At 63.6% G+C, this 56,937-nt stretch carries 46 protein-coding genes, 1 tRNA gene and 2 pseudogenes (2 of these 49 running past the window's edge); 26 read left to right on the top strand and 23 right to left on the bottom strand.

What is annotated here, in order from left to right; genetic code table 11:
* A protein-coding gene (locus AC04SH_RS26930; protein WP_488577253.1) for an AsmA family protein crosses the window boundary here: on the bottom strand, positions 1–1,302 show its 5' portion. Its footprint begins 552 nt before the window's first position; only the first 1,302 of its 1,854 coding nucleotides appear in the window; it begins with the start codon at positions 1,300–1,302; the stop codon falls past the left edge of the window.
* 330 nt (positions 1,303–1,632) lie between these two features.
* Between AC04SH_RS26930 and AC04SH_RS26925 the strand changes: the two genes are divergently transcribed.
* Entirely contained in the window at positions 1,633–3,591 is a 1,959-nt protein-coding gene (locus AC04SH_RS26925) for an acetoacetate--CoA ligase (protein WP_488577252.1), read from the top strand.
* Between the two features lie 259 nt (positions 3,592–3,850).
* Here the strand turns inward: AC04SH_RS26925 and AC04SH_RS26920 are convergent, their stop codons facing one another.
* Complete coding sequence (locus AC04SH_RS26920; RefSeq protein WP_488577251.1) at positions 3,851–7,852, bottom strand: PAS domain S-box protein; 4,002 nt, start codon at positions 7,850–7,852, stop codon at positions 3,851–3,853.
* Positions 7,853–8,147: 295 nt separating this feature from the next.
* On the opposite strand from AC04SH_RS26920, the gene AC04SH_RS26915 reads away from it, so the two are divergent.
* The 3 genes from AC04SH_RS26915 (at position 8,148) to AC04SH_RS26905 (ending at position 9,461) form a co-directional block, all read left to right on the top strand.
* Positions 8,148–8,606, top strand: coding sequence for a phasin (locus tag AC04SH_RS26915; RefSeq protein ID WP_112561969.1), 459 nt, complete (start codon positions 8,148–8,150; stop codon positions 8,604–8,606).
* 348 nt (positions 8,607–8,954) lie between these two features.
* Positions 8,955–9,031: transfer RNA gene (locus AC04SH_RS26910), tRNA-His, on the top strand.
* Between the two features lie 175 nt (positions 9,032–9,206).
* Positions 9,207–9,461 (top strand): hypothetical protein, encoded by a 255-nt coding sequence (locus AC04SH_RS26905; protein ID WP_477237554.1) that lies wholly within the window; start codon positions 9,207–9,209, stop codon positions 9,459–9,461.
* Positions 9,462–9,497: 36 nt separating this feature from the next.
* Here the strand turns inward: AC04SH_RS26905 and AC04SH_RS26900 are convergent, their stop codons facing one another.
* Positions 9,498–10,616 (bottom strand): DmpA family aminopeptidase, encoded by a 1,119-nt coding sequence (locus AC04SH_RS26900; protein ID WP_488577250.1) that lies wholly within the window; start codon positions 10,614–10,616, stop codon positions 9,498–9,500.
* Between the two features lie 8 nt (positions 10,617–10,624).
* On the bottom strand, positions 10,625–12,232 hold the full coding sequence (gene xseA, locus AC04SH_RS26895) for an exodeoxyribonuclease VII large subunit (RefSeq protein ID WP_488577249.1): 1,608 nt from the start codon (positions 12,230–12,232) through the stop codon (positions 10,625–10,627).
* Between the two features lie 122 nt (positions 12,233–12,354).
* On the opposite strand from xseA, the gene AC04SH_RS26890 reads away from it, so the two are divergent.
* On the top strand, positions 12,355–14,571 hold the full coding sequence (locus AC04SH_RS26890) for a bifunctional diguanylate cyclase/phosphodiesterase (RefSeq protein WP_488577248.1): 2,217 nt from the start codon (positions 12,355–12,357) through the stop codon (positions 14,569–14,571).
* A 6-nt stretch (positions 14,572–14,577) separates the two neighbouring features.
* Here AC04SH_RS26890 and AC04SH_RS26885 read toward each other — a convergent pair whose 3' ends face one another.
* Complete coding sequence (locus AC04SH_RS26885; RefSeq protein ID WP_112561974.1) at positions 14,578–15,534, bottom strand: LysR substrate-binding domain-containing protein; 957 nt, start codon at positions 15,532–15,534, stop codon at positions 14,578–14,580.
* A gap of 234 nt (positions 15,535–15,768) precedes the next feature.
* Between AC04SH_RS26885 and AC04SH_RS26880 the strand changes: the two genes are divergently transcribed.
* Positions 15,769–16,059, top strand: a complete 291-nt coding sequence (locus AC04SH_RS26880) for a DUF1127 domain-containing protein (protein WP_488577247.1) — start codon at positions 15,769–15,771, stop codon at positions 16,057–16,059.
* Positions 16,060–16,219: 160 nt separating this feature from the next.
* On the opposite strand, the gene AC04SH_RS26875 is transcribed toward AC04SH_RS26880, so the two are convergent.
* The 4 genes from AC04SH_RS26875 to AC04SH_RS26860 all read right to left on the bottom strand — a co-directional run bounded on the left by AC04SH_RS26875 (position 16,220) and on the right by AC04SH_RS26860 (position 20,297).
* A complete protein-coding gene (locus AC04SH_RS26875; RefSeq protein WP_488577246.1) occupies positions 16,220–17,278 on the bottom strand; it encodes a DUF937 domain-containing protein in 1,059 nt (352 codons plus the stop codon).
* Between the two features lie 90 nt (positions 17,279–17,368).
* Entirely contained in the window at positions 17,369–18,742 is a 1,374-nt protein-coding gene (locus AC04SH_RS26870; RefSeq protein ID WP_488577245.1) for a glutamate--cysteine ligase, read from the bottom strand.
* A gap of 141 nt (positions 18,743–18,883) precedes the next feature.
* Entirely contained in the window at positions 18,884–19,618 is a 735-nt protein-coding gene (locus AC04SH_RS26865) for a 16S rRNA (uracil(1498)-N(3))-methyltransferase (RefSeq protein WP_488577244.1), read from the bottom strand.
* Positions 19,619–19,649: 31 nt separating this feature from the next.
* On the bottom strand, positions 19,650–20,297 hold the full coding sequence (locus AC04SH_RS26860; RefSeq protein WP_488577243.1) for a hypothetical protein: 648 nt from the start codon (positions 20,295–20,297) through the stop codon (positions 19,650–19,652).
* A gap of 87 nt (positions 20,298–20,384) precedes the next feature.
* Here AC04SH_RS26860 and AC04SH_RS26855 point away from each other — a divergent pair, with 87 nt between their 5' ends.
* Both AC04SH_RS26855 and AC04SH_RS26850 read left to right on the top strand, forming a co-directional pair.
* Positions 20,385–21,083: a type 1 glutamine amidotransferase gene (locus tag AC04SH_RS26855; RefSeq protein ID WP_488577242.1), complete on the top strand. Its 699-nt coding sequence runs from the start codon at positions 20,385–20,387 to the stop codon at positions 21,081–21,083.
* Positions 21,084–21,358: 275 nt separating this feature from the next.
* Positions 21,359–21,499 carry a hypothetical protein gene (locus tag AC04SH_RS26850; protein ID WP_006206855.1) on the top strand — a complete coding sequence of 47 codons (141 nt, stop codon included), beginning with the start codon at positions 21,359–21,361 and terminating at the stop codon, positions 21,497–21,499.
* On the opposite strand, the gene AC04SH_RS26845 is transcribed toward AC04SH_RS26850, so the two are convergent.
* From AC04SH_RS26845 to AC04SH_RS26835, 3 genes are all read right to left on the bottom strand, one after another.
* Positions 21,496–22,263 carry a metallophosphoesterase family protein gene (locus AC04SH_RS26845; protein ID WP_488577241.1) on the bottom strand — a complete coding sequence of 256 codons (768 nt, stop codon included), beginning with the start codon at positions 22,261–22,263 and terminating at the stop codon, positions 21,496–21,498. The genes AC04SH_RS26850 and AC04SH_RS26845 overlap by 4 nt on opposite strands.
* A gap of 157 nt (positions 22,264–22,420) precedes the next feature.
* Positions 22,421–23,557, bottom strand: coding sequence for an alpha-hydroxy acid oxidase (locus AC04SH_RS26840; RefSeq protein ID WP_488577240.1), 1,137 nt, complete (start codon positions 23,555–23,557; stop codon positions 22,421–22,423).
* Positions 23,558–23,569: 12 nt separating this feature from the next.
* Entirely contained in the window at positions 23,570–24,367 is a 798-nt protein-coding gene (locus AC04SH_RS26835) for an FCD domain-containing protein (protein ID WP_488577239.1), read from the bottom strand.
* Positions 24,368–24,630: 263 nt separating this feature from the next.
* On the opposite strand from AC04SH_RS26835, the gene AC04SH_RS26830 reads away from it, so the two are divergent.
* From AC04SH_RS26830 to glcF, 4 genes are all read left to right on the top strand, one after another.
* On the top strand, positions 24,631–25,953 hold the full coding sequence (locus AC04SH_RS26830) for a DUF3422 family protein (protein ID WP_488577238.1): 1,323 nt from the start codon (positions 24,631–24,633) through the stop codon (positions 25,951–25,953).
* A gap of 278 nt (positions 25,954–26,231) precedes the next feature.
* A complete protein-coding gene (locus AC04SH_RS26825; protein WP_488577237.1) occupies positions 26,232–27,728 on the top strand; it encodes an FAD-linked oxidase C-terminal domain-containing protein in 1,497 nt (498 codons plus the stop codon).
* Positions 27,729–27,963: 235 nt separating this feature from the next.
* Positions 27,964–29,169, top strand: a complete 1,206-nt coding sequence (locus AC04SH_RS26820; protein ID WP_488577236.1) for an FAD-binding protein — start codon at positions 27,964–27,966, stop codon at positions 29,167–29,169.
* 12 nt (positions 29,170–29,181) lie between these two features.
* Positions 29,182–30,507 carry a glycolate oxidase subunit GlcF gene (gene glcF, locus AC04SH_RS26815; protein ID WP_488577235.1) on the top strand — a complete coding sequence of 442 codons (1,326 nt, stop codon included), beginning with the start codon at positions 29,182–29,184 and terminating at the stop codon, positions 30,505–30,507.
* A 4-nt stretch (positions 30,508–30,511) separates the two neighbouring features.
* On the opposite strand, the gene AC04SH_RS26810 is transcribed toward glcF, so the two are convergent.
* On the bottom strand, positions 30,512–31,432 hold the full coding sequence (locus AC04SH_RS26810; protein ID WP_488577234.1) for a bifunctional 5,10-methylenetetrahydrofolate dehydrogenase/5,10-methenyltetrahydrofolate cyclohydrolase: 921 nt from the start codon (positions 31,430–31,432) through the stop codon (positions 30,512–30,514).
* A gap of 266 nt (positions 31,433–31,698) precedes the next feature.
* Positions 31,699–32,442 carry a L,D-transpeptidase gene (locus tag AC04SH_RS26805; RefSeq protein ID WP_477237589.1) on the bottom strand — a complete coding sequence of 248 codons (744 nt, stop codon included), beginning with the start codon at positions 32,440–32,442 and terminating at the stop codon, positions 31,699–31,701.
* Positions 32,443–32,652: 210 nt separating this feature from the next.
* Between AC04SH_RS26805 and AC04SH_RS26800 the strand changes: the two genes are divergently transcribed.
* Positions 32,653–33,291 carry a DNA-3-methyladenine glycosylase I gene (locus tag AC04SH_RS26800; protein ID WP_488577233.1) on the top strand — a complete coding sequence of 213 codons (639 nt, stop codon included), beginning with the start codon at positions 32,653–32,655 and terminating at the stop codon, positions 33,289–33,291.
* 140 nt (positions 33,292–33,431) lie between these two features.
* Here AC04SH_RS26800 and AC04SH_RS26795 read toward each other — a convergent pair whose 3' ends face one another.
* Positions 33,432–33,674, bottom strand: coding sequence for a hypothetical protein (locus AC04SH_RS26795; RefSeq protein WP_192248110.1), 243 nt, complete (start codon positions 33,672–33,674; stop codon positions 33,432–33,434).
* Between the two features lie 347 nt (positions 33,675–34,021).
* On the opposite strand from AC04SH_RS26795, the gene hisS reads away from it, so the two are divergent.
* The 4 genes from hisS (at position 34,022) to AC04SH_RS26775 (ending at position 39,493) form a co-directional block, all read left to right on the top strand.
* Positions 34,022–35,515, top strand: coding sequence for a histidine--tRNA ligase (gene hisS / locus AC04SH_RS26790; RefSeq protein ID WP_477237594.1), 1,494 nt, complete (start codon positions 34,022–34,024; stop codon positions 35,513–35,515).
* Between the two features lie 181 nt (positions 35,516–35,696).
* On the top strand, positions 35,697–36,815 hold the full coding sequence (locus AC04SH_RS26785) for an ATP phosphoribosyltransferase regulatory subunit (protein ID WP_477237595.1): 1,119 nt from the start codon (positions 35,697–35,699) through the stop codon (positions 36,813–36,815).
* Positions 36,812–37,528, top strand: a complete 717-nt coding sequence (gene hisG, locus AC04SH_RS26780) for an ATP phosphoribosyltransferase (RefSeq protein ID WP_488577232.1) — start codon at positions 36,812–36,814, stop codon at positions 37,526–37,528. The genes AC04SH_RS26785 and hisG overlap by 4 nt, the downstream gene beginning before the upstream one ends.
* Positions 37,529–37,732: 204 nt before the next feature.
* Positions 37,733–39,493 carry an AMP-binding protein gene (locus AC04SH_RS26775; protein ID WP_488577231.1) on the top strand — a complete coding sequence of 587 codons (1,761 nt, stop codon included), beginning with the start codon at positions 37,733–37,735 and terminating at the stop codon, positions 39,491–39,493.
* An 87-nt stretch (positions 39,494–39,580) separates the two neighbouring features.
* Here AC04SH_RS26775 and AC04SH_RS26770 read toward each other — a convergent pair whose 3' ends face one another.
* The 3 genes from AC04SH_RS26770 to AC04SH_RS26760 form a co-directional block, all read right to left on the bottom strand.
* Positions 39,581–40,063 (bottom strand): DUF992 domain-containing protein, encoded by a 483-nt coding sequence (locus AC04SH_RS26770; protein WP_488577230.1) that lies wholly within the window; start codon positions 40,061–40,063, stop codon positions 39,581–39,583.
* Between the two features lie 70 nt (positions 40,064–40,133).
* A complete protein-coding gene (locus tag AC04SH_RS26765; protein ID WP_488577229.1) occupies positions 40,134–43,283 on the bottom strand; it encodes an efflux RND transporter permease subunit in 3,150 nt (1,049 codons plus the stop codon).
* A complete protein-coding gene (locus AC04SH_RS26760; RefSeq protein WP_488577228.1) occupies positions 43,280–44,449 on the bottom strand; it encodes an efflux RND transporter periplasmic adaptor subunit in 1,170 nt (389 codons plus the stop codon). Before AC04SH_RS26760 ends, AC04SH_RS26765 begins: the two co-directional genes overlap by 4 nt.
* Positions 44,450–44,529: 80 nt before the next feature.
* Here AC04SH_RS26760 and AC04SH_RS26755 point away from each other — a divergent pair, with 80 nt between their 5' ends.
* From AC04SH_RS26755 to AC04SH_RS26740, 4 genes are all read left to right on the top strand, one after another.
* Entirely contained in the window at positions 44,530–44,751 is a 222-nt protein-coding gene (locus AC04SH_RS26755; protein ID WP_477237607.1) for a cysteine rich repeat-containing protein, read from the top strand.
* A 146-nt stretch (positions 44,752–44,897) separates the two neighbouring features.
* Positions 44,898–46,055 (top strand): calcium:cation antiporter, encoded by a 1,158-nt coding sequence (locus tag AC04SH_RS26750; RefSeq protein WP_477237609.1) that lies wholly within the window; start codon positions 44,898–44,900, stop codon positions 46,053–46,055.
* Positions 46,056–46,209: 154 nt separating this feature from the next.
* On the top strand, positions 46,210–46,473 hold the full coding sequence (locus AC04SH_RS26745) for a hypothetical protein (protein ID WP_488577227.1): 264 nt from the start codon (positions 46,210–46,212) through the stop codon (positions 46,471–46,473).
* A gap of 339 nt (positions 46,474–46,812) precedes the next feature.
* A complete protein-coding gene (locus tag AC04SH_RS26740; protein WP_488577263.1) occupies positions 46,813–48,036 on the top strand; it encodes a flavin-containing monooxygenase in 1,224 nt (407 codons plus the stop codon).
* A gap of 103 nt (positions 48,037–48,139) precedes the next feature.
* Here the strand turns inward: AC04SH_RS26740 and AC04SH_RS26735 are convergent.
* The 3 genes and pseudogenes from AC04SH_RS26735 to AC04SH_RS26725 form a co-directional block, all read right to left on the bottom strand.
* Positions 48,140–48,636: pseudogene (locus AC04SH_RS26735) on the bottom strand (NDP-hexose 2,3-dehydratase family protein).
* Positions 48,599–48,718: pseudogene (locus tag AC04SH_RS26730) on the bottom strand (hydrogen peroxide-inducible genes activator); the annotation flags it as partial. The pseudogenes AC04SH_RS26730 and AC04SH_RS26735, both read right to left, overlap by 38 nt.
* A 33-nt stretch (positions 48,719–48,751) precedes the next feature.
* Complete coding sequence (locus AC04SH_RS26725; protein ID WP_488577226.1) at positions 48,752–49,660, bottom strand: LysR family transcriptional regulator; 909 nt, start codon at positions 49,658–49,660, stop codon at positions 48,752–48,754.
* 78 nt (positions 49,661–49,738) lie between these two features.
* Here AC04SH_RS26725 and AC04SH_RS26720 point away from each other — a divergent pair, with 78 nt between their 5' ends.
* Together AC04SH_RS26720 and AC04SH_RS26715 are read left to right on the top strand one after the other, a co-directional pair.
* Positions 49,739–50,569, top strand: coding sequence for a class I SAM-dependent methyltransferase (locus tag AC04SH_RS26720; protein ID WP_488577225.1), 831 nt, complete (start codon positions 49,739–49,741; stop codon positions 50,567–50,569).
* A 12-nt stretch (positions 50,570–50,581) separates the two neighbouring features.
* The gene (locus AC04SH_RS26715) at positions 50,582–51,106 is read left to right on the top strand and encodes a hypothetical protein (RefSeq protein ID WP_488577224.1); all 525 of its coding nucleotides are present in this window, start codon (positions 50,582–50,584) and stop codon (positions 51,104–51,106) included.
* A gap of 87 nt (positions 51,107–51,193) precedes the next feature.
* Here AC04SH_RS26715 and AC04SH_RS26710 read toward each other — a convergent pair whose 3' ends face one another.
* Complete coding sequence (locus tag AC04SH_RS26710) at positions 51,194–52,102, bottom strand: hydrogen peroxide-inducible genes activator (protein ID WP_488577223.1); 909 nt, start codon at positions 52,100–52,102, stop codon at positions 51,194–51,196.
* A 140-nt stretch (positions 52,103–52,242) separates the two neighbouring features.
* Between AC04SH_RS26710 and katG the strand changes: the two genes are divergently transcribed.
* Positions 52,243–54,444 (top strand): catalase/peroxidase HPI, encoded by a 2,202-nt coding sequence (gene katG / locus AC04SH_RS26705; RefSeq protein ID WP_488577222.1) that lies wholly within the window; start codon positions 52,243–52,245, stop codon positions 54,442–54,444.
* Between the two features lie 65 nt (positions 54,445–54,509).
* On the opposite strand, the gene AC04SH_RS26700 is transcribed toward katG, so the two are convergent.
* Positions 54,510–55,187, bottom strand: a complete 678-nt coding sequence (locus AC04SH_RS26700) for an MIP family channel protein (RefSeq protein ID WP_112562434.1) — start codon at positions 55,185–55,187, stop codon at positions 54,510–54,512.
* 317 nt (positions 55,188–55,504) lie between these two features.
* Here AC04SH_RS26700 and AC04SH_RS26695 point away from each other — a divergent pair, with 317 nt between their 5' ends.
* Together AC04SH_RS26695 and AC04SH_RS26690 are read left to right on the top strand one after the other, a co-directional pair.
* Positions 55,505–56,794 (top strand): RsmB/NOP family class I SAM-dependent RNA methyltransferase, encoded by a 1,290-nt coding sequence (locus tag AC04SH_RS26695; RefSeq protein ID WP_488577221.1) that lies wholly within the window; start codon positions 55,505–55,507, stop codon positions 56,792–56,794.
* 142 nt (positions 56,795–56,936) lie between these two features.
* On the top strand, position 56,937 holds a 1-nt sliver of the coding sequence (locus AC04SH_RS26690; RefSeq protein ID WP_477237627.1) for a PaaI family thioesterase. It continues 461 nt past the right edge of the window; just 1 of its 462 coding nucleotides falls inside the window; the start codon is cut by the window's right edge — 1 of its three bases falls inside, at position 56,937; its stop codon lies off the right edge, out of view.

Raw genomic sequence — 56,937 nt, 5'->3', positions numbered from 1 at the left:
CGAACCCTCCGGCTTGCGGTCGAAGCGCAGGCTGCTCTGAACGTTGCCGCCAAAGGCCGATGCATCTGAAATGTCGAAGACGGCAAGCCCGTTCTTGACCTGTGCGGTGGCGGCGACGTCGGCAAGCTGGATTGCGCCGGCCGAGGCATGCGCCGCCGATAGCCTCAGATCCAGATTGACTCGGTCGGCAAAGCTGGTGTCGATTTCCCCGGGGCCGGTTTCGCCGGTGGGCGCCAGCGGCGTGAAGGCGGAGAACAGCGACCTGAGATCGAGCGTGTCGAAGGCGAGCGTGCCGGAAATCACCGGCAAGGCGTCGCCGAACGAGAAGTCCAGCGCCCCCATTCCCGGGTTGTTGTCGAGCGCGACCGCGGTGTTTTCGAATTTGATGCGGCCCGCCGTCGCCGTGATCTTGCTCGAAATCGACACCGACCCGATTGCGGCGCCCGGTGCAATTCCGGCCTGCGACCATTCCAGCACGCGCCGCAGCGACGGTGCTGCGAATTTCACCTGGCCGTCGAAATAGGCGTTTTGCGACATGCCGGCCGTGCCGTCGAACGAGAAGCTGGCCGGGGCTGCCTTGAACGAAAAGGTGATTGGCGCAGCACCGCCGGCAAACAACACCAGTGGCTTGGGCGAGGACGCATCGACGGTGACGCTTTCGCCGCGCCAGATGCCGGTCGCCGACAAGGTCGCATTGCTGTTCATCGCCGCCCAGTTTGCCTGGCCGCTGAGGCTGGTCAGCAATTCGACGTCCTTGCCGCCGATGGAGGCGACCATGCGGCCGTCCCTGAACTCCACGGTGCCGAACGGATCGGTCGGCAGCTTGCTCAGATCAGGCTTCGCCGGATCGGCGCTGACCACGCCGCGCGCGGTGTCGATGGAGCGCGTGATACGCCCTCCGGTCGGCATGGCGGGCACGAACATGCCGTTTGCGGTGCGCTGAACCCGGATCGTCGGCCGCACCAGCCGCGCCGTCGAAAACACCACATCGCCCTGCAGCGCCGCCATGGCTGAAAGGTCGACCTCGACCCGCTCGGCTTCGATCACCGGCGGCGCGTCGGTCTCGGTCCACTGCGACAGCGTGACGTCGCTCAATATGGCGCGGAAGTTCGGCCACACCTCGATACGTGGCGAACCGTCAATGGTGACCCTGAAACCGCTCCATGCGCTCATCTCCCAGGCGATGCGGTCGCGCACGATCCGGGTCGAGGCAATCAGCGGCAGAGCGGCGACGACCAGCGCGATGACGAGCACGGCAACGCCGATCGCCCATATTCCGCGCCGGATCAAAGGTGATGGCATATCGCCCCGTATGCTTTCATTCCGACAAAAATCGCCCCGACGGGTGTAACCCAGCGCCGACGCATTTCAAGTCTTTATGGCCCGGCGATGGCAATTGCGCACAACTGGCCGAGTTTAGCTGAACAAAATCTTGCTCTGCCGCATGGCGATAGGCATAAGCGATGCAGCTTCAGCCTGCTACGAGGCGCGGCGTTTTTGGGACAGCGGCGCCTGTAAAGCTGGGGCTAATGCATGTCGCCCGGAAGCGTGCAGCGGTTCCGGGACAACGACATGCATAGAAACAAAAGCATATCAGTCTTGCGACGCGACCGGCTTCAAGGAGGATCGATCATGGCTGCCGAAGCACCGCTCTGGACCCCGACGCAAGACCGGATCGATGCAGCGCCGCTGACCGCCTTCATGAAGGCGGCGGCAGCCAAAACCGGCACATCCTTCGCCTCCTACGCCGAGCTACACCGCTGGTCGGTCGAGGATCGCCAAGGCTTCTGGAGCCTGCTGTGGGACTTCTGCGGCATTGTCGGCGACAAGGGCGAGACCGTGCTCGTCGATGGCGACAAGATGCCCGGCGCATCGTTCTTCCCCGATGCGACGCTCAACTTCGCCGAGAACCTGCTGAAAAAGACCGGATCGAGTGACGCGATCGTCTTTCGCGGTGAGGACAAGATCGAGCGGCGGCTGTCGTGGAACGAACTGCACCAGCTGACCTCGCGCTTTCAGCAGCTTTTCCTGTCGCTCAAGGTGAAAAAGGGCGACCGCATCGCGGCGATGATGCCCAACATGCCGGAAACCGTCGCCGCCATGCTGGCCGCCGCCTCGATTGGCGCGGTCTGGTCGTCCTGTTCCCCCGATTTCGGCGAACAGGGCGTGCTCGACCGTTTCGGCCAGATCGAGCCTGTCGTCTTCATCGCGCCGGACGGCTACTGGTACAATGGCAAGGCGATCGAAGTCGCCGACAAGATCGCTGCCGTTGCCACGAAGCTCGAAACCGTCGGCAAGGTGCTGATCGTCGACTATCTCGGCACGTCGCGCGATATCGCAGGGATTATCGACAAGGCCGTGGCGCTGGAAGAGGCGCTGTCGCCTTTTGCAGCAAAGTCCGTCACGTTCGAGCGCCTGCCGTTTGCGCATCCGCTCTACATCCTGTTTTCATCGGGAACGACCGGCATTCCCAAATGCATCGTCCATTCGGCCGGCGGCACACTGATCCAGCACGTCAAGGAACACCGGCTGCATGCGGGGCTCGTCGAAGGCGACCGCTTCTTCTACTTCACCACCTGCGGCTGGATGATGTGGAACTGGCTGGTGTCGGGCCTGGCGTCAGGCGCGACGCTGCTGCTCTATGACGGCTCGCCCTTCTACCCCGATGGCAATGTCCTGTTCAGCTTCGCCGATGCCGAGAAGATGACCTTCTTCGGCACCTCGGCCAAATTCATCGATTCCGTGCGCAAGGCCGGCCTCAAGCCGATCCGCAGCCACGATCTGTCCAGCGTGCGCAGCATCTCCTCCACCGGCTCGCCGCTGTCGCCGGAGGACTTTCGCTTTGTCTATGACGGCATCAAGGAGGACGTGCACCTTGCCTCGGTCTCCGGCGGCACCGACATCGTCTCCTGCTTCGTTCTCGGCGTGCCGACGCAAGCTGTCTGGACCGGCGAGATCCAGGGACCCGGCCTCGGCCTTGCCGTCGATGTCTGGGATGATGACGGCCAGCCGATCCGGCAGGAAAAGGGCGAACTGGTCTGCACAAAAGCGTTTCCGTCGATGCCGATCGGCTTCTGGAATGACCCGGAGGGCAAGAAATATCAGGCGGCCTATTTCGAACGCTTCGACAACGTCTGGTGCCATGGCGACTTCGCCGAATGGACGGCGCATGGCGGCATGATCATCCATGGCCGCTCCGACGCCACGCTCAATCCGGGCGGCGTGCGCATCGGCACGGCGGAGATCTACAACCAGGTCGAGCAGATGCCGGAAATCCTGGAAGCGCTGTGCATCGGCCAGGATTTCGACAATGACGTACGCGTCGTACTGTTCGTGCGGCTGGCCGCCGGCGTGACGCTGGATGAGGGTCTGGAAAAGAGCATCCGGGCGAAGATCCGCACCGGCGCCAGCCCGCGCCACGTGCCGGCAAAAATCGTTGCCGTCTCAGACATTCCGCGCACCAAATCTGGCAAGATCACCGAGCTTGCGGTACGCGACGTGGTCCACGGCCGCGCCATCAAGAACAAGGAGGCGCTGGCCAATCCGGAAGCGCTGGAGCTGTTCAGGAACTTGCCGCAGCTGGCGGAGTGACCGCCGTCGGCATGGTTAACGAGATATGTCGGTCGAATTTACCTAGATTTCACGAGTGGTACACATTCGTAAATTTTTTGGGCGGCCGGTAAGGAGTTGTTAAGGCCCGGCGTCGATAGTCGCACGTAACTTGAGGGAGAAATCCCGTTCCTCGTCCCCTGAGGATCAGATTCGCTCAAGCCCCCGTTGTGACAGCAAAATCCCTTTAAGGCGTCCTGTTGGACGCCTTTTCTTTGTGCCGATTCTGGATGGAGCGGCTCTATTCCGCCAGAACACGCGTTGAAGGGAAGGCGACCTCGACCAGCGTGCCTTCGCCAGGCGTCGAGGTGATGGTGAAGCGGGCGCGGTTGGCTTCCACCATCGCCTTGGTCAGCGGCAGGCCGAGGCCAGTGCCGTCGCCGCGTCCGCGCTTCAGCGCGTTGATCTGCTTGAACGGCTTCAGCGCCTGCTCGATCTCGGCGTGGCTCATGCCGATGCCGGTATCGCGCACCCGCATGACGACGTCGCCGGAGGTTTCATAGGCGGTCGACACGATCACCTGGCCGCCGGCCTGCGTGTAGCGGATGGCGTTGGACAGGATGTTGAGCGCGATCTGGCGCACGCTTCTGAGGTCGGCGACCACTTCCGGCAGCCGCGAAGCAAAGCTGGAGCGAATGATGACGCGTTCGCGATTGGCCTGCGGCTGCATCATCGCCACCGTCTCACCCAGCGTATCGTTGAGCGACACCGCCTCGTAATCCATCTCCTGCTGGCCGGCCTCGATCTTCGAGATGTCCAAGAGATCGTTGACGAGGTCGAGCACGTGGTTGCCCGAGCGGTTGATGTCTCTGAGATAGTCGCGGTAACGGTCATTGGCCACCGGACCGAATTTCTCATCCACCATCAGCTCGGAGAAGCCGATAATGGCGTTGAGCGGCGTGCGGATCTCGTGGCTGATGCGCGCGAGAAAATCGGTCTTCTGCGAGGAGGCGCGCTCGGCCACCGCGCGCGCCTGGGTCAGGTCCTCTTCGGCTCGCTTCCACTGCGTGATGTCGCGCACCACGGCGCAGAAGCCGCTGTCGTTGGGCAGCCTGCCTATGGTCATGAACAGCGGAATGAAGCGCCCTTGCGCCTCCCGCCCGATCACCTCGCGGCCATCATTCATGACGCTCGCCACGCCGGGCTCGGACAGGCCGTTGAGATAGTCGCGCGCCGCGCGCTGGCTTTCAATGGCAAACAGCGAAGCGAACGGCTTGCCGGTCACCTCGTCGCTGTCGAAGCCGAACAGCGCCTCGGCCGGCCGGCTGATCGAGCGGATATCGCCGTCACGGCCGATCAACACGACGCCATCGGTCGCGGTGTCGATGATGGTGCGCATTTCGGCAATGCGCGATTTGAGCTCGGAAACGTCGGGCTGCGTCTGTTCTTCAGCTGCGACATGCGCAGCCACCGGCGCCTCATCGTCGCCGGTGCGCCGCACCACCAGCATCAGCGCCTTGCCGGCGCGCCACGGCACCGAACGCAGGATGGCTTCAATCGGAAATTCCTGCCCCTCGCGTGTCTTCAGCCGAAGCGCGTGGTCGCTTTCATCTGCCGCTTCAGAATAGGGATCGGCAAATAGCGCGTCGAGGCCGCCAGCATCGCTCAAATCCTCGAGCGTGTCATAGCCGGTGAGGCCGAGGAATTCCTCATTGGCGTAGTGAAGCTCGTCACCGGAATGGATCAGCAGCGGCACCGGCAATCTGCCGAGCAACGAGGTGTCCGGCGCCTTGTGTTCATCTCCGGCCGAAAATGCCGAGGGCACGAACCCTTCAAGCTTGAGCGGCGGCACTTTTAGGCGCGGCGGTGCTGCCGGCGCCGTGTCCGCAGCGCCGGCCTTATCACCGTCTTGCACGGCCGAACCGGTCGCCTCGCCAGCCGGCGCCCAATCCTCGTTGTCCTCGGCATCGCGGAAATCGGCGGCAGTCATGCTGTCGTCTTCGCCGGCATCGGCCGGCGCCTCGGCGACAGCCGGCTGTGGCGTGGCGGCCTCGACGATTTCCTGAGCTTTCGTCTCAGCCGGTTCTGAAGCCGGCGTCGGTTCGCTGTTGGAAGACGTCGCTTCGTCGGCTTCGCAGGTGACGGATCCTAGTTCGGAATCGGCATAGTCGAGCAGCGAGCGCGAGACTATCGGCGCCTTCGCCACGCCCGCATCCTTGACCACAGCACCTTCGTCCGGCTCGGCGCCATCGAGTCGCGCCAGATCCTTTTCGTCCTCTACGTCGCTTTCCGGCGGTTCGGCCTCAGCCGTCTCGCTTTCGGGTGCGGCTGCCGAGGGCTCAACTGTGGCAGCCGGGACGGTCTCGTCCGGGCTCAAGGCCTCCGGTTGCTGGGCTGGCGCGGCCGTTTCAGCCTGGTCCACCTCGACATGATCCGGCTTGGGCTGATCTGCCTTGGCGTGGTCCGGCCCGGCCTGGTCCGGCGCCACCTGAACTGGCTTGGCAGGTTCGGCCGGCTTGCTGGTCTCCGGCTGCTCCGGCGGAGGATTGTCCTTCTTCAGCCGCTCCCCGATCTCTCGGAAAGCGCTGCGTTCCAGCGTCGACAGGCCCTTATCATTGGCGGGCTGCCGATGCTCGGCCAGCCGAATGACCTTGTCGGCGAAACGCCGTTCCTGCTTCGGCACGATGGTCAGTGCAGGCACTTCGCCCTCGAACGGATCGGCCGCCTTGGGAGCTTCCGCCACAGTCTCTTCCGGCGCTGGCTCAACTGCTGCCGGTGGTACGCCATTGGGAACCAGCGCCATGCCGATCGCTTCCGGATCGACCACCGCGTCGCTGGCGCGGGCGACGCCGAACCCACGGAACCCTTCGAAGGCGCGGCTGCGGCCATAGACGGGCAGTGCCGCCAGATCGACAGGAATCTTCAGGTCCGTGCCGGCCACCGGCCACAGCACCGAGCGGCCCGACCAGGTGTCGCGCCGGTCGAGCAGGCCGGCGATCTCGCCAGAGGCATCGAGGCCGAATGTTGTCGCGACATCCTTGAAGCGGCGGCCGATCACATCGGCGGCGGGCTTGCCGACGATGTCGGTGAATTCCGGCGACAGCGCGCTGAATTTGCCCTCGGCGTCGGTGCGCCAGACGAAACGCAGCGGCGGCGCCGTGCGGTCGATCTCGCGGGCGGCGGGTGGCGCAGCCGGTGAGGTTACATTGGAGGGCAGGGTGGGCGAGGTGGCAACAGTACTGTCCGGCTGTGGGTTCACGGCCGACACAACCGATTCCGGCTCGGCTTGTGCCGGGCTGTCCGGCTCGCTCGCCTGCGGCTCTTCGCCGGCATGGAAGTACCAATGATCATGTTGCACAGGCGCACTGTCGTTGGCTGCCTGCTCGCGGCCGGTCGGCTGCTGGCGATCATCTGCCTTTGGATCGGTTGACGCCGAAGCATCATGCTCAGTCGCTGTCGGAGCGGCCTCGGCGACGTCTGGCACGACCGCGGGCGGTGCGCCCTGATTCCCGCTTGCTGCGGGTTGGTCGGCTACTGCATCCGCCGTTACTGCGTCGTCTGGGGCGGCTTGCATCGGGCCCGCGTCCTGCCGCGCTGCAGCAGGTTCGGCATCCAGCTCACCGACGGGATTTTCCTCCCCGAGCTGATCCTCGTCGATGACCACCAGCAGATGCCTGGACTCGGTCAGACGGGCAAAGCCCGCCGGATAGGACGAGGTACCGCCCGGGACCAGCCGCTTGACGATGCGGTCGTCCTGGCTCGCAACATCGGCGACAAGCGCCGCCAGCGTCTCAGGCCGGATGGCGAGCGCGGCAAAACCACCCGAAGCCGCCTCGACGGTGCCTGCGGCGTCGACAAACGCGATGAAATGGCCGTCTTCGTTAAAGCCGCTGATGGCGCGGGCCGCAACGTCGGCAGCACTGCGCGAGCCGGTCTGCGCTGCCGGCAGCGCCAGCATTATGGCGCTTTCCCCGTCCGGCATGGTCACCGCACTGGCCAGGAAGCCGACGGCACGGCTGGTCATGCCGGTCGCCAGTCGCACCGTGATGGCGCGATCGCTGCCGATCTTCGGGAAGCCGGCGGTCGCCATGATCTGCCGCCTGGCGATCAGCGGTAGCTGTGCCGAGGCGCCGATGATGGCTTCGATATCGGGATAGCCGAACACCGCCGCGCCCGGCCCGTTGGCCCAGATCACCTGTTCGAGGTCAGCCGACAGAATCGCGATCGCGTCGCCGGCGGCGAAGCGCTGGCGGACCGCGTCGAGCACGGCGACATCGAGGAAAGAGTAGTTCTCGGACGGCATGCGCTTGGCGGACCCTTTCGGTGAAACCTCTTGGCGAACCTACAAGGCGGGCAATTTGCAGTTAACGCTTTGTTAATAAAAGCCCGCGCGGCGAAGGTCCACAAGCCGTGGCGGAAAGCAGACGGAATCTCTGGCCTCTTGGTTAACGGCCCTTGGGTAGCCCGGTAACGTTGCGGAAGAAATGTATGGTGCACTGCAACAAAGATATTGCATCGCACAAAAAAACCGCTATATTGCCATCATACATGAACGAGACGGCTTTCTGTCAAAGCCGCTACCCTCGAAAGGATGGAAAATGACCAAGGCCAAGACCGCTGAGACCATCGAAAACGTTGAATTCCCGAGCTTCGACGCCTCCAAGGCGACCGACCAGATCCGCGCTTTCGCCGAAAAGGGCGTTGAGCAGTCGAAGGAAGCCTATTCCAAGCTGAAGACCGGCGCCGAAGAGACCCAGAAAGTTCTGGAATCGACCTTCGAGACCGCCAAGACCGTTTCCAGCGACCTGTCGCTCAAGACCATCGCCGCTCTGCGCGCCAATGCCGAAGCCGGCTTCTCGCATCTTGAAGCCCTGATCGGCGCCAAGTCGTTGTCGGAAGTCGTCGAGTTGCAGACTGCCTTCCTGCGCAAGCGCGTCGAGTCGACCGTCGAGCAGGCCAAGGAATTCCAGGCCGTTGCTTCAAAGGCTGCCGAAGACGTCTCCAAGCCGGTCAAGACCGCTTTCGAGAAGGCCTTGAAGGACATCAAGGCCGCCTAATAATTACGCACAACTCTACGATGCATCAAAACGTCGCATTTCGTCAGACAAATAGATGTGCGATAGAGTTGCTCAGTGAATACCCGGCGAGTGGAACCTCCTCCCTCTGCTCCCCGGGGTGACCAGCCAGCACCTCCTCCCGCTGGCTCGTAACAGGAAAAGGCCGGCACCTCCTCCCGCCGGCCTTTTCTTTTGCCTGCTGAAAAGCGGTGCCCGTTCGAGGAACCGGGCTTTGCCTTATCAAAGGCCTTGAATTAGTCTCTGATAGACCGTATTGGACGCATCGCCGAACGACAGAGCGGATCTCGGAGAATGAATTTTTCACCACGATCTGGCTCAGGCGAACGTGCCGTTGTAGCTCAGATGGTTAGAGCGCCGGATTGTGGATCCGGAGGTCGCTGGTTCGATCCCAGCCAACGGTACCACTCCATCAAACAATCAGAACGTGCTCCTTGAACCTTCCCTTCCTTCGGCTTTGTGGACCTCGGGCAAGATCGGCTTGCCGGGCGAAGCCGACTCGGTTCGAATGCGAGCATGCATCCTTTATCAGGTGCGGACGTTTACGATTACCAACCGGCATAGCCGCCAGGGAAAAGCAGTATGAGTGAACATGCGATCGAGTTTTTGCGCGGGTGGATTGGTGAAAAGGTCCATTGCCAGCACTCGCCGGTAAAGATCGAGAAGCAGGCCGAGACCCTGGCCAAGGAATGCGCCGCCAAGGCGGCCGAGGTCGGCATCCCGCTGGAGGATATCCAGGAAGAAGTCGGCGACATCCAGGAGTTGATCGCCTCGCGGCTCGAAGAGGCGGCCGAGGCCGACCAGAGCAACACGAATCCGGGCAAGCCTGCCGAATAAATGTCAGGCCCGGCCGCCAGAGCCGGGCGCTCCCATCTACCCAAATCGATCTTTCAGCCAGGCCTTCGGCAGCGCCGGCACGAAATTGCCGTCGCGCCCGCTCATATCCTCATTGGCGACCATCGCATTGAGGATCGCCTCTTCCACACCCTGCACCACCGCATCGAAGAACGGGTCGATATCGACGTCCGGAATGTAAGCGGCGCTGGCCGTCTGTCCTGACGGCGCAAGGGCTGCTTGCGGATTGGCCGTCGTGAAGGCCAGGAAGATGTCGCCCGAACTGTGGTAGCCGAAGCCGCCGGTCATGGCGATGCCGAGCGGCACACGCCGCGCCAGCCGCTTCATCTGATGCGGCAGGAACGGCGCGTCGGTGGCGACGATGGCGATGATCGAACCCTTCTCGGCGCGCGGCGTGCCTTCGCGCATCGCCGGTTCCACCAGATCAGGTCCGACGCGCGCGCCGCGCAGCGTGAAATTGTGCCGCTTGCCGAAATTCGCCTGCACGAACACGCCGACCGTATGCCTGATGCCCTGCCATTCGACGATGCGCGACGCCGTGCCCGAGCCGGCCTTGAAGCCGAAGGCGATCATGCCGGTGCCGCCGCCGACGCTGCCTTCCTCGATGGCTCCGCCGGTGGCGCCGTCGAGCGCGGCTTCGACATGTTCGAAGCCGACATGATGGCCGTTGATGTCGTTGAGGAAGCCGTCATAGGTTTCCGCCGCCACCGGCAGCCCCCAACCACTGTCGAGTGCCGCCGGCAGCACGCGTTGCATCCAGCGCAGCGTGCCGTCGCGGGTGACGCCGCAGGAATGCGTGTTGGTGATGGTGACCGGCAGGTTGAAGGCGCCGACCTCCTCGATGATATGCGAGCCCGTCAGTTCGCCATTGCCGTTCTGGCTGAACACGCCGGCAAACACCGGCGTGGCGAGCTCCGCCAACGGTCGCGGCAGGATGGCGGTGACGCCGGTGCGCACCGGCCCCGTGCCGACCTTGAGCGGACCATCACCTGAGATCAGCGTCGCATAGCCGACGCTCACACCGGGCACGTCGGTGATGGCATTGAAGCGGCCTGGCGTGCCTTCAAAGGCAACTCCGAAAGCGCGAGCGCGCGGCTTGCCGGCCGGCGTTTGAAGATGCGGGTCGTGTCCGGCCATGCCGTCCTCTAGAAAAGCGAGCCCTGATTGCCCGGTTCTTTTGGTTTGCTGGGGGCAGCCTTGGTGACCGCGGGCTTGCTGGCAGGCGGCGTGGCCGGTTTGGCAACTGCCTCCGGCTGCCCCGTGCCGCCGGTCGCAACCGCATTGGTGGTGCCGTCGGCGAACTCGATTTGCAGCGACGCGCCCGGCGCGACATCCGCCGCCAGCTTGATCACTGCGCCTTCAGCGTCCTTGACCAGCGCGAAGCCGCGCGCCAGCACCGCCTTGTGCGACAGCGTCGCCAGCAGCCGGTCAGCCTGGGTCAATTGTCCGCGCAGCCGGTCGAGCCGTCGCGAAACGGCCTGGTCCTGGCGGCGCGTCAGTGCGGCCAGCGCGTCCGCCTGCAATTTCTGCCGCCTGGCGATCGGCGCCGGCGACAACCGTTTTCCGGTACGCGAAAACCGGGTGCGCCGTTCGCGCACGATGCCGAAAAATGCTGCTTGCGCCCGCGCCAGGTCGCGTCCGGTCAGCGTGCGGGCCTCGTTGATGCGTCGCGACAGGGTGGCCGGCGTCAGCCGCTGTCCCTGAAGCTTGGTCCGCTTGCGCTCGATGCTGACCGACAGCGCCCGGCCAAGCCGGCTGGTTGCCTCGTCCAGGCGCCGGCGCGGCAGAGCCAGCAACTGGTCAGGCGTGGGGAGAGCGCGGGCGGCCGCACGCGAGGCCTGCCGTTTGCGTTCGAAATTGCGCAAGACCGCCGCCTTGAGCCGCGCGCCAAGACTGGCAAGCGTTGCTTCGAGGTCCGCTTTCACCGGCACCGCGATCTCCGCAGCACCTGTTGGCGTCGGCGCCCGCATGTCGGCGACAAGATCAATCAGCGTCCAGTCGGTCTCATGGCCGACGGCCGAAATCACCGGGATGCGCGAGGCGGCGACCGCGCGCGCCAGACCTTCATCGTTGAACCCCCAGAGGTCTTCCAGGCTGCCGCCGCCGCGCGCCACAATCAGAAGGTCGGGCTGGGCAATGGCGCCATCCCAGGCCAGCGCGTTGAAGCCGTTGACGGCGGCGGTCACTTCGGCTCCCGCCGTCTCGCCCTGGACTCGCACCGGCCAGACCAGCACATGCAGTGGAAAGCGGTCCTTGATGCGGTGAATGATGTCGCGGATCACCGATCCGGTAGGGGAGGTGACGACACCGATGGTGCGTGGCATGAACGGCAGCCGCCGCTTGCGGCCGGCGTCGAACAACCCTTCGGCCTGCAACCGCCGCTTGCGCTCTTCCAAAAGCGCCATCAGCGCGCCGGCGCCGGCCGGCTCCAGATTATCGATGACGATCTGGTAGTTGGATTTGCCGGGATAGGTGGTGAGCTTGCCGGTGGCGATCACCTCCATCCCCTCTTCGGGGCGGAATTTCAGCCGGCTCATCGTGCCTTTCCAGACCACCGCATCGAGCCGCGCGCGGTCGTCCTTGAGCGTGAAATAGGCATGGCCGGAAGAGTGCGGGCCGCGATAGCCGGAGATTTCGCCGCGCACCCGCACATGGCCGAAGACATCCTCGACCGTGCGCTTCAGCGCGCCGGAAATCTCGCTCACCGTGTATTCGGTGGCGTTTGTGCGTGATTCGGATGCTGCGTCGCTCATCGGCCGATTGGGGGACGGTTGTGCGCCCGCGTCAAGGCTGCTGCAGCCCATGACCGATTTCATAACGTGATCTTAAGCCCGACTTGATTGGCTCTATGGCAAAGGGAGCCAGCCAAAGACGTATGAGCGCACGCGCAAATCGCAGTCCATTGACGCATCAAGTCACATTGACGGTGCTGGCGCTCGGCGTTTTCGCGCTGGCGATGGTGCTTGGTTTTGGCCTCTACGCCACCATGCAGGCCGACCATATCTCGCTAGAACGGCAAAAGATCTTTTTCGCCAATGGCCTTCAGGATCAAATCGCCGCAGTGGAGCGCGAGCAGGAAAGTATCGCCGTCTGGGACGATGCCGTCGTCAACGTCAAAGCCGGCAACCAGGACTGGATGATCGAGAATCTCAGCGTCTGGATGTATTCCTACTATGGCCACAACCGCGTCTACGTGCTGGATGACGCCAACCGGCCAATTCACGCGATGCGGGAAGGCAAGGTCATGGCGCCGAGCGCCTATGCCGAAGATGAATCCGTTCTGCTGCCCACTATTGAAAGGCTGCGCGCGCTGATCGCTAGGCCGGCAAACGACAATCAGACCGGCGGCGGCCCGGTCAAATTGGTCGCCGAAGATCTGGTGTCGCTTGGCGGGGAGCCTGCCATCCTCAGTGTCATGCCGCTGGTGCCGAGTACCGACCGCGTCACTCAGGCGCCGGGCAGCGAGTACCTCCATATCTCGGTGGAGTTCATCAATGATGTGGTTATCGGCAAGATCGCCGAAAAATATCTGCTGGCCGGCGCGCGCCTGCTGCCTTTTTCGCAGCCCGTCGGGTCGGCCGCCATTCCGCTGGTCGATTCGCGCGGCATCATCCTGGGCTATATCGGCTGGGACCAGGAGCGTCCCGGACTGACCCTGGTACGCAAGGCCGGCCCGTCTCTGATCGGCGCGATGCTGCTCGCCGCGAGTGTTCTGACATTCCTGTTACGACGCCTGCGCCGCGCGTCATCCGCGCTGCAGACCAGCCAGGACCAGGCACAATATCTCGCTTTCCACGACACGCTGACGGGTCTTCCCAACCGGGCCCTGTTCGAGGACCGGCTGCGGCGCGCCTTGTTGACGGCCAGTCACGACACGGCCAAGGTGGCCTTGCTTTACCTCGATATCGATCGCTTCAAGCACGTCAACGATACGCTAGGCCATCCGGCCGGTGATCAACTCGTGCGCCAGACCGCTGCCCGGCTGGCGCAGACGATCCGCCAAGTCGACACCGTGGCCCGCCTCGGCGGCGATGAGTTCGCCCTGATCCTGATCGACGTCCGCGATATCAGAACCGCTGAAGATATTTCTGAAGGGCTGCTGCAAAAGCTGCGGGAGCCCTTCAAGCTGCTCGACGATCAGGTCTTTATCAGCGCCAGCATTGGCATCGCCTTGTCGACGGGTCCCGACGCCGATGCCGACGATCTGCTGCGCAAGGCCGACATCGCGCTCTACGAAGCCAAGAAGAACGGCCGCGGCCGCTATCAGGTCTTCGCCGGCGACATGGACGACCTCCTACTGCGCAAGCGCAAGGTCGAGAGCGAGTTGCGCAATGCCTTGAATGGTGGAACCGGTATCAAACTCGCCTATCAGCCAATATTTGCGGCCGACGGCAAGACGATCCTCGGAGCCGAAGCGCTGATCCGCTGGGCGCACGAGGTCCATGGCGCATTGCCGCCGGCGCAATTCATCGCCATCGCGGAAGAACGTGGCTTGATCGGCCAGCTCGGCGGCTGGGTGCTGCGCGAAGCTTGCCGCTTTGCCGTCAGCACCGGATTGCCATGGCTGGCCGTCAACGTCTCGCCGCTGCAATTGCGCGACGCGGGTTTCGCCGATCAGGTTGAGTCGATCCTTGCCGAGACCGGGCTGGCGCCGGGCCGGCTGCAGCTCGAGATTACCGAAAACGTGCTTTTGGAAAACAGCGATGCGACCAGAATGGCGCTCGCCAACCTGCGCCGGTGGGGCGTCGGCATCGTGCTCGATGATTTCGGCACCGGCTATTCGTCGCTGAGCTATCTGCGCCGCCATGCCATCGACAAACTCAAGATCGACCGCTCCTTCGTGCGGCTTCTCGACGGCGACGGCAATTCGGGCGCTATTGTCAAGGCACTGATCGATCTCGCCGGCGCCCTCAACGTCGAGGTTATCGCCGAAGGTGTCGAGACCGAAGCGCAAAAGGCGCTGCTGGTCGCCATGGGCTGCCAGCAGCTGCAGGGTTATCTTCTGTCGCCGCCGCTGGAGTCGGGGCAATTGCTGGCGCTGCCCGGCCTCTCGTCGGCCAACGCAACGGCGCCGGCGGTCGCATCGGCCTGACCCGCCCTACCAGCCCGGCAGGATCTGGTTCGGCTTGCTCCGCTTCATCTTGGCGAAGGCAAGTGCTGCAAAATCGAAGCTTCCCGTCTCTTCGCCGAGCGGCACGGAAATGTTGTCGAGGCTTTCCGAGATGTGCCGTGCCAGCGCGTCGACAATCTCCGGCCGCGAGGTCTGGCCGCGCATGATGCCGATGCGGCAATCGGGCAGCGCGCCAAAGCCGTCGGCCTCGCCCAGCACCCGCATCCCGGGCCGCAGCGCGCATTCAGGCAGCACCGAGATCGCCAGGCCCGACAGCACTGCGGCAGTGATGACGGTCGCCGAGAAGCTGGTGAACAGGATGCGATAGTCGCGGTTCTGCCGGTCGAGCACATCGACGGCGGCGCGCCGCCAGATGCAGTTCGGCCGGCCGAAGGCCATTGGCAGCACTTCCTGTTCATGCGTGGCATGGTTGGCCGAGGTCACCCACAGAAGCGGTTCGCGCCGCACCACTTCCGACTGGCCGCGCGTATCGTTGTGCGTCACCAGCGCCAAATCGAGATTGCCGCGCTTGATATGCTCGACCAGCCCCGGCGTCGGCTCGCAGATGACGGTCAGCTCGACGCGCGGATTGGAGCGCGTGAAGCGCGCCATGATCTCGGGCAGGAAACGGTCGGCATAGTCGTCGGGCGTGCCGATGCGGATGGTGCCTTCGAGCCGCCGGTCGTCGAAGGCGGCCAGCGTCTCGCGGTTGAGATAGAGCAGGCGTCGTGCATAGGAGAGCAGCTTGTCGCCTTCCTCGGTCAGCCTGTTGGTGCGGCCGTCCTTTTCGAACAGCGGCTTGCCGATCCGCTCTTCCAGCCGGCGCATCTGCATCGACACCGCCGACTGAGTGCGAAGCACTTCCTCGGCGGCGCGGGTGAAGCTGCCGGTGTCGGCGATTGAGATGAAGGTCTGCAGCTGGTCGAGATCGAGTGGCGCTTTCATCGGTCCAATCCATCACTAGCGTTGATGCTAAAGATTAGAAACATTCGTTGGATTAATCAATCGCGTCGTGTCAAATTCCCTGACATCCACATGAAGCCACTGCATGTCGCCCAAAAGCGGGTCCCGGTTTTGGGGTAACGACATGCATCACTTGAAGTGAATCGAGACCGGAACGGCGCTTCTCCCAAGCACTGTTTGCCCGGCTTCGTCCGCTCGACTCCGAAGGAGACTGACATGACCACGATCGATTTCGCCACCGAGACCTCGCGCATCACCTCGCGTCCGGCCGTTGCGACGCGCGTGGCCAATGCTCTTCTCAACGCCTTCCGGGCCTGGAAAAATCGCCGCGCCTTCTATCGCCTTGGCGAGATGTCCGACGCCGAACTCGCCGATATCGGCCTGACGCGCGCCGACCTCCATGTCGCCATCGATGTGCCGTTCGGCGGTGATCCGACCGTGAAGCTGCGTGCGATCGCCAGTGATCGCGCCGATACGATCGAGGATCTTGCCCGCAAGGTAGCGTGATCGGCAGCACTTTGTTTCGGTCGCGGTGAACCTTTTTGCGGCTCGCGGCGACCAAGAAGTATCGCAGGCGTCCCCACTCCCTGCCGGATCCCCGCCGGCCAGCCTGCACATTGGCCCGGTCCTCCCAGGACCGGGCTTTTCTTTTTTGCTCAGCCTCTGACTACCGCCGGTCCATGTCCCGCTTGAACTGATCGAAGATCGTTTCCACGCCCTTCTGATACTCGTCGCGCTGCTGGGCGCCGGTCTCGAACATCTTGCCGAAAATATCGTCGAACGGATTTCTTGGCCTGCCGCTCGGATTGGCCTGCGGTTGCGGCGCTTGGCGCTGCTGCGGCGCCTGCCGTGGCTGGGGGGCTTGCGGCTGCTGAGGCGTCGGCTGTCCACCGGGCAGGCCGAACCCACCGCCACCGCCTTGCCGCATCATCTCTTCAAAAATCTTGCCCAGCGGATTGTCGCCGTAGGGGCTCTGAGTCTGTTGCGGCTGCGTTGGCTGCGCCCGGCCCTGCGGCTGTTGCGCTGCACCGCCGCCGAACATGTCCTGCAGCACCTTGCCGAGTGGATTGTCGCCATAGGGGTTGGGCGCCTGCTGCGGCTGGGGTTGCGGCTGTTGCGCGCCACCGCCGAACATGTCCTGCAGCACTTTGCCCAACGGGTTCTCGCCGTAGGGATTGGGTGCCGGCTGCGGCGCCTGCTGTGCGCCGCCGCCGGCCTGCCGCATCATCTGTTCGATGATCTCGCCGAGCGGATTGCTGCCACCGCCGAAGCCGCCGGCGGCCTGCATCTGGCGCCCCATCAACTGGTCTGTCGTCTGCTTGAACAGTCCGCCCATCACCATCGAGGCGATGGCCGGCAGCATCTGCTGCAGGATCTGCTGGCTGACGCCGGTCGCCTGCGCGGCCTGGCTCGCGACAGCGCGCGACAGCTCCTTCGAGCCGAACAGGTGACCCAGAATGCCATTGCCCTCATTGACGCCTTGCGGCGAGAAGGCCCTGGTCGCGTCGTCGAAATATTTGGCGTGCTGGCCGCTTGCCATCGCCGTCATGAAAGCGCCAAGCCCGTAGGGGTCGGCCGTGTTGCGCTGCAGCCCTTGCGAGAAAGCCGGCAGCAGTGCGGCGACCGCGGCCTGTGTCTGCTGCATCGAGAGCCCGTACTGCTGGGCAAGCGCCTGCATGCCGTTGCCGTTCTGGGCCTGCGCCAATATGTCGAACAAGGTGGGCATAGGGTTCTCCTCCGGGAAATCCTCGAGGGAGAGCCTAGTTGGTTTCGATGTTCGATTGAAGCGGCATTTGCCGCGGCTCAACGCGTGGAGTTAATATGCATATTCCATGAACACCGGCTCGATCGAACCGCCCCAGCGCGTGTGGTAGGCCGAGAGCATTTCCTCGGCGCTGGTGGTGCCGCGCGCCACAACTTCGTCGAGCGTATTGAGGAACGAGGTCTCGTCATAGCCGTCGCGGTTTTTCTTGCCGCGGTTCTTCAGGCCCATGCGCGAAATGACCAGTACGTCGCGGGCGATGTCGCGCAGCGTCGTGTTGCGGAACGGCGCGGAAATGCCTTGTTCCGGCACCGCATTGCGCATCGCCAGCGTTTCTTCATAGGTCCAGCTCGAGGTCAACGCCTCGGCGGCGTCAAGCGCTGCCTCGTCATAGAGGAGGCCGACCCAGAAGGCCGGCAGCGCGCAGATGCGCCGCCACGGCCCGCCATCGGCGCCGCGCATTTCAAGGAAGCGCTTCAGCCGCACATCGGGAAACAAGGTCGACAGATGGTTCGCCCAGTCGCCCATCGTCGGCAGTCCGTCAGGCACTTCATTGCGCGCAGCACCCGCCATGAACTGGCGGAAGGTGACGTGCGTCATGTCGTGATAGTGGCCGTCGCGAATGACGAAATACATCGGCACGTCGAGCGCCCATTCGACATAGTCGGCGAAGCCGAACTCGGGCGAGAAGCAGAATTCGAGCAGGCCCGAACGCTGGTTGTCGGTGTCGCGCCAGATATCGCCGCGCCAGCTCTGCAGCCCGTTCGGCCGGCTGTCGGTGAAGGGCGAGTTGGCAAACAGCGCCGTCGACAGCGGCTGCAGCTTCAGCGACACCTGCATCTTGCGGCGCATGTCGGCTTCGCTCTCGAAGTCGAGGTTCACCTGGATGGTGCAGGTGCGGTACATCATGTCGAGACCCTTGCTGCCGACTTTGGGCATGTAGCGGGTCATGATCTCGTAGCGTGATTTCGGCATTTTCGGCGTCTCGGCCAGCGACCATTTCGGGCTGCCGCCGAGGCCGAGGAAACGGATGCCCATCGGCTCGGCAATCTCGCGCACCTGCGCCAGATGCGCATTGCCCTCGCGGCAGGTCTGGTGGATCGTCTCCAGCGGTGCGCCGGACAGTTCGAACTGGCCGCCCGGCTCCAGCGAGATGGCGCCCTGGCCGGTCGGCTCGACCAGACCGATGATGCGGCCATCATCGATGATCGGATCCCAGCCAAGCTTGTGCTGCATGCCTTCGAGGATGGCGCGGATGCCGCGCTCGCCGCCATATGGAACCGGCGCGTTGCCATCGACATAGAACGGGAACTTCTCGTGCTCGGTGCCGATGCGCCACTTGTCGCGCGGCTTGTTGCCTTCGGCCAGATGCTCGACGAGCTCGTCGAAGTCTTCGATCGGCCGGAAATCGGTTGTGTCGCGCGCCATGGGGCCCCCTCTGCGGCTCTCGGAGCCCGCCGGCGCTAGATGGACGAAATGTCAGCAGCCGATCAAGCAAAAAATCCTGAGCCACAGGTCAACAGGAATTGAATGTGACTGCCTCGCCCGTCCCTTGCAATAGGCGAAGTCTCACCAGTCTCCGAGCGTTGCTTGCATCACGGCAAGCGCCGCAACCGCCGCCGTGTCGGCCCGCAGGATGCGTGGGCCGAGCGGAATGGCGGTGACGAAGGGGAGCGCCCGCAGCATCTTGCGTTCCTCGTCGGAAAAGCCGCCCTCCGGCCCGACCAGCAGCGCCAGCTTCTTCTCTTCGATCGCCTGCAACGCCGGCAGCGGATTGTTGGTCGAGGCGTCCTCGTCGCAGAAGATCAGCCGACGCTCCTTGTTCCAGCCGGAGAGCAGGCGCTCGAACTTTTCGGCCTCGCGCACCTCCGGCACCGCCAGAATGCCGCATTGCTCGGCGGCCTCGACGACATTGGCGCGCAGCCGGTCAATGGAGGGTTTTGCCACTTGCGTGTGCTGGGTGATCACCGGTTGCAGGATGCCGGCGCCCATCTCCACCGCCTTCTGCACGAGATAGTCGAGCCGGCCCTGTTTCAGCGGCGCGAAGCAATAGATCAGATCGGGCAGCGGCGGTTGTGGCCGCTGCTGGCGGAGCACTTTCAGCCGCAGCGCCTTCTTCGACTTGGCGGCGATCGCCGCAGACCATTCGCCATCGCGGCCGTTGAAGACAAGGATTTCGGCGCCTTCGCCAAGTCGCAGCACATGCATCAAATAATGGCTCTGCTGCTGGCCGGCATCGAATTCGATGCCTGCCGCGAGATCGTCCGGCACGAACAGCCGCTGCATCTTGTAATTGGCGCGCATCGCCGAGGAATGGGCGAGGCTGTTCCCGGCGTCAAGCCTCGGCGGATGGATGCCACACCGGAAGGTAGCCTTGTTGCAGCACCGAAAGGGAGGTCGCCGGCGTCAGCAGGCGAAGCTGCCGGTCGGCAAAGCCTGCTAACCCCGTCGGATCGCCATAACCCGCGAACGACCAGGGCAGCGCCTTGCCGCCGCGCAGTGCATAGGCGGAGTCGCCATCTGCGATCATTGCCCCGTCGGGCAACCCGGCAAGCTCCTCCACGTTGATATCAGGTGGCTTTCCACCAGACGCCAGCCGCTCCTTGTGCAACTTTTTGTCGACCATTGGCGCGCGCGGCTCGGTCACACCGAAGGCTTTGCCGAAACGGCCGACAAAATCCGTGGCCCGCTCACGCTGGCAGTAGAAACAGGGACGGTGCCCGGCTGCCAGTGCCGTCACCTCGTCGAGGAAGAACAGCTCGGTCCAGCCGGCCTTGCCATCCGGCCGATTACGGCCCATCGGCTCGCGCCGCACATTGCGGAATTGGCACACGCAGATGATCCAGGCCTGAAGCGCCCAGCGCTTTTTCAGCAGCGTCTTGGTCTGCGGGTCGTGGATGATGCCGCGATTGCCGGTGAACAGGCCGCGTTCCGGCACGGCATGAAAGGCGCCGAACGGATCGACCCGGTTTTGCAGTGGCATAGTTTTCTCCTGGAACGCGCATCTTGGCTGCAATGCTGGCGACATGATATCGCTCGTCGCGTCATTTCATGTCAGCAGGATTTCCGTATGCGGGTGCTGGTGGTCCAGAACTACGACAACACCGGTCTCGGCCAGGTCGGCGCGGCCCTTGCCGAAGCCGGCGCCGATCTCGACCTGCGCCGGCCCTACAAGGGCGATCCGCTGCCTGACGACGCGACCGGGCACGATGCCATGGTGATGCTGGGCGGCGGTCAGAACGCGCTGGCCGACGATGACTACCCCTATTTCCCGGCGCTGCTCGAACTGACCCGCGATTTCGCCGCCAAGGATCGCTCTGTGCTCGGTATCTGCCTGGGCAGCCAGCTGGTCGCCCGCACTTTCGGTGGCGAGAACAAGATCGGAGGCGCCTCGGAATTCGGCTGGCACAAGGTGTCGCTGACGCCGGACGCCAGGACCGATCCGGTGCTTGGCGCACTTCCCCAGGACTTCCCCATCTTCGAATGGCACGACGACACCTTCGCACTGCCCGAAAATGCGGTGCGGCTAGCCGGCAGCGATATTGCCGAGAACCAGGCGTTCCGCATCGGCCGCGCCGTCTACGGCTTCCAGTTCCATTTCGAAGCCGACCGACCCATGGTGAAGGACTGGAGCACATCCTTCGCGCCGCTTATTGCCGAGCGGCATCCCGACTGGCATGACCGGCTCGATGGCGAAATGGCCCGCAACGGCCCCGACGCCGACGCTGCCGGCCTCGCCATTGCCCGCGCCTGGGTGGCGACGATCTGAGCCCAGCGGGCGCGGCCGTTGCATAATTGGCACGCGGCGGGGAATCCGCCGGGGACAACCTCTTTCATCCTTGGTTTGTGGCCGAACGCTATCCTACAAGGCGCGCGCTCTGCATCGGCAATGCAACCGCGATGAACCTTCTGTGTGCTCCGCGCGACACACCGCCGATACAGAATCGACCTACAAGCGCGAAATCGTCGAAACTTTGAGACGAATTCTCCGTTTCAACGCATTGGTAACCGCCTCGTGCCCAGATGCAGGAAGCTCAACTAGAGATGACGTCCGTGAAAGCAGCGCTTCTGTCCTTTGTCATGCTGTCTGCCATCGTGCTGTGCGGTCTCGGCATTTATTCCGCCGATGCAGCCAACAACCATCAAGCCGTCGACGGCTACGGCGTCACCGCCGCGCTCCGTTAAAACGCTTTTCCCTGCACAGTCAGGATACGCTTGTCCGCGCCGTCTACGGCGAGCGCGCTGAGCATGCCTGACTGCCAGGCGAGCGTGTCGACATTGACGCGGTTGGGCATCACCTCGGCCTCCGGCACCGGCGTGTGGCCGTGCACGACCACTTTCGGGTAGAGCCCTGGATGGTTGTGGAAGGCGTCGCGAATCCAGATGAGATCCTGCGGGTTCTGGCTCTCCAGTGGCACATCCGGCCTGATGCCGGCATGGCAGAAGAAGAAATCACCGATGCTTACTGAAAACGTCAGCGACCGCAGGAAGTCGACATGGGCTTGCGGCACGGCCTTGACCAGCTCGGCGTGCCCCCGCTGCACCGCCTCTGCCTTGCCGAACCAGCGTGCGTGTCCAATCAGGTCAACGCCATAGGATTGTGCCGTCTGCACACCGCCATAGCGCATGAACAGCCCTTCCGGGTCGGGCACGTCGAGAAAATCGAGGAAGCCGATATCGTGGTTGCCGGCCAGCATCAGGTTGCGCGGATCGCGCTTTTGCGCCTCGATCAGGAAATCGATGACGCCCTTGGAGTCTGGCCCGCGGTCGACATAGTCGCCGAGGTTGATGATCCGCCAGTCGGCGGTCGGCTTGTATTCGAGCTCGCTCTCGATCCGGTGGTGCATGGCTTCGAGCAGGTCGAGCCGGCCATGCACGTCGCCGATCGCATAGAGGCGCATGCCGTCCGGCGCGCGCGCATCGAGGTAATGGATGCCGGTCTCGGTCAAGGCTGGCGTCGTCTCCGTGGTCCCAGCGAAGCTAGGGCCAATCGGTGAACAAACTCTAGATCAGGATGACGTTTCGTTGAATCGTCATCCTGATCTAACTTTTTGTTGGAGCATGATCTTTTCCCGAAAACCGGTTCCCACTTTTCGGGATCATGCTCTAGCGCCGCAGCTGGTCCTTGCCCATGTCGGTCACCAGGCGCTTGCCGCACAGCGCCAGCGTGATGTCCATCTCCTTGCGGATGATCTCCAGCGCCAGGGTCACCCCCTCCTTGCCCATGGCGCCGAGGCCGTACAGGAAAGGCCGGCCGATATAGGTGCCCTTGGCGCCGAGGCAGAGCGCCTTCAGCACATCCTGACCGGAACGGATGCCGCCATCCATATGGACTTCTATTTTGTCGCCGACCGCATCGGCGATTTCTTCCAGCGCCATGATCGATGATGAGGCGCCGTCGAGCTGGCGCCCGCCATGGTTGGAAACGACGATCGCGTCGGCGCCGGTCTTGACCGCCATCAGCGCATCCTCCTTGTCGAGAATGCCTTTCAGGATCAGCTTGCCGCTCCAGCGCTCCTTGATCCAGGCGACGTCCTTCCACGACAGCTGCGGGTCGAACTGCTCGTTTGTCCACGAGCCCAGCGAAGAGACGTCGCCGACGCCCTTGGCATGGCCGACAATGTTGCGGAAGGTGCGGCGCGGGGTAGCCGCAATGCCCATCAGCCAGCGCGGCCGCATGGCGATGTCTACAATGTTGGCCAGCGTCATTTTGGGCGGCGCCGACAGTCCGTTGCGGATATCCTTGTGGCGCTGCCCCAGGATCTGCAGGTCGAGCGTCAGCACCAGTGCGGAGCATTTCGCTGCCTTCGCCCGGTCGATCAAATTGAGCACGAAATCCTTGTCGCGCAACACGTAGAGCTGGAACCAGAACGGCTTCTTCGTCACCGATGCTACATCCTCGATCGAGCAGATGCTCATCGTCGACAGCGTGAACGGCACGCCAAACTCCTCCGCCGCCTGCGCCGCCAGCATCTCGCCATCGGCATGCTGCATGCCGGTCAGGCCGGTCGGGGCGAGTGCCACCGGCATTGCCACCCTCTCGCCGATCATGGTCGATTCCAGCGAGCGATTGCTCATGTCGACCAGCACGCGCTGGCGGAACTTGATCTTGCCGAAATCCTCCTCATTGGCGCGGTAGGTGCTTTCGGTCCAGGCGCCGGAATCGGCATAGTCGAAGAACATCTTGGGCACCCGCCGGCGCGCCAGATCCTTGAGGTCGGAAATGGTGAGGATGTCGCTCATGGTGGTCTCTCGCTAGCCTGTTGTTTTCGTGCCGTCGCCGGCGTCGGAGCGCTGTTTGAGCCTGAGCCGTGACACGCGCTGCCAGTCGCCGCTGCGCTCGGCCTCGAGCATCGAGCGCTCGACATAGGAAATGTGGTTCATCGCCGCCTGCCGGGCGGCAGCGGGATCGCCGGCCTTGATTGCCTTGTAGATCGCGCGGTGCTGGGCCAGCAGCGCCTCACGCGCGCCGGGCACGCTGAACACCAGCAGCCGGTTTTGGAACACGCCTTCCGACAACAGGCGGTAACAGGAGCGCAGCGTGTGCAACAGGATGATGTTGTGCGCGCACTCGCAGACCGCGTGATGGAACTCGACGTCGATCTCCGCCTCGTCGTCGAAATCGCCGGTGCGGTGCGCCTCGTCCATGCGCGCCATGATGCGGTCGAGCAACGCGATGTCGTCTGCTGTGGCACGCCGCGCCGCATATTCGGCGGCGACGCCTTCGATCTCGCGGCGATATTCCAGATAGTCCGTCACCGCCTTGCGGTGCATGGAGATCAGGTCGGTCACCGGCTTGGTGAACAACTGGCCGATGACATCGGCGACATGGGTGCCGCCGCCGGCCTTGGTCGTCAACAGTCCACGCCCCTCCAGCGCCTTCAGCGCGTCGCGCAGGATCGGCCGCGACACATCGAACTGGCGCGCCAGTTCGCGTTCGCCCGGCAGCCGGTCGCCGGTGCGCAGCACACCTTCCAGGATCAGGCTTTCGATCTGCTGCACCACCTCGTCGGCGGTGCGCGAATGCTCGATCCTGGAAAAAATATCGCTCAACGGGCGCCTGGGAAATCTTACCTGGAGCAGGATGCCGAAAAGTGTGAAGCGGTTTTCGGGACGACATCATGCTCTGCTTCTTGTCGTGCAGATTAAAGCCGGTGTCGCCAACTGGTCAAATTATTTATCCAATTTGCCCGACACAGTTGCTTTCCGTGCGGTGCCGGCGAAATCGCTTCGGCTAAACTTTGCTGTTTACGCGCCTCATCGATTGTCTCAAGAGGACGCGACAACACGAAGGGTCGAGAACAGGGGGACCAGCCGTGTCGGACGAGACGTCCAATCTCGAATTCCAGCCGCGCGCCCAGGGCAGCGTGATGGGCTTTCCCGCGCATGAGGGTCGCCCCGGCGCGCTTGGCGAGGTTCATGCCCGCCCGCATCCGCTGATCGACAAGCCGCGCGTGCTTGTCCAACTCGCCTTCATGACCGAAGGCGGCTCCGGCGTCGACATGGCCGTGCTCTCCGAACTGTCGCGGCGCCTCGGCATCGCCGCGCCCGACCGTCACGCCCGCCACCACGCCATGAAATGGGGCAAGGGCTCGCTGCGCTGGGAGCGGCATACCGAATTCTCGACCTATCTGTGGGAAGGGCCGCTTGCCGAAAACGGCAGGGCGCAGGAGGATTCTCCCTTCGGCAACGGCTTTTCGCCGCCGGGAACCGTTATCTCCGGCATCCGGCTCGAAATCCGCAAATGGACGCAGGCGAGCGAGAAGCTGATCGCGGCCTTTGACCCGACGAGCCTGTGCTATTCGCTGGTCGAGCGCGGCAATGCGGCCATCATCACCGACTTCCGCCAGGATGGCGACGGTATGACCCGCATGCTGGTGCTCGACCGCGGCCTGACGCCGGCGCGCACCGGCGCGCTGTCGCAGCGGCTGATCGACATCGAGACCTATCGCACGCTTGCCATGCTCGGCCTGCCGCTGGCGCTGACGCTGTCCGGCCGCGCCCGCCGCATCGAGGACAGGCTGGCACAGACCACGCTGGAGATGAAGGTCGCCGAGACGCGCGACAGCCAGACGCTGCTCGCAGATTTGACCGAGCTTGCCGCCGAACTGGAAGCCGATGCCGCCTCCAGCCTTTATCGCTTTGGCGCCAGCCGCGCCTATGACGGCATCGTTGTCGAGCGGCTGGAAGCGCTGGAGGAAGAGGCGGTGCCCGGCTACGACACATGGGGCGGCTTCCTGCAGCGCCGCGTAGCACCCGCCATGCGCACCTGCCGCTCGGTCGAGGAGCGCCAGGCCAATCTGTCGCGAAAACTCACCCGCGCCACGACACTGCTGCGCACTTGGGTCGATGTCGAGGTCGAAAAGCAGAACCGCGACTTGCTGGCCTCGATGAACAACCGCGCCCGGCTGCAACTGCGCCTGCAGCAGACGGTGGAAGGTCTCTCCGTTGCCGCCGTCTCCTACTATGTCGTCGGCCTGATCTCCTATCTCGCCAAGGGCGCCTCGATCTTCGGCCATGCCTTTGCGCCGGAGTTGGTCACTGCCGCGTCGGTGCCGGTTGCCATCCTGCTGGTCTGGTGGGGTGTGCGTCGCGTGAGGCGCATGCATTCAGAGCCGGCGAAACATCCGGGGGAATAATCCCTCCTTGAGGGGGAGATGTCGCCGAAGGCGACAGAGGGGGTCGTCTCGCGTGAAGCGCTAGCCTTCTTTCGCGACGGAAGACGATGTAGGCGCTTCATGCGCAAGGACCCCCTCCGGCCGCTTCGCGGCCACCTCCCCCTCAAGGGGGGAGGGTGCGCCAGCGGCAGATTGCCGCTGCGGAAGCCCCTTCTTCGCAGCCCCGACCAAAGCAGGATTTGCAACGAGCGCTCCTGGCTGGTAAAAGATTTTTACCAGTCACGCAGAGGACGCTGCCGATGTCCGGCCTTGCCATGCCCAAGCCAGACGACGCCACGATGCGAAGGCGGGCAGAGATCGTTGCCGACATGCGCATCATCGTGCCGGGCGAGGGCGTCGTCGACGCCACCAACGAAATGCGCGCCTTCGAGAGCGACGGTCTCACCGCCTACCGGCAATTGCCGCTGGTCGTGGTGCTGCCGGAAACGGTGGCGCAGGTGTCGCGGGTGCTGAAATACTGCAACGACCGCAACATTCGCGTCGTGCCGCGCGGCTCTGGCACCTCGCTGTCCGGCGGCGCGCTGCCTCTCGAAGATGCGGTGCTGCTCGTCATGAGCCGTTTCAACCGCATCCTTGCCATCGACTATCCCGACCGCGTTGTCGTCGCTCAGCCCGGCGTCACCAATCTCGGCATCACCACCGCCGTCGAGCAGGAGGGGTTTTATTACGCGCCTGATCCATCCTCCCAGATCGCCTGCTCGATCGGCGGCAATGTTGCGGAGAATTCCGGCGGCGTGCACTGCCTGAAATACGGCCTCACCGCCAACAATGTGCTCGGCATCGAGATGGTGCTGATGAACGGCGAGGTGGTGCGCCTCGGCGGCAATCATCTGGACTCGGAAGGCTACGACCTGCTCGGCGTCATGACCGGCTCCGAAGGCTTGCTCGGCGTCGTCACCGAAGTCACCGTGCGCATCCTGAAAAAGCCGGAGACGGCACGCGCGCTGCTGATCGGTTTTCCCACGAGCGAGCAGGGCGGCCAATGCGTCGCCGACATCATCGGCGCCGGCATCATCCCGGGCGGCATGGAAATGATGGACCGCCCGGCGATCCATGCGGCGGAAGACTTCGTCCATGCCGGCTACCCCCTCGATGTCGAGGCGCTGCTCATCGTCGAGCTCGACGGGCCGGGCGTCGAGGTCGACCATTTGATCGGTCTCGTCGAGGCGATCGCTTACCAGAACGGCTCCACCACCTGCCGCATCTCGCAGTCCGAACAGGAACGGCTGAGCTTCTGGGCCGGCCGCAAGGCGGCCTTCCCCGCGGTCGGCCGCATCTCGCCCGACTATTACTGCATGGATGGCACCATCCCGCGCAAGGAACTGCCGAAGGTGCTCGCCGGCATGCGCGACCTGTCGGAGAAATACGGGCTCGGCGTCGCCAATGTCTTCCATGCTGGCGACGGCAATCTGCACCCGCTGATCCTCTATGATGCCAATGTGCCGGGCGAACTCGACAAGGCGGAAAGCTTTGGCGCCGACATTTTGCGGCTCTGCGTCAAGGTCGGCGGCGTCTTGACCGGCGAGCACGGCGTCGGTGTCGAAAAGCGCGACCTGATGCCGGAGATGTTCAACCAGATCGACCTCGACCAGCAAATGCGCGTCAAATGCGCCTTCGATCCCAATCATCTGCTCAACCCGGGAAAAGTGTTTCCACAACTGCGCAGATGCGCGGAATTGGGGCGCATGCATGTGCATCGCGGGCAGGTGGCATTTCCGGATATTCCGAGGTTTTGATGGGGTTTGAATTTCGCATGTCGGCGATCCTTCACGCCCCCCTCTGTCCTGCCGGACATCTCCCTCACTTGGGGGGAGATCAGCTGTCATCTCGGCCTTCGCAAATTTTCGACGCAAGAGAGGCGCGGTCGGAGAAGCTGCCAATCTCCCCCCAAGTGGGGGAGATGTCCGGCAGGACAGAGGGGGGCGCGAAGGAATGCGACGTCTCTGCACTCGCAAGTGGCGCGTCGCACCCATGACCACCTTCACCCCAACCACATCGGCCGAAGTTCTCTCCACCGTGCAATGGGCGGCGGCGGAGGAGTCGCCTTTGGAAACCATCGGCCACGGCTCCAAGCGCGGCATTGGCCGTCCACAGCAGAGCGAGCACACGCTCGACCTGTCGAAACTCACTGGCGTCACCCTCTACGAGGCGGCCGAACTGGTGCTGTCGGCGAAAGCCGGCACGCCGCTCTCCGAGATCGAAAGCTTGCTGGCGGAGAACAGCCAGCAGCTTGCCTTCGAGCCGATGGATTACGGCCCGCTGCTCGGCGGTATCAAGGGTAAAGGCACGATCGGCGGCGTGCTCGCGGCGAACCTGTCAGGCCCGCGCCGGCTGAAGGCGGGTGCGGCGCGTGACCACATCCTGGGTATCAACGCGGTTGCCGGTCGCGGCGAGGCGTTCAAGTCCGGCGGGCGCGTCGTCAAGAATGTCACCGGTTACGATCTGTCGAAGCTGATGGCCAACAGCTGGGGCACACTGGCCGTGCTCACCGATGTCACCTTCAAGGTGCTGCCGGCGGCCGAGACCGAAGTCACGCTTGCCGTCCGTGGCCTGCTCGACGATGCGGCGGCAAGCGCCATGGCGCTGGCGCTCGGTTCCAGCGCCGAAGTGTCGAGCGCTGCCCATCTGCCCGAACGCATCGCCGCGCGCGTTGCCGGCGGCACACTCGGCGCTGACGCCGCGACGCTGCTGCGCGTCGAAGGCTTTGGCCCTTCGGTCGCCTATCGTATCGAGGCGCTGAAGACCCTGTTGAAAAACGCAGGTCCGCTACAGGAGATTGCCGGCGAGGCCTCGCATGCCGTCTGGCGCGACGTCAGGGATTGCGCGCCCTTCGCCGATGGCACTGAAAAGCCGGTCTGGCGCGTCTCCATGGCGCCGTCCCAGGCGCACCAGATGGTGCTGACGCTGCGCATGCAGATCGGCGTCAGCGCCTTTTACGACTGGCAGGGCGGGCTGGTCTGGCTGCGCATGGAAGAGGGTGATCCCGAGGCCGGCCTGCTGCGCGGGCTGATCCGAAAGCATGGCGGCGGCCACGCGACGCTGGTGCGCGCCGCGCCCGCGCATCGCGCCGCCGTGCCGGTGTTCGAGCCGCAGGCGCTGCATCTGGCGGCGCTGTCGGCGCGGCTCAAGGCTGAGTTCGATCCCAAGGCCATCCTCAATCCCGGCCGCATGGCTTAGGACCAGAACGAGATGCAAACCAATTTCTCCCTTGCCCAGCTGGCTGATCCACATGTCGCGGAATCGGAAAAGATCCTGCGCAAATGCGTGCATTGCGGCTTCTGCACCGCCACCTGCCCGACCTATGTGACGCTTGGCAACGAGCTCGATTCGCCGCGCGGGCGGATTTACCTGATCAAGGACATGCTGGAGAACGGCCGTCCGGCCGACAAGGAGATCGTCACCCATATCGACCGCTGCCTGTCTTGCCTGGCCTGCATGACCACCTGCCCGTCGGGCGTGAATTACATGCATCTGGTCGACCACGCCCGCGCCCATATCGAGGAGACCTACAGGCGGCCACTGCTCGACCGGCTGACCCGCGTCATGCTGGCCTTCGTGCTGCCCTATCCCAAGCGCTTTCGCGCCGCGCTGAAACTCGCGAGACTGGGCAAGCCGTTCATTGGCCTGTTCGAAAAGCTGCCAGCCCTGAAGCCGCTCGCTGCGATGCTGAAACTGGCGCCGGCCTCGATTCCCGCGGTCTCGCCGATGGCTTCTCCCGGCATCCATGCCGGCAAGGGGACGAAGAAAGGCCGCGTTGCCATCCTCACCGGTTGCGCGCAATCGGTGCTCGATCCCGCCATCAATGAGACGACGATCGCGCTGCTGACCAGGCTCGGCGTTGAAGTCGTGGTGCCGCAGGGCGAGGCCTGCTGCGGCGCGCTGGTCCATCATATGGGCCGCGAGGAAGCAGCCCTTGCCTCGGCGAAGCAGAATGTCGATGCCTGGACACGCGCCATCGACCAGGGCGGGCTCGACGCCATCGTCATCACCGCATCGGGCTGCGGCACCACCATCAAGGACTACGGCTTCATGCTGCGCCTCGATTCGGCCTATGCGGAGAAGGCCGCGAAGGTCTCGGCGCTGGCCAAGGACATCACCGAATATCTCTCGTCCCTCGACCTGCCGGAGCCGGTGCGCAAGCCCGGAACAGTCGTCGCCTATCACTCGGCCTGCTCGATGCAGCACGGCCAGAAGATCACCCGCCAGCCGAAGGAACTGCTCGCCAAGGCCGGCTTCATCGTGCGCGAGCCGCCCGAGGGCCATTTGTGCTGCGGCTCCGCCGGTACCTACAACATCCTGCAGTCGGAGATTTCGGCCAAGCTGCGCGACCGCAAAGTGAAAAACATCGAGGCGACCGGCGCCGAGATCGTCGCAACCGGCAACATCGGCTGCATCACGCAGATCGCGTCCGCCGCCAAGCTGCCGGTGGTGCATACGATCAAGCTGCTGGACTGGGCCTATGGCGGCCCGAAGCCGGAAGGCGTGTCCGAGGGAAGACTGGTCGCAACTGAGTAAGCGTCTACTCCGCCGCCAGCCTGCCCACCGTTCCATAGGTCGCCTGGTAGCGTGCCCGCTGGCGGCTGAGCGCGACCATGGTGTTGCGCAACAGGATCGCCACGGTGATCGGGCCGACGCCGCCCGGCACCGGCGTGATCCAGGACGCGACTTCCTTGACGCTCTCGGTGTCGACGTCGCCGACGATGCGGCTTTGCCCGTCCGGGCCGATCTCGGAATTGATGCCGATGTCGATGACGGCGGCACCGGGCTTTACCATGTCGGCCTTGATCAGCCTCGGCTTGCCGACGGCGACGAACAGCGCATCGGCGCGGCGCGCATGGGCGGCCACCGAGCGCGTCATGTGATGGCACACCGTCACCGTCGCCCCTTCGCTCATCAGCAGAAAGGCGATCGGCTTGCCGACGATTTCGGAATGGCCGACGACGACGACTTCCAGCCCTTTGAGGTCGAGGCCGGTTTCCTTCAGCAGCTCGACAGAGGCCGCCGCCGTGCAGGGCGCGAGGTCGAGCTGGTTGTAGACGATGTTGCCGATCGAGGCCGGGTGCATGCCCTCGACATCCTTCAGCGGATGCACCGCCGCCTGCAGCGTCTTGATCGGGATGTGTGCAGGCACCGGCCGCTGGATGATGATGCCGGTGACGCGCGGGTCGGCGTTGAGGCCATGGATTGCCGCTTCGAGTTCGCCGGCGCTGATATCGGCGGGGAACCGCCGCTCCTCGAAGCCGATGCCGGCAAGCGCGGCCTTGGCGCGCTGGTTGCGCACATAGACATCGACCGCATCGGTATCGCCGACGGTGATCGACACCAGCTTGGGTGGAAAACCCTCGGCGGTAGCAATGGCAGCATCCTCGCGCACGGCGGCGATGATGCGCTGGGCGACCGGGCCGCCCCGGAGATAGCGGCTGTCGTCTGGCTGAGACATGGCAGGACTTTCGTAGCGAATTTGGCCGCCCCTATAGCAGGGGAAATGTGGCAAGGGCAGCGTGAAAGCGAACCGTCATCCCCCTGCCGCGACGTTCTGGCGCAGCTTGGCTCCGGCGCGGTCGACAGCGCCACAAAGAGAAAGGGCAGCGCGGTTCCCCGTGCTGCCCTTTCCTGACTGGCCGCATCCCCACACGGCCCGTCCCCCGTAAACCCTTGCCGATTCCTGAAGGTCCAGCCTTCCGGACCAGCTGATTCGCTGACCGACTATATCACGACAACAGTCGTTCCAACATTGACCCTCTCGTAAAGGTCAACCACGTCCTCGTTGCGCATGCGGATGCAGCCGGACGACACGGCGCCGCCGATCGTCCACGGCTGGTTGGTGCCGTGAATGCGGTATTCCGTCGTGCCGAGATAGAGCGCGCGGGCGCCGAGCGGGTTCTCTTCGCCGCCGGCCAGATAAGTCGGCAGATAACGGCCCTTGGCGGCCTCGCGCTTGATCATCTGCGCCGGCGGGCGCCAGTCCGGCCAGACGCGCTTGTTGGTGATCTTGTGCGTGCCCGACCATTCGAAGCCCGGCTTGCCGGTGCCCACGCCATAGCGCCGCGCCTTGCCGTTCTTCTCGACCAGGAACAGGAAATTCTGCGTCGTATCGATGACGATGGTGCCCGGCTTCTGCGGGCCGTCATAGGCGACTTCCTGCGGCAGATAGAGCGGGTTGATCTGCGGCCGCATCACCACGCGCTTGGCCGGAGCCTGCACCGAAGCGGTACGCACCCGGTCGGGCTGCGCCGGCTGTGCATAGCGAACGCGCGGCTGCTGGATCACCTGGCGGCTCTGCCGCACGATGCCGGGCGCCCGGCCAAGCTGCAGCACCCAGGGTGCCGAAAGGTCGGGGCTCACCATCACCGGCGGCCTGTCGGCATAGCGGTCGTTGGCGGCAGACGAGGTGACGCCGGCGGCCAGAATGGCCACGGCGCCGAGCACGGAACGCAAAAAGATCTTCATCGGAACGCACCTTGATCGTCGAACGGACGGAGGCGGAACTTGCCTCCGGTTGCGCGATCCTTGGCGCGAAGCCGCAACCGAAACATGAATCGGAATGCGTAAAATGCGGAACTGTCAGTAAACCTTTTGGTGTGGTTACCGCCGCGTTCAGGAATCTGGTAAAGCCGCGGTAAATGCAGCGCTGAGCCGCATTAACGAATGGGTTTTACCATGGACAATGGAAATACTGGACTGCTGACCGGCGCCGATGGGATCACGCGCTGCTTCTGGCACGGCAATCTGCCGGACTATCTGCACTATCACGACCATGAATGGGGTAGGCCGGTCGCCGACGACCGCAGGCTGTTCGAAAAGATCTGCCTCGAAGGCTTTCAGTCCGGCCTGTCCTGGCTGACCATTTTGCGCAAGCGCGAGAACTTTCGCGAGGCCTTCGCCGGTTTCGACTTCGACAAGGTCGCCGCCTTCACCGACGAGGATGTCGAGCGCCTGCTCGGCAATGCCGGCATCATCCGCCACCGCGGCAAGATCGTTTCGACCATCAACAATGCCAAACGCGCGCGCGAAATGGTCGATGAGTTCGGCTCGCTGGCCGCATGGTTCTGGAAGTTCGAGCCGAGCAGGGAGGAGCGGCCAGAGATCGTCGACCTGGCGCATCTGCGCGCCAACCCGACGACGGCGGTCTCGGTCAGGATTTCGAAGGAACTGAAGAAGCGCGGCTGGAGTTTTGTCGGGCCGACGACGGTCTACGCCTTCATGCAGGCAATGGGCCTGGTCAACGACCACCTCGAAGGGTGTGTTTGCCGCAAGGAGGTCGAGAAGGACAGGAAGGCATTCAAGCGGCCGAAGTAGCGCCTCTTTTTCTCTTCTCCCCCTTCACGGGGAGGTGAGGAGTGGTCCGCGTAGCGGGCGGAAAGCCAATTGCTTGGCTTTTCGAACGACGAACGCCCGAAGGGCGGATGAAGGGCGGCGCGAACCTTCGAAAGCTGACGCTAAACTCCGCTAGCGCCCGTCAAAAACAACCCCGCGACAATCGCCGCCAGCGCCGCAAAGGCCGGATAGATCACCAGCAGCCCAGTCATCAGCGCCTCGCGCATCGTCGAGCCCTTGCGCTCGTCGGCAGTGACCTCAAACGGACCGAGGCTCGCCGTCACCGGCGCACGGCTCTCGGCCGGCCGCAGCCGGACTTCATGCAAGCCGTCGTCTCTGATGTCGAATTTCTGTGCCGCAGTCATGGCCCCAACCCCTTGTTTCGGCGCGCTTATCGGCTCCGATTGTGTCGGCACGATGCCGCACCGATGGCGGAATTGTTTCCTTTTGGTGCGTTTTGTTTCGAGAGCTAGCGCCTCTCCCTTGTGGGAGAAGGTGGCCGAGCGAAGCTCGGTCGGATGAGGGGTGTTCCAGCTTGGCCAGGACGGCGATCCTTCGCGCACCCCTCATCCGTCTCGACGCTGCGCGCCGATCCACCTTCTCCCACAGGGGAGAAGGCAAGGGGCGCTAACCCTTGCCGCACAAAGCCGCTTCGGTTAGGACACGCCCACTCCAAACAAGTCATCGACTACTTAGCGAAAAGACCCATCCCATGGCCGACAAATCGGAAAAGACGAAAGCGCGGCTGCCGCGCGGCTTTGCCGACCGCAGCGCCGACGATATCCGTGCCGTCGAGAAGATGATGGCGACGATCCGCTCGGTCTATGAACTCTACGGTTTCGAACCGGCCGACCAGCCGCTGATCGAATACACCGATGCGCTCGGCAAATTCCTGCCTGACCAGGACCGGCCGAACGAAGGCGTGTTCTCCTTCCAGGACGATGACGAGCAGTGGCTGTCGCTACGCTACGATTTGACCGCGCCGACGGCGCGTTTTGTCGCCGAGAACTTTGAGCGACTGCCAAAACCCTATCGCAGCTACCGCTCCGGCTGGGTGTTCCGCAACGAAAAGCCCGGCCCCGGCCGCTTCCGCCAGTTCATGCAGTTCGACGCCGACACTATCGGCACGCCGGGCGTCGCCGCCGACGCCGAGATGGCAATGATGATGGCCGACGTCATGGAGGCGCTCGGCATCAAGCGCGGCGACTACGTCATTCGCGTCAACAACCGCAAGGTGCTCGATGGCGTGCTGGAAGCGATCGGCCTTGGCGGTGACGAGACTGCAGGGCGCCGCCTGACCGTGCTGCGGGCTATCGACAAGCTGGACAAGCTCGGGCCGGAAGGCGTGAAGCTTCTGCTTGGTCCGGGTCGCTGGGATGGTGGCAAGGAAGGCGAGGGTGACTTTGCCAAGGGCGCTGGACTGAATGAGGTGCAAGCCGGGGCCGTCCTTCTCGCGACAGCGAGGGAACAGGCGCGCCAGGATTCTAATGTGGGTGCGAACGCGATCTATCAGGAAGGCGTTGGCGAGCTCTCGACCATTGAAGCCTTGGTCAGGGCGGCCGGATACGGCGAAGATCGTATCGCCATGGACCGCTCCGTCGTTCGTGGCCTCGAATACTACACTGGCCCCGTCTTCGAGGCCGAGCTTCTGGCCGAGATCCCCAATGAGGACGGCCAGATCGTGCGCTTCGGCTCGGTCGGCGGCGGTGGGCGCTACGATGGCCTGGTCTCGCGCTTCCGTGGCGAGCCGGTGCCGGCGACGGGCTTTTCCATCGGCGTCTCCCGCCTGATGACGGCGCTGAAGAACCTCGGCAAGCTGGACACCACCGATGTCATCGCGCCGGTCGTCGTGCTGGTGATGGACAAGGATACCGAAAGCCTCGGCCGCTACCAGAAGATGGTTGCACAACTGCGCGCTGCCGGCATCCGCTCCGAAATGTATCTCGGCGGCGCCGGCATGAAGGCGCAGCTGAAATACGCCGACCGCCGTGGCAGCCCGGTCGCCATCATCCAGGGCGGCGACGAGCGCGCCAAAGGCGAGCTGCAGATCAAGGACCTGATCGAAGGTGCCCGCATGTCGGCTGAGATTACCGACAACGCCGAATGGCGGGCAGCAAGGCCTGCACAGGTGACGGTGGCGGAAGGCGAGCTGGTCGCCGAGGTGAAGAAGATCTTGGCGGCGCAGGCCGAGGAACGAGCGAAATGATGAGCGCTGCGCTGTTCTTCCCTTCTCCCCTTGTGGGAGAAGGTGGATCGGCGCGGAGCGCCGAGACGGATGAGGGGTGTTCCAGAGAACGCCAACGCCTCGTTCCGTCACGCACCCCTCATCCGACCGAGCTTCGCTCGGCCACCTTCTCCCACAAGGGGAGAAGGGAAGGGCACGTTTCATGACCTCCCGCCCCGCCATCTCAACCGAAATCACCAACCTCTTCGCCACCCGCAACACCCATGCGGTGGAAGTGGCCGTGCTGCAGCCGGCCGATCCGTTCCTCGACATGGCCGGCGAGGATCTGCGCCGCCGCATTTTTCTTACCGAAAGCGAGATCGGCAAGACGCTGTGCCTGCGGCCTGAATTCACCATTCCCGTCTGCCTCGACCATATCGCCTCCCAGGCCGGCACGCCGCGCCGCTATTCCTACCTCGGCGAAGTGTTTCGCCAGCGCCGCGAGGGCGGCAACGAGTTTTTCCAGGCCGGCATCGAGGATCTCGGCGACCGCGATACGGCTGAGGCCGACGCCCGTTCGCTGGCCGATGCGCATGCTCTGCTGCAGCTGGTGCTGCCGGGCCAACCCCTGGCGATCATGCTCGGCGACCAGACCATCTTCGAGGCGGTGCTGGCGGCGCTCGGCCTGCCGCGTGGCTGGCGCATGCGGTTGGCGCGCGCCTTCGGCTCCGCGCCAATGCTGCAGGCGGCGCTCGCCGATCTCGCCAACCCGCCACGCAACGGCCAGCTTGACGGCGATGTCGCCGCGCTTGTCCTCGACGGTGATCTCGAAGCGCTGTCTGCCCACATTGCTGGTGGCATGGAAGAAGCCGGCCTGCTGGTATCCGGCGGACGCACGCCAGCCGACATTGCCCGGCGATTGATCGAAAAGGCCGAACTGCGCAGCGTGCGACTGTCGAACGAAGCCTTCGCGGCGCTGAAGACTTTTCTCGCCATCGACGTGCCGCTGGACGGGGCGAGTGCTGCGCTCGAAAGCTTCGCCGCCTCTGCCGGGCTTTCGCTCGGCGCGGCGCTCGAAAAATTCGCCGCCCGCGCCAAGGCCATCGAGGCGCATGGCCTGCCGGCAAAGACAATTCGCTACGACGCCGCCTTTGGCCGTCCGCTGGATTATTATACCGGCATCGTCTTCGAGATCGCGGCTGAAGGTGGTGAGCGGCCGCTGGCTGGCGGCGGTCGTTACGACCGGCTGCTGACACTGCTTGGCGCGAAAACGCCGATCCCCGGCGTCGGCTTCTCCGTCTGGCTCGATCGCATCGAAGCGCTGCGGGGAGAGCCGCAATGATCACGCTGGCAATCCCGTCGAAAGGCCGGCTCAAGGAGCAGGCGCTGGAGGTGCTGGCCAAGGCCGGGCTTGCCGTCAGCCTGCCCGGCGACGAGCGCCAGTACCGCGCCCGCATCGACGGAGCCGAAGGCATCGAGGTGGCGTTCCTGTCGGCATCGGAAATTGCCGGCGAGATCGGGCAGGGTTCGGTCGACCTCGGCATCACCGGCGAAGATCTGTTGCGCGAAAACCTGGCAGATTGGGAAGCGCGCACCGAGATCGTCGCCCGTCTCGGCTTCGGCCACGCCGATGTGGTTGTGGCCGTGCCCGGCATTTGGCTCGACGTCGATACCATGGCCGACCTCGACGATGTCGCCGCCGATTTCCGCCAGCGCCATGGCCGGCGGCTGCGCATCGCCACCAAATACTGGCGGCTGACGCAACAATTCTTCTCGCAAAAGCACGGCATCCAGGTCTACCGCATCGTCGAAAGCCTCGGCGCCACCGAAGGCGCACCGGCGGCAGGCCTGGCCGACGTCATCGTCGACATCACCACCACCGGCTCGACCTTGCGCGCCAACCATCTCAAGGTGCTGGCCGACGGCGTTGTGCTCAAGTCGCAGGCTTGTCTGGTGGCTTCGAAGAAGGTGCGTGCAGCGCCCGATCAGGCGCTGTTGCGCGATATCGCCGCGAAGATGAGCGCCCTCCCTCCCCCTTTGAGGGAAGGTGGATAGCCGCCGAAGGCGGCTGGACGGGTGGGGTCGCTACGGCAGTGCTCCACCTCTGGTCAAAGCCAGATAGAGGTCGAGGCGGTTGAGGTGACCCCACCCGCCTCGCTTCGCTCGACACCCTCCCCTCGAGGGGGAGGGGTACCATCGACGGGATTTCCACAGCCCCATCAGGCTGATAGGTTCGGCCTATCCCGGGAGGAGACGGCGATGGCGATCAATCTCGACGAACTCAACAACGCCACCAATCTGCGCGAGCGCGGCAGGGCTTTCATCGCGCCGCTCGATGGCCGGGCGCATGTTTCGGGCGATCGTTCGGTGCCGCTGCTCGACAAGACCATCCCCGAACTGTTTTCCGACACGGTCAGCAAATACGCCACGCAGGATGCTGCCGTCTTCGTCGGCCAGGACAAGCGCTTCACCTGGAGCGAACTGTCGGACACCGTCGATACGCTCGCCGCCGGCTTCCTGGCGCTTGGCCTGGAAAAGGGCGACCGCGTCGGCATCTGGTCGCCCAACCGCTGGGAATGGCTGGTGACGCAGTTCGCCACCGCCCGCATCGGCCTGATCCTGGTCAACATCAACCCGGCCTACCGGCTGACCGAGCTCGAATATGCCCTCAACAAGGTTGGCTGCAAGGCGCTGGTGACGGCGGCCAATTTCAAGACCTCCGACTATCTCGGCATGATCGAGACGCTGGCGCCGGAGCTCGCCAAGGCCACCCCCGGCAAGCTCAAGGCGCAGAAACTGCCGACGCTGAAGATCGTCATCCGCATGGGCGACGACAATTCGCCCGGCATGTTCAATTTCGCCGATGTGCTATCGATGGCCGGGCGCGACGAGCATGACAGCCTCGACCGCATCTCCGAGGGGCTGAAGCCCGGCGAGGCCATCAACATCCAGTTCACCTCAGGCACGACTGGCGCGCCCAAGGGCGCCACGCTGACCCACACCAACATCGTCAACAACGGCAATTTCGTCACCGCGGCCATCAAGCTCACTGTCGACGACCGGCTCTGCATTCCGGTTCCACTCTACCACTGCTTCGGCATGTCGATGGGCACGATGGGCTGTGTCACCAAGGGCGCCACGATGGTTTTCCCGGGCGAGGGGTTCGATGCCGGCGCGACGCTCAAGGCGGTGGCGCAGGAACGCTGCACCGGCCTCTACGGCGTGCCGACCATGTTCGTCGCCATGCTCGACCACGCCGACTTCGCCAGCTTTGACCTCTCCAGCCTGCGCACCGGCATCATGGCGGGATCGCCATGCCCGATCGAGGTGATGAAGAAAGTGGTCTCGCTGATGCACATGGAAGAAGTGACAATCGCCTATGGCATGACCGAGACCAGCCCGGTGTCGTTCCAGAGCAGCGTCGACGACCCGCTGGAAAAGCGCGTCTCCACTGTCGGCCGCATCCACCCGCATGTCGAGGTCAAGGCCATCGACGCCGAGGGCGCCACCGTCGCCGTCGGCGCGCCCGGCGAACTGTGCACGCGCGGCTATTCCGTGATGAAGGGCTATTGGGACGACGCGGAAAAGACCGCCGAGGCGATCGACAGCGATGGCTGGATGCACACCGGCGATCTCGCCACCATCGACGCAGAGGGCTATTGCAACATAGTCGGCCGGGTCAAGGACATGGTCATCCGCGGCGGCGAGAACGTCTACCCGCGCGAGGTCGAGGAATTCCTCTACCGCCATCCCAAGGTCAAGGAGGTGCAGGTGTTCGGCATTCCCGACGCCAAGTACGGCGAGGAGCTGTGCGCCTGGATCGTGCTGAAACCCAACCAGATCGCCACCGAGCAGGAGATCAAAAACTTCTGCGCCGGCCAGATCGCCCACTACAAAATCCCCCGCTACATCCGCTTCCGCACCGAATTGCCGATGACGGTGACCGGCAAGCCGCAGAAATTCCTGATGCGCGAGGCGATGGTGGAGGAACTGGGGCTGGTGGTGCAAAAGACAGCGTAAAGCGGTTACTTAGCCGCAGTTCGCGCCGGTAGGCATCTTGCCTTACCGTACAGGCTTGGCAGGATAGTTCCCGTGTGGACGCGGCCACTAGTTTGCGGCAGTGAGTTCGATCTGCTCGACCCCCGCCGCGATATTGATGCCAGTTTCGCCCTCGACTGCGAGCGGTTGAAGTGCAAAGGCTTTCTCAGTTCCACCAAGCAGGACATCGGCGCCAAGTCCAAGGCCCGCGGCCGCTTCTGCATCGACGCCATCATATTTTCCGGTTAGTAGGCCATTGTCCTTCGCAGCCGAACCGCTCACGACGGCCCATATGAGATGGCCCTCCTTCACGTCGCCAAGTTCAATGCCGAATTCGTTGATGGAGCCGGTGTAATTTTCCTTCGTGCCGTCATTCTTGGTGAATACGCAGGTCATTGTCTGTTTGCGCGTAATGATTTCGCCGATGCCAGTCGAGGTGTCGCATTTCAGGATACCGATCTGGACGTTCACCGCCCAGGCTGGCGCAGTCGGGACAAGCAGAAATGAAGCGCCCGCAAGAGCGAAGAGGCGGATGAGGGAGTGGAAAAGCATGTCAGATTTTCCTTGGCTGAGTTGCGATGCGTCCGATGGCGGGCAAATCTCCTTGGCTCTCTTGCCGTGCCTAGCCGGGAAGCGTGGACGTGACCTCCCGCTTCCCTTTGCGCTCGGCGCGCCATTCCTCAAACCGCTGCAAGATCACGAAGAAGGCAGGCACGAAGAGAACAGCAAGGCAGGTGGAGGCGATCATGCCGGAGAAGACCGTGATGCCGATCGATTTGCGCGCACTGGCTCCGGCACCCGTCGCCAGCACCAGTGGCGCGACGCCGAGGATAAAGGCGAAGGACGTCATCAAGATGGGGCGGAAGCGGGCGCGCGCGGCCTCGATCGCCGACTCGACGATCGGTTTGCCGGCGGCGCGCAATTCGCGCGCGACCTCGACGATCAGAATGGCGTTCTTGGCCGACAGCGCAATCAGCAGGATCAGGCCGATCTGGACATAGAGGTTGTTATCGATGCCGAGCCCGGTGAGGACCAGCACCGGGCCGACCAGCGAAAGCGGCGCGGCGAGCAATATCGAGATCGGCGCCAGCCAGCTCTCATACTGGCCCGCCAGCACCAGATAGACCAACAGCAGTCCCATGCCGAACACCAGGTAGATCTGGCTGCCGACGAGCTTTTCCTGGAAGGAGAGCGCAGTCCACTCGTAGCCGGTCCCGGGAGGCAGCGTGTCGGCCGCGGCCGCTTCCATCAGCTTGATCGCGTCACCTGATGAGAAACCCTGCGCCTGCACGCCAAGGACCGATGCGGAGGGATAGAGGTTATAGAGGCTGATCAGCGAGGGGCCGACGCTTGGCGTGACCGTCAGCACCGTGCCAAGCGGGATCATATCGCCGTTCTGGTTGCGCACCGTCAGGCGGCCGATGTCCTCGGGCGACAGGCGGAACTGAGAATCGCCCTGCACATAGATCTGGAAGACCCGCCCGAACTTGTTGAATTGGCTGACATAGGTGGAGCCTAGATAGCCGGCGAGCGTCTGAAACACCTGGTCGGTGGTCAGCCCGAGCATCTGTACCTTTTCGCGGTCGAACTCGACCTGGTATTGCGGGACGTTGGATCGGAACGTTGCCGATACGCGCTGGATGCCGGACTGCGTCGCTGCTGCCCTGGTCAGCGCGCTGGTCGCGCCCTGCAACTTCGCAAGGTCGAAACTGCCGTCACGCAACTCGACCTGCATGGTGAAGCCGGCGGCGTTGCCGATGCCCTGGATCGGCGGCGGTGGCAGCACCAAGACATTGCCGTCCGCCATGTCTGACAGGTTCTTGTTCAGCGTCGCATAAAGCGAGGCGAGATCCTCACCCTTGCCCCGCACGCTCCAGTCCTTGAGGATGATGTAGGCAACGCCGGCATTTGCTAAAGTCGAGTTGTTGTCGAGGGCCGATAAGCCGGCGATCGTCACCACCTGGTCTACGCCCGGCGTTGCCTTCGCGATCTTCGAAATCTGCTGCAGCGTCTCCTGCGTACGGCCGAGGGACGCGCCGTCAGGCAGTTGCACCGAAGCGAGCAGATAGCCTTGGTCCTCGATCGGAATGAAACCGGTGGCCACGCGCGACATGCCGTAGCCCGCCGCGCCAATGATGAGCAACGCGATTATGCCCATCACCGTGCTGTGGCGCACCATGGATCCGATTAGGCGGGCGTAGCCGTTTTCCGCCCGCTGATAGACGGCATTGAAGCTGCGGAAGAAGGCGTTTCGCTTGTCCAGCGGCACCGGCTGCCTCAGCCAGGTCGCGCACTGCGTGGGCTTCAGCGTTGCCGCGTTGACGGCGCTGATCAAGGCAGTTGCCGCGATCACCAATGCGAATTGCGCATACATCTGCCCTGTCAGGCCGGGCAGGAACGCAGCCGGCAGGAACACCGCCATCAACACAAGCGTGATGCCGATGATCGGCCCGAACAGCGCATTCATGGCCGCGACCGCCGCATCGTGGCCAGACATGCCGCGCTCCATGTTGTGCGCGGCCCCCTCGACCACAACGATGGCGTCGTCGACGACGATACCGATGGCAAGCACGATGGCGAACAGGGTCGACAGGTTGACGGTAAAGCCAAGCGCGAGCATCGCCGCGAAGGCCCCGATGATGGTCACCGGCACGGTCGTTGCCGGCACCAGCATCGCCCGCCAGTCCTGCAGGAAAAGCAAGATGACGATCAGCACCAGCACCGCGGCCTCAAGCAGCGTCTTATAGACTTCGTCGATCGCTTGGCTGACGAAGATCGTGGTGTTGAACGGGATCGAGTAAGCAAGGCCTTGCGGGAACTCGCCAGACAGTTCCTTCATCCTGGCCTCGACTTTGCCGGCCACGTCGAGTGCGTTGGCGCCGGGCGACAGGAAGATGGCCAGGCCAGCCGCCTGCTGGCCGTCGAGATTGAAGAATTGCCCATAGGTCTGGGCACCGAGCTCGACCCGGCCGACGTCGCGCACGCGGGTCAGGTCGCCGTTGGCGCCGGTCTTGACGATCACCGCGCCGAACTGATCGGGGTCGTCAAGGCGGCTGGACACTTCGATCGTATATTGGAAGGACTGTCCGTCGGGCGCCGGCGGCGCGCCAACCTGGCCCGCGGTGACCTGCTCGCTTTGCTGCTGCAGCGCCTGGACGACGTCCTGGGTGGTAAGACCGCGCACCTGCATCTTCTGCGGGTCGAGCCAGACGCGCATCGAATACTGCCCGGCGCCGAACACGTTCACGTTGCCGACACCTGGTATCCGGGAGAGCTCGTCCTTCAGCCGGATGGTTGCGTAGTTGGCGAGATAAAGGCTGTCGTATTGTTTGTCCGGTGACGTCAGCGTGACGATCTCGAGGATGGAGGTCGATTTCTTCTGGACGTTGACGCCCTGCACCTGCACTGCCTGCGGCAGCGATGCGAGCGCAGTGGACACCCGGTTCTGGACACGCACCTGCGCCTGGTCGAGGTCCGTGCCGATCTGGAAAGTGACGGTCAGATTGTAGCTGCCATCCGACGCGGAGAAGGACTGCATGTAGAGCATGCCCTCGACGCCGTTGACCTGCTGCTCGATCGGCAGCGCCACCGTGTCGATAACCGAGCGCGCGCTGGCGCCAGGATAGCGTGTGGTCACCGAAACGGTCGGCGGCACCACGTCGGGATATTGCGCCACCGGCAGGCCGAAGAGCGAGACCAGGCCGATGACGACCATGAGGACGGCGATTGCATTGGCCAGGACCGGCCGCTCGATGAAGAATTTGGAGATCATTTGGCAGCGCCGTCGGCCGCAGCCGCTTCCAGCGTTTTCACCTGCGGCTCGATCTTCTGGCCGGGCACGGCCGTCAGCAAGCCGGAGACCAGGACGCGGTCTTCCGCGGTGATCCCCTTGCTGATCACGCGCAAGGCACCGACAAGCTGGCCGATCTCGACCGGACGTTCCTCGACGACGTCGTCCTTGCCTGCAACGAGCAGGTAGCGACCCCTCTGGTCGCTTCCGATCGCCCGGTCGGGAACCAGCAGCACGTCCGGTTCCTCTCCCAGCGGCACGCGCACGCGCACGAAGTAACCCGGAAGCAATGCCCGATCGTCGTTGGGCAGCACGGCGCGCACCGCGAGCGTGCCGGTGGTGGCCGTAACTTCAGGGGAGGCGTAGTCCAGCATTCCCTTGTGCGGATAGCCTGTCTCGTTCTGCAGGCCGACTTCGGCCGGTATCTTCTTGAGGTCCTGGCCGGTCAGGCCTCGTTTGGCCATGGCGGCGCGAATGCGCAGCACGTCCTGCTCCGAGATGTTGAAGTTGACATAAATGGGCGCGAGCTGAACGATGGTCGCCAGCGTAGTCGCGCTGCCGGCGCCAACCAGTTGCCCGATCGACACCTGGCGGGCGCCGACGATTCCGGCAAACGGCGCCTTGACCTCGGTGTAGCTTAAATTGAGCTGGGCCTGCTCGACGTCGACGGCGCTCTGCTTCTGCTTGGCGGCGTCGACATCCGCCGCGGCGGCAGACTGATCGAGGGTCGATTGCGAAATGATCTTCTGTGATAGCAGTTCCTGCTGCCGCTTGAGGTCGGCTCCGGACTGCTTGGCGGAGGCGTCGGCCGAACCCTGCCCGGCCTGGGCCTGTTCGAGTGCCAATTGGTAGGTATCCTGTTCGATCAGGAACAGCCGGGTACCAGCCTTGACCTCATCTCCGTCCTTATAGTCGATTTCCTGGATGAAGCCGGAGACACGCGCAACCAGCGGCGTCGTGTTCACCGCCGCGGCGCTGCCTGTGGCCTCGAGATAGGGGGTTACAGTCTGCTTGACCGGAAGTGCTACATCTATCTTGGGTGGCGGGGGCGGCACGTAACTGTTTTCATTGCTGCAGGCGCACAATAAAATTGCTGCAAGCGCGAATGAACCAGCCGTCGGCGCGGCTCTCCTCCATGAGAAAACCATTTTGCCCCTCTGAATACTTCGCTATATATATCGTATTGCTGTGAAATTGCGTGAACCTAGCTTTTTTTGGGGAGTTTGTCATGCGGATTGCGTTAACCGTGCTTTTTCTGGCAACTCAAGTGACGGTCAATGTCGCATTTGCGCAGACTGCGGCCGAGCGCGAAGCCTGCCAGTCTGACTACGAGAAATTCTGCAAGGGGGTGGAGCAGGGCGGAGGCCGCATCATCAAGTGCCTGAACGATCATCTGGGTGACCTGACGCCGCAATGCCAGAAGGTCGTCAAGGAGAATACGCCCCAATAGGGCCACCGCAATTCCAGCAAAAGTGCGCGGTGATTTTGCCTCAGGAATTGGGATAGGGTGCTCTAGGGCTCGGCCTATCCGACGACTGAGCGGGATCAGCGAACGCTGGCCGGCAAGGCCCGCTGATCTCGTGGAATGTTGGCTGGATGCTTGAAGACAGGCCTACGCAAACGCCCAAGGTTGCAACATCCAAGGCCGCATCGGGCGGTTTCGGGCGATCGGTGGTGTCTTGGGTGATGCCTTTGGGTGCCTTGGCCATGGCTCTCGCGGTGAGGGCCAGCGGCCTTTCGGTCGACCAAGGATCGCTGAACCTCAGGATCCTCGTTGGCGCGCTGTCGAGCGCGATCATGTTCACCACCATTTTCGTGGTGCTCGAGCATGCCGAGGCAGTCGCCCGGCGCGTGGGGGAGCCGTTTGGAACCTTGGTGCTGACTTTTGCGGTGACGGCGATCGAAGTGTCGATCATCGTTTCCATGATGTTGCACGGAGAAAACAATCCGACGCTGGCTCGCGAGTCCGTTTTCTCGACGGTGATGATCACCTCCACCGGCGTCGTCGGCATATGCCTCACGCTTGGCGGCTGGCTTCATCGCAAGCAGGCTATCGTCCGGCAAGGGACCAGCGCCTACCTGTCGGTGCTGACCGCGCTGACCGTGATGACGCTTATTCTTCCGACCTACACCCAGGCCACGGGTCCAGGCACGTTTTCGGCGGCTCAGCTTGGTTTTGTAAGCGTCCTTTCGGTGCTGCTCTACGCGGGCTTCGTGTTTGCCCAGACTGTCCGGCACCGGGAGGACTTCGTCCAGGGACAGGCACACGACGCGCCGGTGCGAACGGCCTCCGCCGACGGCATTTTTGTCAGCGCCCTGTTGCTGTTGTGCGGGCTCATCGGAATAGTCATGCTCGCCGAGCAGGTCGCCGCAGGCGTGGAGGATGCGCTGGCCGCTTACGAGATAAAGCAGGCTGACAGCATTGTGGGCGCGTTGATAGCGGCACTGGTTTTGATGCCGGAGGCCATCTCGGCAATCCGCGCCTCCTTCAGGAATGAGCTGCAGCGAAGCCTGAACGTCGCGATGGGCTCGGCCTGCGCCACCATCGGTTTGACGATACCGGGGGTCGCGGCCGCCAGCCTGCTGACGGGGAGGGGATTGACCCTGGGACTTTCGGCCTCCGATGCCGTGCTTCTGGTTCTGGCGCTTTTCATATGCAGCGTGAGTTTCGGCACCGAAAGAACGACCTTCCTGACCGGCATGGTCCATGTCGTGGTGTTTCTTACGTATGTGTTTCTGATCTTTGTGCCGTGAAATTGTTGCCGGCCACTGATGCAGGGTCCGGCTATACCGGGGCTGCATCGACGATCTGGCCGCGCCTCAATGTAACGGAATCAATCGATCTGTTGAGGCATTCGCTCGCTGATGCTATATTAGAGAGGCTGCAGGTTAAGGAGAGGGGAAACCTATGGTCAGACGCGGTTTGTTTGCGCGCACATTTGCCATTGGAGCTTTGCTCGCGATTTCGTCGATGGCAGGCACCTCTGGATTCGGTTTCATCGCATCAGCGGAAGCAAAGACGGTCGTCATCCAGAAGACCACCATCTACATTACAACACTTCCAACGGGCTGCGTGAAGACCACCTATAGTGGTGGGATCGTGATCTGGAAGTGCGGCACGAAATACTACCAGCCCTACAAAAGCAGGTACGTGCTCATCTACATCAAATAGTGGGGACAGTATGGTGTGAGGCATAGAGCCCATTACTGTTGTATTTTTTACTTATGTATTTCTGATGTTTATACCTTGAGGCTTTGGTGCGATCTGGCGATCAGATGCAGGGATGAGGCGGCTGCCGGCTGACAAACCGCTACAGCTAGCTGAGAAGAGAACGCTTCCGCGAAGTAGGGATGGCTTCCATCCCTGGGGCTGTCGGAAACAGGCTCCTTGCGGTACATTGTCCTGGTTCAAGGGCGGCACGAAATGCCTCGCCGCATTGCGAGCGTGAGCGCCCTCGCCTCCGCCCTCGCACAATATTATTTTCGAAGTGGATCTTTGTTGGGGAACACGGTGGGGGGAATACTTGATGCCGTTGTCATAGGCGCCGGTTCGGCCGGGCTCGGTGCGAGCTATTTTCTGAAACAACGGGGGCTCAAGCATTGCGTGCTTGAACGAAGCCGCGTCGGCGAAACATGGCGAACACAGCGATGGGATTCCTTCCTGCTGAATTCGCCCAACATACGCTCGATCCTCCCCGGCGATGCCTACGACGGGCCGGATCCTTGGGGTGCAATCACACACCACGAATTCGTCGCCTATCTGGAGAGCTACATAGAGCGGCACCGATTGCCGGTGAGAACCGGGAGTCCGGTGCAGAAGCTGACAGGAGACAATGGTCACTATCGGATGACGACGCCGGATGGCACGGTTCGGGCGCGCAACGTGGTGATCGCGACTGGCAATCTGAATTGTCCGGTCCGCCCGCCCTGGTCCGCCGACCTGCCGCCGACACTTCGCCAGATCGACTCCTCCGCATATCGCAGTGCGGCCGCACTTGACGACGGTGCGGTGTTGGTGGTCGGCAGCGGCCAATCGGGCGGCCAGATTGCCGAAGACCTAGTTCTGGCTGGGCGCTCCGTCTTTCTGGCGACATGCCGCAATGGCCGCTGGGTGCGACACTATCGCGGCGGCAGCATGCTCAACTGGCTGACCTTGAGTGGTCATCTCGATCTCCCGCGCCGGGAACTAATCCTGCCATCCGGCAAATTGCCACCGCGCCCGCTGCTCGGCGCGACCCACACCATCAGCCTGCAGTCGCTCAGCGCGCAGGGCGTCGTTCTGCTTGGTCGATTCTTAGGGATGGACAACGAGAGCTTCGTCTTCGGCGATGAGCTTGACGACCATATTCGCTTTGCCGACGAGCTCTCCGCACATGCGAAGCGCCTGGTCGACCAGTATATCGAGCACACGGGCCTTCACGCGCCGCCAGCCGAGGATGACCCGGCCGAAACGGTTGAGCCGCGACTGCCGAGCCCACCCATACGCTCGATCGACCTGGCGGCCAGCAGGATTTCTTCGGTAATCTGGTCTACCGGCTTTACTGGCGATTTCGGATGGATTGGGCTGCCCGGCGCGCTCGATGCAGTTGGTCAGCCCTTGCACGAGGACGGCATCGGCGTCGATCCCGGCATCTATTTCACCGGCCTCGATTTCGCATCAACGCGGAAGTCGGGCACGGTACCCGGCGTTGCCGAGGAGGCAGCCCGTCTGGTTGACCATCTCGCAAAGAGATGAGCCGATCTCGGATTGGATATTGAAGAAGACGAGGCGCCTCGATCTTGATGCGCGAGGCGATGGTGGAGGAGTTTGGGGCTGGTGGCGCAGAAGACAGCGTGACTCAAGCTTTCCACAGATACGGAAGCAGCAGGGACAGGACGCTGCGCGCTTCATTGGTCAATGCGCCGGAAATCTTCAGAAGCTTGCGTATCTGCGACAGCGTCGCCCACGAGGCCGCCGGGCCATCGGGGCATTCCAACCCGTCAGGTAGCTGGACGATGCGGTAGCGCACACGGTTGTGGTCGAAACGGCCGCCTTCGTCCGAAGCCCAGATGTCAGCGTGTACGATTCCTTCTTCAATGAGTTCGACGAGGGACCGCTGAAAGGGGTCGCGCAAATGCTTCGTGGCGGTCAATTGCAGGCTCGGGCCGAATTGAACGCATCACGAAAACCGATCTCCACGGCATGCAGCAACAGGAAGTGCAGCACACCGCCGCGCCGCTGACAGACCATCACCACATCCACGGCATGGAAGTCCGACAGCAGCGGCTGATCCCATCGCGGCACCTCGCGGTCGAGTGCCACGAATGATCTTGGCCAGTTCCACGTACTCGTCATGCCGCACCTTGTTGCGGCGCCACGCCAGGCAGATCGTGCATTGCGGCATTGGCTCCTGGAACGGCACGATCTTGAGAGGAGGGAAGCGCCAAGGTTTCCGCCATCATTCTTCATTTCAGACCGCGGATTTGAGGTGGTCGATGAAGGCGCGCAGCTTCGGGAGGATCTGGCGCTTGCCGGGATGATAGAGGAAGACGCCCGGCGTCGTCGCCGCGATGTCGTCCAGCACCGACTCAAGTTTTCCCTGGGCAATCGGACCTTCGACGACGGGTTGAGGGATCTGCGCGAGCCCAATCCCACGCATCGCGGCTCCGAGCAATGTCGGGTAGTCGTGGGCGATCAGCGGGCCGGAGACCATGGCCTCGATCGCCTCGTTGCCGTCGACGAATGTCCAGGGTGCGATGGCGCGGTTCGAGCGGCGCAAGCGTAGGCAGGCGTGGTGGCGCAAGTCGTCGATACGCTCGGGGCGGCCGTGGCGCGCAAGATAGTCAGGGCTGCCGACGACGACGAACGAGAAGGAAGGGGTCAGCCGCACCGCCACCATGTCGGTGGCAATGAACTGGCCGAGGCGAATGCCGGCATCGAACCCGCCGGTCGCCAGATCGACCATCTCGTCGCTCGCGGCGATCTCCAGTTCGATCTCGGGATAAGCCTGGCAGAATGACGCGATCACCGGCTCCAGGATCAACGGCACGACGGCGCGCGGCACTGACAGGCGCAGCAGGCCGGTCGGCCGCTGGCCGACATCACGCGCGGCCTCGCCTGCGGCGACGATCTCCTCGAAGGCAGGGCCGGCACGGTCGAGGAAGCGCTGACCGGCCTCGGTCAGACCGACGCTGCGTGTCGTGCGGACAAACAGCGCCGCGCCCATGCGCGCCTCTAGTGAGCGCACCGCCTGGCTCACGGCGGACGGCGTCACGCCGAGATCGGCGGCGGCGCGGCGGAAGTTGCTGTGCCTGGCGACAGCCAGGAACACCTCGACGCCCTCCAACCCACCGTGCCGGATTGTGTAGTTCTGCTTCATGGGTTGTTGTGATTACAGCGGCTAGTCGAACTATGGAAGCGGATTTAAGTAAGAGCTGAACCTCGGAGACATTTTGCCATGACCGATGAATTTGATGGGGTGCGCGACCACTATCGCGCGACCGGCCTGACTGAGCGGCTGAAGACGGCACTGGCTGCTCTCGGCCCGGAGGATCAGCTTCTCACGCCGCAGCAATTGGGTACCCTCGACCAGTTTCATACCCGTGGGCTTGCTGCCACCGCAGAGCTTGCCCAATTGGCGGGGATTGCCACCGGTATGTCGGTTTTGGATGTCGGCTCGGGCGTCGGCGGGCCGGCGCGCTTTCTGGCTGCGACCTATGGCTGCCGGGTTACCGGCGTGGACCTCAGCGAGCCTTTCGTGGATGCCGCGCGCTATCTGACCGAGCGCACGGGACAGAGCGGGCAATTGTTGTTCAAGACCGCCAGCGCCCTGGAGCTTCCATTCGATGACGGCCGTTTCGACATCGTGCTGCTGCAACATGTGGCGATGAACATCTCCGACCGGGCAGGGCTCTACCACGAGATTCGGCGCGTGCTGAAGCCAAGTGGCAGATTTGCCACCTTCGACGTCGTGTTGGGCGGCGGCGAGCCGCACTATCCGCTTCCCTGGGCGCAAACGCCGGCGACAAGCTACCTCCTGACAATCAACGCGACGCGCGAGGCGATCGAACCGGCCGGCTTCCGCATGCTGGCATGGCAAGACGACACCGAGATCGCCAGGGCCTGGTTCGCGCAGTTGCGTGCGTCGGGTCCTCCGCCTTCGCCCAATCTCGGCGTGGTGATGGGATCGGACTTTGCAGAGCTTGCAGCCAATTTGGGTCGAAATCTCATGGAAGGCCGGCTCGGCATCCTGACCGCGGTGTTCGAGGCCGCGTCGATCAACAGCTGACAGGAGATCAGAATGTCGACGGAGATCGTCTTTCAGACCCATCTCGTTCTCGGCTATGTCGCGTGGCTACTGTGCTTTGGTGCGTACATCTGGCCTTGGCTCGGATCTATGGACCGGATCGCGGCGCAACGTGCTATCGCCACGCTGCACAGCTTCCGCTTCTTCGGCCTCGTCTTCATCCTTCCAGGCGTCGTCAGCCCCGATCTGCCCGCCAGCTTCGCCATCTTTGCCGCCTATGGCGACTTCGCAACCGGGCTGCTGGCCATGCTAGCGCTGCTCACCCTGAGGATACGCCGGCTCTTCTGGCTATTCGTCGTCGCCTTCAATGTCGTCGGAACGGTCGACCTCGTCGTCGACTATTACCAAGCTATCCAGGTCGACCTGCCTGCCCATGCGGGCCTGTTGGGGGCCACCTATGCGGTCCCGATCCTCTACGTGCCGCTGCTGATGATCACGCACATCGTCGCTTTCTATTTTCTATTCCGTCCGCACCAGAACGCGACTCGCGCCATGGCAGACAATGATGCGGCTTCCTAGGTCATCATCTGGGGGCATGCGATGATCGCCAACCTGAAATCACCGGGGACCTGTCTGTCCCGGGTTCTGTGACGCTTGGCTGGCCTTTTACGCCGCCAGCACCGCCTGATCCAGCCCACGAATGATCTTGGCCAGTTCCACGCACTCGTCATGCCGCACCTTGTTGCGGCGCCAGGCCAGGCAGATCATGCGCTGCGGCATCGGCTCCTGGAACGGCACGATCTTCAGATCGGGCATGGCGCTGGCCGGTCTTGCCGCCATTTCCGGGATCAGCGTGACGCCGAGCCCATGCGCCACCATCTGCAAGAGCGTCGTCAGGCTGGTAGCGCCGTAGCTTGCCATCGCCACCGGGCGCACGCTGCCGCACAGCGCCAGCGCCTGTTCGCGCAGGCAGTGGCCTTCCTCCAAAAGCATCAGCCGCTCCAGCGCCGGGCTTTCCGGCGGCACCGGCGGCGAGGCAAAGGCCGGGTCGCCTGACGGCACGGCGAGGAAGAAGCGGTCGGCGAACAGCGCCTCGGTGACCAGACCTGGCTGGTCGAGCGGCAGCGCGGCGATGAAGGCGTCGAGCCGTCCCGTCGCCGTGTCCTCGACCAGCGACGCCGTCACCGCTTCGCGCAGCTCGAGCTGAAGGGACGGAAAATGCCGCTTCAGCTCCGGCAGAACATGCGGCAGCAGATAGGGCGCCACCGTCGGGATGATGCCCAGCCGGAAGCGCCCTTCCATGGCCGGGCGGCCGCGCCGCGCCGTCGTCTCGACCTCGCTGATATCGCGCAGGATGCGCTCGATGCGCGGCAGCAGAGCCTGCGCCTCCTCGGTCATCCGCACCGTCTTGCCGCCGCGTTCGAACAGCCGGCAGTTCAGCCTTTGCTCCATCTCGGCGATCTGTGCGGACAGCGCCGGCTGGCTGACACCGACGAGCTTTGCGGCGCGGCCGAAATGCAAGGTTTGCGCCAAAGCCTCGAAATATTGCATCTGCCGGACGGTGAGACCAATCATAAGGAAAACCTATCGCAACAAACAGGAAAGGCAATTTGTTTTTATCGAGGAGACGGCCTAGTCTGGAACCATTCCAGAGTGGCGCGGCTCCCGGCCGGCCCGGAAAACCAACACAGAAAATCAGCACTTCGGAGGCTAAGATGGACGCGAACACCGACGACAACAGCGCCGGCAAATGCCCGGTTGCGCATGGAACCTCCGCCAGGACCAACCGTGACTGGTGGCCGAACCAGCTCGACATCAGCGTTCTCCACCAGCAGTCGAACCTTTCCGACCCGATGGGCGAGGCGTTCGATTACGCCGAGGAGTTTAGGAGTCTCGACCTCGATGCGGTGATCAAGGACCTGCACAAGGTGATGACGGATTCGCAGGATTGGTGGCCGGCCGATTTCGGCCATTACGGGCCGCTGTTCATTCGCATGGCCTGGCACAGCGCCGGTACCTATCGCATTGGTGACGGCCGCGGTGGCGCCGGCGCCGGCCAACAGCGTTTCGCGCCGTTGAACAGTTGGCCGGACAACGCCAATCTCGACAAGGCGCGCCGGCTGCTGTGGCCGATCAAGCAGAAATACGGCCGCAAGATTTCCTGGGCCGACCTGTTGATCCTCACCGGCAACGTCGCGCTGGAATCGATGGGCTTCAAGACTTTTGGTTTTGCCGGCGGCCGCGCCGACGTCTGGGAGCCCGAGCAGGACGTCAACTGGGGTTCGGAAACCAAGTGGCTCGACGACAAGCGCTATTCCGGTGACCGTGAACTGCAAGGCCATCTTGGCGCCGTGCAGATGGGGCTGATCTACGTCAATCCGGAAGGGCCGAACGGCAAGCCCGATCCGCTGGCCTCGGCGCGCGATATCCGCGAGACCTTCGGGCGCATGGCGATGAACGACGAGGAAACCGTGGCGCTGATCGCCGGCGGTCACACCTTCGGCAAGACCCACGGCGCCGGTGATGCAGCCCTTGTTGGCGCCGAGCCGGAAGGCGCCGGCATCGAGGCGCAGGGCCTCGGCTGGTCGAGCAAGCATGCGTCAGGCATTGCCGGCGATGCGATCACGTCGGGCCTCGAAGTCACCTGGACGACGACGCCGACCAAGTGGAGCAACAACTTCTTCGACAATCTGTTCAACTTCGAATGGGAGCTGACCAAGAGCCCCGCCGGCGCTCATCAGTGGACGCCGAAAGGCGGTTCCGGCGCCGTTACGGTGCCGGACGCCCACAACCCGGGCAAGCGCCATGCACCGGCCATGCTCACCACCGACCTCGCGCTGCGTGCCGACCCGGCCTATGAGAAGATCTCGCGGCGTTTCCATGAGCACCCCGAGCAGTTCGCCGACGCCTTCGCCCGCGCCTGGTTCAAGCTGACCCATCGCGACATGGGTCCGATCGTGCGCTATCTCGGCCCGCTGGTGCCGAAGGAAGAGCTGATCTGGCAGGATCCGGTGCCGGCAATCGACCATGAACTGGTCAGCGACCAGGATATCGCTTCCCTGAAGGCCAAGATCCTGGCTTCGGGCCTCACCGTTTCGCAGCTGGTTTCGACCGCCTGGGCCTCGGCCTCGACCTTCCGCAACTCCGACAAGCGCGGCGGCGCCAATGGCGCACGCATTCGTTTGGCACCGCAGAAGGACTGGGAGGTCAACCAGCCGGCCGAACTGGCCAAGGTGCTGGCAAAGCTCGAGGCCATCCAGAAGGAGTTCAACGTTGGCGGCAAGAAGGTGTCGCTGGCCGACCTCATCGTGCTTGGCGGTGTCGCCGCGGTCGAGAAGGCCGCGACGGATGGCGGCAACGCGGTGAAGGTGCCGTTCACGCCGGGCCGCACCGACGCCTCGCAAGCGCAGACCGACGTTCATTCCTTCGCCGCGCTCGAGCCGAAAGTCGATGGCTTCCGCAATTATGTCGGCGGTAAGTTGCCGATGTCGGTCGAAGCGTTACTGGTCGACCGCGCGCAACTGCTCAACCTGACGGCGCCGGAGATGACGGTGCTGGTCGCCGGCCTTCGCGTGCTCGGCGCCAATGCCGGCGGCTCGAAGCATGGTGTGCTCACCGACAGGCCGGGCACGCTGACGAACGACTTCTTCGTCAACCTGCTCTCGATGGCAACCGTCTGGGACCCGGCCACCGGCACTGAACCGGGCTCGCACGAGGTCTACGAAGCGCGCGACCGCAAGACCAAGGCGGTCAAATGGACCGCTACCCGCGCCGACCTGATCTTCGGCTCGCATGCGCAATTGCGCGCGCTGGCCGAGGTCTACGGGTCGGCGGATGCCGGGCCGAAATTCGTCGGCGATTTCGTCAAGGCTTGGACCAAGGTAATGAACGCCGACCGCTTCGACATCGTCGGCTGATCGCAGCCCTCCCAACAAAAAGGCGCGGGCCGAGGCCCGCGCCTTTTTGTTTATGCTTTCGAAAATCAGTCCTTTTCGAAGATGCGCGCCTTGGCGACGACGCCGGCAATGGCGCCACCGATCAGCGGCGCAACGATGAACAGCCAGAGCTGGCTGAGCGCGGCGCCACCGGTAAACAGCGCCGGGCCGATCGAACGTGCCGGATTGACCGAGGTGCCGGTCACCGGGATCATGGCGAAGTGCAACCCTGCCAGGGTCAGGCCGATGACCAGGCCTGCGAACGCAGTCGAGTGCTTTTCCGCGGTGACGCCGAGGATGACGGTGACGAAGGTGAAAGTGCCGATCAGCTCCCAGAGGAAGGCCGAACTCATCCCCCATTTCGCCACGTCCCAGCCATTGGCGCCGAAGCCGGTGGTGTGTCCGCCGGTCTGGCCGGAGACGATGATCCACAGCGCCAGCGAGGCCAGGATGGCGCCGATGACCTGCGCGATCCAGTAAGGGATGACATCCTTGGCCGGCAGCCGGCCGGCAAGGAAGACACCGAGTGTGACGGCTGGATTGAGATGCGCGCCGGAGATCGGGCCGACCGCATAGGCAGCCGCAATCAGGCCGATGCCGAACGCCAGGCCGATGGCTTCCTGGCCGAGCGGCAGATCGGCCAGAAAGCCGCCCGTCGCCACCGACGCCGTGCCGATGAACACCAACAGAAATGTCCCTAGAACTTCCGCAAGATACGTTTTCATTGCCCTCTCCTCGTATCGATCCGCAGGTCCGCGTTTTCTGCGCTGCGAATCATGGCGCAAAGAGTATTCCCAACGCAAAAGCTTGGAAAGCAGAGCAGTTGCTCCACAGGTGATGCTTGCGGCGGCCAGTTACCAACATTAGAGGCTCCGCATATATTGGAGAGTTGCTTTCGCTGGCAGGCGGACATTTGCCGGCCCGGGAAATTCGCCGACCCTGATCGCAATGGCCTTGTCGCCGCCAAACGCAAGCGGGGTTCAATCTCGACGTGAAAGGCTCTAAGAGCAGGCCGGGAAAGCTCGATTGAATGGAATGACGAATGCGACTGGGCGGACGGCTGGCGGCAGCCATCGAAGTGCTGGAAGACATTGGCCGGCGCCATCGGCCGGTAGCCGATGCGCTGAAGGATTGGGGCCTGTCGCATCGCTTCGCCGGCGGTGGTGACCGCGCGGCGATCGGCAACATTGTCTACGATGCGCTGCGCCACAAGCGTTCCGCCGGCTGGCTGCTGGGTGAAGACACGCCACGTGCCATCGGCTTCGGTGCGCTGCTCATCGAATGGGGCCAGACGGCGCAATCGCTCAACGATGCGCTCGACGGCGACAAGTTCGCGCCGCCGCTGCTCAGTGCCGGCGAGTTGCAGGCGCTGGCCGAACGCCGCTCCGAAGACGCCCCGGAGGCGGTGCGAGCCGACATTCCCGACTGGTGCGCGCCGCTGTTCGAGCGAGCCTTTGGCGCAGGCTGGGTCGAGGAGGGCGCAGCTCTGGCCACTCGTCCGCCGCTCGATATAAGGGTCAACACGCTACAGGCCGACCGCGCCAAGGTGCTGGTGGAACTCGCCGACACCGGCGCCAAACCGGCCGCTATCGCGCTGCAAGGCATCCGCATTCCGCCGATCGACGGCGATGGCCGGCATCCGAATGTGCAGGCTGAGCCCGCCTTCCAGAAAGGCTGGTTCGAGGTCCAGGACGAGGGCTCGCAGATCGTTGCGGCGCTGGCCGGGGCGCAAGCTGGCATGCAGGTGCTCGACTTCTGCGCCGGCGCCGGCGGCAAGACGCTGGCCCTGTCGGCGGCGATGGCCAACAAAGGCCAGGTTTTCGCCCACGACGCCGAAAAGGCGCGGCTGGCGCCGATCTTCGACCGCATCCGCCGTTCGGAAAACCGCAATGTGCAGGTGGTCACCAAGCCGGCCGAACTTAGCCCCCTCGCGGGCCATATGGACATCGTGCTCGTCGATGCGCCCTGCACCGGCAGCGGCACCTGGCGGCGCCGTCCCGATGCCAAATGGCGGCTGACACAGAGACAGCTCGATGCCCGCAAGAACGAACAGTCGGCGATCCTTGATGCCGCTAAAACCTATGTCAAACCTGGTGGCCTCCTGGTCTACATCACCTGTTCGGTGTTCGATGAGGAGAATGGCGAGCAGATCGCCGCCTTCCGCGAGCGCCACAAGGGCTTCGTCCCGGTCGATCATCGCGCACTCTGGGATATCAGCTTTCCCGGCCATGCAGCGGCCGCGCGGGTTGGCAAGGCCGGCGACATCTCGCTGTCGCCAGCGCTGAGCGGCACCGACGGGTTCTACTTCTGCGCGCTGCGCCGGGCGGCCTGAGCCTTGCCGCAAATCGGCTGACGCCAGCCGGCTTGCATTGCCTGGCGGCAGGGAAGCGCCGATTGCTGCAGTGCAGCAAAAGCATTTGCCTGCCGTTCCAGCCTCTGCGATAAGCTTCTGCAGATCAATCAGGGCGACAGCCA

It is taken from the genome of Mesorhizobium sp. CNPSo 4688 (genome assembly GCF_057784295.1).
The sequence above is the reverse complement of the archived record's forward strand: the minus strand, read 5'-3'. Positions and strand labels throughout refer to the sequence as shown.

What these genes read in the sequence shown, in the direction of transcription:
- AC04SH_RS26925 (WP_488577252.1), top strand. Translation starts at nt 1,633, where the DNA reads ATGGCTGCCGAAGCACCGCTCTGGACCCCGACGCAAGACCGGATCGAT.
- AC04SH_RS26920 (WP_488577251.1), bottom strand. Translation starts at nt 7,852, where the DNA reads ATGCCGTCCGAGAACTACTCTTTCCTCGATGTCGCCGTGCTCGACGCG.
- AC04SH_RS26915 (WP_112561969.1), top strand. Translation starts at nt 8,148, where the DNA reads ATGACCAAGGCCAAGACCGCTGAGACCATCGAAAACGTTGAATTCCCG.
- AC04SH_RS26905 (WP_477237554.1), top strand. Translation starts at nt 9,207, where the DNA reads ATGAGTGAACATGCGATCGAGTTTTTGCGCGGGTGGATTGGTGAAAAG.
- AC04SH_RS26900 (WP_488577250.1), bottom strand. Translation starts at nt 10,616, where the DNA reads ATGGCCGGACACGACCCGCATCTTCAAACGCCGGCCGGCAAGCCGCGC.
- xseA (WP_488577249.1), bottom strand. Translation starts at nt 12,232, where the DNA reads ATGAGCGACGCAGCATCCGAATCACGCACAAACGCCACCGAATACACG.
- AC04SH_RS26890 (WP_488577248.1), top strand. Translation starts at nt 12,355, where the DNA reads ATGAGCGCACGCGCAAATCGCAGTCCATTGACGCATCAAGTCACATTG.
- AC04SH_RS26885 (WP_112561974.1), bottom strand. Translation starts at nt 15,534, where the DNA reads ATGAAAGCGCCACTCGATCTCGACCAGCTGCAGACCTTCATCTCAATC.
- AC04SH_RS26880 (WP_488577247.1), top strand. Translation starts at nt 15,769, where the DNA reads ATGACCACGATCGATTTCGCCACCGAGACCTCGCGCATCACCTCGCGT.
- AC04SH_RS26875 (WP_488577246.1), bottom strand. Translation starts at nt 17,278, where the DNA reads ATGCCCACCTTGTTCGACATATTGGCGCAGGCCCAGAACGGCAACGGC.
- AC04SH_RS26870 (WP_488577245.1), bottom strand. Translation starts at nt 18,742, where the DNA reads ATGGCGCGCGACACAACCGATTTCCGGCCGATCGAAGACTTCGACGAG.
- AC04SH_RS26865 (WP_488577244.1), bottom strand. Translation starts at nt 19,618, where the DNA reads ATGCGCGCCAATTACAAGATGCAGCGGCTGTTCGTGCCGGACGATCTC.
- AC04SH_RS26860 (WP_488577243.1), bottom strand. Translation starts at nt 20,297, where the DNA reads ATGCCACTGCAAAACCGGGTCGATCCGTTCGGCGCCTTTCATGCCGTG.
- AC04SH_RS26855 (WP_488577242.1), top strand. Translation starts at nt 20,385, where the DNA reads ATGCGGGTGCTGGTGGTCCAGAACTACGACAACACCGGTCTCGGCCAG.
- AC04SH_RS26850 (WP_006206855.1), top strand. Translation starts at nt 21,359, where the DNA reads ATGACGTCCGTGAAAGCAGCGCTTCTGTCCTTTGTCATGCTGTCTGCC.
- AC04SH_RS26840 (WP_488577240.1), bottom strand. Translation starts at nt 23,557, where the DNA reads ATGAGCGACATCCTCACCATTTCCGACCTCAAGGATCTGGCGCGCCGG.
- AC04SH_RS26825 (WP_488577237.1), top strand. Translation starts at nt 26,232, where the DNA reads ATGTCCGGCCTTGCCATGCCCAAGCCAGACGACGCCACGATGCGAAGG.
- AC04SH_RS26820 (WP_488577236.1), top strand. Translation starts at nt 27,964, where the DNA reads ATGACCACCTTCACCCCAACCACATCGGCCGAAGTTCTCTCCACCGTG.
- glcF (WP_488577235.1), top strand. Translation starts at nt 29,182, where the DNA reads ATGCAAACCAATTTCTCCCTTGCCCAGCTGGCTGATCCACATGTCGCG.
- AC04SH_RS26810 (WP_488577234.1), bottom strand. Translation starts at nt 31,432, where the DNA reads ATGTCTCAGCCAGACGACAGCCGCTATCTCCGGGGCGGCCCGGTCGCC.
- AC04SH_RS26805 (WP_477237589.1), bottom strand. Translation starts at nt 32,442, where the DNA reads ATGAAGATCTTTTTGCGTTCCGTGCTCGGCGCCGTGGCCATTCTGGCC.
- AC04SH_RS26800 (WP_488577233.1), top strand. Translation starts at nt 32,653, where the DNA reads ATGGACAATGGAAATACTGGACTGCTGACCGGCGCCGATGGGATCACG.
- AC04SH_RS26795 (WP_192248110.1), bottom strand. Translation starts at nt 33,674, where the DNA reads ATGACTGCGGCACAGAAATTCGACATCAGAGACGACGGCTTGCATGAA.
- hisS (WP_477237594.1), top strand. Translation starts at nt 34,022, where the DNA reads ATGGCCGACAAATCGGAAAAGACGAAAGCGCGGCTGCCGCGCGGCTTT.
- AC04SH_RS26785 (WP_477237595.1), top strand. Translation starts at nt 35,697, where the DNA reads ATGACCTCCCGCCCCGCCATCTCAACCGAAATCACCAACCTCTTCGCC.
- hisG (WP_488577232.1), top strand. Translation starts at nt 36,812, where the DNA reads ATGATCACGCTGGCAATCCCGTCGAAAGGCCGGCTCAAGGAGCAGGCG.
- AC04SH_RS26775 (WP_488577231.1), top strand. Translation starts at nt 37,733, where the DNA reads ATGGCGATCAATCTCGACGAACTCAACAACGCCACCAATCTGCGCGAG.
- AC04SH_RS26770 (WP_488577230.1), bottom strand. Translation starts at nt 40,063, where the DNA reads ATGCTTTTCCACTCCCTCATCCGCCTCTTCGCTCTTGCGGGCGCTTCA.
- AC04SH_RS26765 (WP_488577229.1), bottom strand. Translation starts at nt 43,283, where the DNA reads ATGATCTCCAAATTCTTCATCGAGCGGCCGGTCCTGGCCAATGCAATC.
- AC04SH_RS26760 (WP_488577228.1), bottom strand. Translation starts at nt 44,449, where the DNA reads ATGGTTTTCTCATGGAGGAGAGCCGCGCCGACGGCTGGTTCATTCGCG.
- AC04SH_RS26755 (WP_477237607.1), top strand. Translation starts at nt 44,530, where the DNA reads ATGCGGATTGCGTTAACCGTGCTTTTTCTGGCAACTCAAGTGACGGTC.
- AC04SH_RS26750 (WP_477237609.1), top strand. Translation starts at nt 44,898, where the DNA reads ATGCTTGAAGACAGGCCTACGCAAACGCCCAAGGTTGCAACATCCAAG.
- AC04SH_RS26745 (WP_488577227.1), top strand. Translation starts at nt 46,210, where the DNA reads ATGGTCAGACGCGGTTTGTTTGCGCGCACATTTGCCATTGGAGCTTTG.
- AC04SH_RS26725 (WP_488577226.1), bottom strand. Translation starts at nt 49,660, where the DNA reads ATGAAGCAGAACTACACAATCCGGCACGGTGGGTTGGAGGGCGTCGAG.
- AC04SH_RS26720 (WP_488577225.1), top strand. Translation starts at nt 49,739, where the DNA reads ATGACCGATGAATTTGATGGGGTGCGCGACCACTATCGCGCGACCGGC.
- AC04SH_RS26715 (WP_488577224.1), top strand. Translation starts at nt 50,582, where the DNA reads ATGTCGACGGAGATCGTCTTTCAGACCCATCTCGTTCTCGGCTATGTC.
- AC04SH_RS26710 (WP_488577223.1), bottom strand. Translation starts at nt 52,102, where the DNA reads ATGATTGGTCTCACCGTCCGGCAGATGCAATATTTCGAGGCTTTGGCG.
- katG (WP_488577222.1), top strand. Translation starts at nt 52,243, where the DNA reads ATGGACGCGAACACCGACGACAACAGCGCCGGCAAATGCCCGGTTGCG.
- AC04SH_RS26700 (WP_112562434.1), bottom strand. Translation starts at nt 55,187, where the DNA reads ATGAAAACGTATCTTGCGGAAGTTCTAGGGACATTTCTGTTGGTGTTC.
- AC04SH_RS26695 (WP_488577221.1), top strand. Translation starts at nt 55,505, where the DNA reads ATGCGACTGGGCGGACGGCTGGCGGCAGCCATCGAAGTGCTGGAAGAC.